Below are 55,072 nucleotides of genomic sequence, written 5' to 3' on the forward strand. Positions count from 1 at the left end.
CTTCCCCCCCCCCCCCCCCCCCCCCCCCCCCCCCCCCCCCCCCCCCCCCCCCCCCCCCCCCCCCGACCGCCGGATCGCCCCGCCTCGGGGGAGCGCCGCCGCCCCCGCGGCATTCCCTTTTGCCGCGCCCGCGCTAAGCTGGGAGGGCGGCACGGAACGGGGGGCGCGATGCAGAAGATTCAGGCCCAGGGGGTGCACCACATCACCCTGACCGGCGCCGGGCGCCAGGTCACCATCGACTTCTGGGAGGGGCTTCTCGGCATGCCCTTCGTCTTCGAACAGCCCAATCTCGACAATCCCGGCGAGGGGCATCTCTATTTCGATCCCGGCGACGGCCGGCTGATCACCGTCTTCACCGACGAATCCCGCGCCCCGGTGCATGACCGCACCCCCACCGATCCCGGCTGCGTGCACCACTTGGCCTTCAACCTGAGCCGGGCGAGCTGGCTGCAGGCGGCGGAGCGGCTCGACGCGCGCGGCATCCCGCATTCCGGCCCCAAGGACCGGGGCTTCATGGATTCGATCTACTTCAAGGACCCGCTGGGCCTGCTGATCGAGCTCGCCTGCTACAAGTTCGAGCCGCCGGAGGGCTGCCGCCCCGCCGAGGTGATGATCGCCGCGCACCGCGTCCGGGTGGCGCGGGGCGACCACCACATCGCCGAGGTGCATCTCGCCGAGGCCATCGAGGGCCTGGTGGCCGAGCGCCAGGACAGCCTGTCCGCGGACCGCGGCCCGCGCGATCCCTACGGAAGCGGCCGCTAGCCGCCCCCTCCGCGTTCCGGCCCCGCGGCATGGCTGCGGTCTTTTCCCCTCCCGGCTTTGCTGGCATGGACGGCCGGGCCGCTCCCGGCTCCGGAGACGCCGCGATGCCCATCACCTGGACCAGCCCCGACGGCAGCCCCGTCCCGCCCTACGCGTTCGGCACCATGCAATTCGGCGGCACCGCCGACGCGGCCGCCACGCGCGCGCTCTTCGACGCCGCGCGGGAGGCCGGCATCCGGCATTTCGACACCGCCTGGGACTATACCGACGGCCGCTCGGAGACCTGGCTCGGCCGGCTGGCGGGGCCAGAGCGCGCGGCGCTCTTCCTGGCCACCAAGATCGGCAACCGTCCCGGCACCGATGCCCGCGGCCTGCGCGCCGAGTTCGAGACCTGCCGCGCCCGGCTCGGCGTCGCGCAGGTCGACCTGCTCTACCTGCACCGCTGGGACCCGCAGGTGCCGCTGGCCGACCGCATCGCGGTCCTGGCGGAGATCCAGGCCGCCGGCGGCGCGCGGCACTTCGGCGTGTCGAACTTCGCCGCCTGGCAGGTGATGAAGGCGCAGGGCCTCGCCGCCGCCCACGGCACCCGGCTCGACGCGGTGCAGCCGATGCTGAACCTCGTCAAGCGCCAGGCCGAGGCGGAGATCCTGCCGATGTGCGCCGCCGAGGGCATCGTGCCGGTGACCTATTCGCCGCTCGGCGGCGGCTTGCTGTCGGGCAAGTACGGCGCCGGCGGCCGCGGCAGGCTGACCGAGGATCCGCGCTACTCGGCACGCTACCGCGAGGCCGCCGCGCATGTCGCCTCCGAGGCGCTGGCCGAGATCGCCGCCGAGGCCGGCTGCCACCCGGCGGCGCTCGCCGTGGCCTGGCTGATGCACCATCCCGCCCGCCCGGTGCCGATCCTGTCGGCCCGTTCGGCGGCCCAGCTCGCCCCCGCCCTGGCCGGGCTGACCCTGACGCTCGAGGCCGGGATGCAGCGGCGGCTCTCCGGGCTCTACCCGCCGCCGCCGCCCGCCACCGACCGGCTGGAGGAGGTCTGACCGGGCCGCGGGCCGCACCCCGTCGGCACGTTGCGGTCGCTGCGTGACCCCGTGGCGGGCGGCCTCAGGCCCGGCCGCCCTCGGCCGACAGCGCCATGGCGGAAACCCCGAGCGAGGCCAGCGCCGCCTCCCATTTGCGGGCATCGGCGGTGCCGAAGACCAGGTCCGGCGTGGCGTCGCAGGCCAGCCAGCCGTTCTGGGCGAATTCCTGCTCCAGCTGCCCCGGCCCCCAGCCGGCATAACCGAGGCACATCAGGCGGTCGGACGGCCCGCTGCCGCGGCCGATCTCCTCGAGGATGTCGAGCGTCGCGGTCATGTGGAAGCGCTCGTCGACCTCCAGCGTGGTCACCACCGAGGTGTAATCCGCCGAATGCAGCACGAAGCCGCGGCCGGTCTCCACCGGGCCGCCGAAATGCACCGGCGCACCGGTCAGGTCGGGCGCCGTCTCGATCGACAATTGCTCCATCAGCATGGCCATGTCGATGTCCGGCGCCGGCTTGTTGACGATCAGCCCCATCGCGCCTTCGTCGGAATGCGCGCAGACGAAGACCACGGCCTGGTCGAAGCGCGGATCGCCCATGCCGGGCATGGCGATCAGCAGCTTGGCGGTCAGGTCGGTCCGGGCGGGGTCTGGCGTCATCGGCATCTCCGTCGGGTCTGAGGCAAACATGGCCCGTCGCCCGGGCCGGGGCAAGCCGTGTCGGCGCCGCCACGCCACTCCGGCGCGCCGCCGCGGCTCGCCCGAACGTGACTTTCCAAGCCGTCCGGCGCACCGCATGTCATGGCACATGATACGCCGAATCCTCCTGACCGCCCTCACCGCGCTGGCGCTGCCGCTGGCCGCCCCGGCGCAGACCGCGTCCGACCCGGTCGCGGGCACCGTGCGGCCGGGCTGGCGGGAGGCCGACGGCACCCATGTCGCGGCGCTGCAGCTGACCCTGGCGCCGGGCTGGAAGACCTATTGGCGCGCCCCGGGCGAGGCCGGCATCCCGCCGAGCTTCGACTGGCGCGGCTCGCGCAACCTGCGCGCCGTCTCGGTGGTCTGGCCGGTGCCGGAGGTGTTCGAGCTCTCGGGCCTGCGCTCGGTCGGCTACAGCGACCAGGTGGTGCTGCCGCTGCGCATCGCGCCCGCCTCCGGCGGCCCGGTCGAGCTTGTCGGCCGCATCGATATCGGCGTCTGCAAGGATGTCTGCCTGCCGCGCAGCCTCGAGGTCCGCGCCACCCTGCCCGCCAGCCCCGGCCCGCGCGATCCGAGCATCGCCGCAGCCCTGGCGACGCGGCCGCTCTCGGCCGCCGAGGCCGGGGTCGGCGCGGTGCGTTGCCGCATCGCCCCGGCCGCCGACGGCATCGATCTGACCGCCGAGATCGAGATGCCGGCGCTGGGCCGCGACGAGGCCGCGGTGATCGAGACCGCCGATCCGGAAATCTGGGTCGACGAGCCCGAGCTGCGCCGCGACGGCCCCCGTCTGACTGCCCGCGCCCGGCTGTCCCATGTCGCGGGCCAGAGCTTCGCCCTCGACCGCTCCGGCGTGCGGATCACCGTGCTCGCCGGCGGACAGGCCGCCGACATCCAGGGCTGCAGCGGCTGAGGCCCCGGCATCCGCCGGCAGCGCTCCCGCGCACCTGACCGTGGGGCAGCGGTCAGGGGCCGGCGGGCCAGAGCTTCGCCCTCGACCGCTCCGGCGTGCGCATCACCGTGCTCGCCGGCGGCCAGGCCGCCGACATCCAGGGCTGCAGCGGCTGAGGCCCCGGCATCCGCCGGCAGCGCTCCCGCGCACCCGACCCCGGGGCCGCGTCCACCGGCAGCGGTCACGGGCGAGGCGCGCCGCTTCGGATGGCCGCCGCCGGGCGCGGCCCTGCCGCGGCACCCCGCCCCTGACAGCAGAGACACCCCCGGGGGTCTGCGCCGTCAGCGCGCCCGGCGGCGGCCGGCCCAGAGGGTGAGCGCCGCGAGGCCATAGGCCAGCACGGCCAGCGCCACGCTGCCGGCCAGAAACAGCGCCAGCGCCGCGGCCTGCCCGGTGCCGGGCGCCAGCCCGGCGATCGGCGCCGGCAGCTGCCCCGCCACCGCCACCCAGCCCAGCGTCGCGCCGAGCCAGGCCAGCACCATCGCCGCGGCAGCGAGGAAGACCATGCGCAGACCGGGCCGGCGGTGGCGCAGGGCGCGGCGGAAGGCCAGGCCGGCGCGGGCCAGATCCTCGCCCACCGCGATCAGCGCCGGCACCACCAGCAGCACCAGCACCATGCCGAAGCCCAGACCGTAGACCAGGGTGATCACCGTGGGCTTCAGGAACTCTGCCTGGCTCGAGCCCTCGTAGAGCAGCGGCGCCAGCCCCAGCACCGTTGTGGCGGTGGTCAGCAGCACCGGTCGCAGCCGGTCGGCGGCGCCGTCGATGATCGCCGGGACGATGCCGCGCTCGCGGCCGTATTCGTCGATCGTGGTCACCAGCACGATGGAATCGTTGATAACGATGCCGGTCATGCCGAGCAGGCCCACCACGGTGAACATCGACATCGGCACGTCCCAATGGGCGTGCCCCCAGATCGTCCCGACCAGACCGAAGGGGATGATCGCCATCACCACCAGCGGCCGTGTCCAGCTCGAGAACACCCAGGTCAGCACCATGTAGATGCCGATCAGCACCAGGATCAGACCGGTCATGGCGTCGCTGAGAAAGGCGTCCTCCTCCTCGGCGAGGCCGGAGACGGCGTAGCTGACCTGCCGCTCGGCGGCGATCCCGGGCAGGATCTCCTGCTCCAGCGCCTGGTAGATCTCGGCCGCCCGCGCCGCGTCGTCCTGGGCGATGTCGCCGGTCACCGAGACCACGCGCACGCCGTTCTCGCGCCGCACGGTGGAGAAGCCGGTCCGCCGCTCGACCCGCACGATGTCGGCCAGCGCCACATGCGCGCCGGCCGGGGTGCGCAGCTGCATGCGTTCGAGGAAATCGGCGGTGAGCTCGCCCTCGGGCACCTCGACGCGGATCTCGGCCGAGCGCGGGCCCAGCGGATAGGTCGCGGCCTCGATGCCGCCGAGCCGTGCCCGCAGGACCGCGCCGAGGCTGTCGATGTCGAAGCCCAGCGCCTGGCCCTGCGCGGTAAGGTCGAGGATCAGCTCCTCCTTGTCATAGGCCAGGTCGTCCTCGAGCGCCGAGACCTCGGGGAAGCGCCCCATCGCCGCCTTCAGGTCCTCGGCCGCGGCCTTCAGCACCTCCGCCGAGGCGCCGGAGAACTGCACGTCGAGCGCGTCGCCCCCGGGCCCCGAGCGCCAGCCGCGGAAGCTCACCGTCTCGGCCAGCGGGTGGGCGTTCACCGCCTCCTGCAGGTCGGCCACGAAGGCGAAGCTGGAATAGGGCCTGAGGTCGGCCTCGATCAGCTCGACCGAGATCGACCCCAGCTGGTCGGCATCCTTGCTTTCGGTGCCGGGCAGGCTGCGCCCGGCATTGCCGCCGATCTCGGCCAGCACGTAGGCCACCGGGCTGAGGCCGTGCTCGGCCTCGTACTCCGCCGCCACCGCGTCCACCGCGCGCTGCATCTCGCGCATCATGGCGAGGCTGTCCTCGCGCCCGGCGCCCGGCGCCATGGCGAAGTTGCCGGTCACCGAGCTCTGCTCGGGGGCGTTGAAGAAGCGCCATTGCACGTCGCCGCGGATGAACAGCGCGACCTGCGAGGCGAGGATCGCCACCACCCCGGCCAGCACCACGTAGCGCGCCGCCACCACGCCGGCCATCAGCGGGCGGAAGGCGCGTTCGCGGACCTGCCGGAAGCCGCGATTGACCACCCGCGACGGCCAGTCGTACCAATGCGCCTGGCTGGAATGGCGCAGCGCATGGGCCATGTGGTTGGGCAGGATCAGGAAGCATTCGACGAGACTCGCCAGCAGCACCGCGATCACCGTGAACGGGATGTCGGCGATCATGTCGCCGAAGCCGCCGCCGATCGCCGTCAGCCCGAAGAAGGCGATCACCGTGGTCAGGGTGGCGCAGAAGACCGGCAGCGCCATGCGCCGCGCGGCGCGGGTCGCGGCGATCTCGGGCGGCAGGCCGCGCCGCGCCAGGTGGTCGGCATGCTCGCCCACCACGATGGCGTCGTCGACGACGATGCCCAGCGTGATGATCAGCGCGAAGAGCGAGATCATGTTGAAGGTGATCCCGGCGGCGTACATCAGCGCCACCGCCGCCAGCATCGCGGTCGGAATGCCCGCCGCCACCCAGAAGGCCACCCGGGCATTGAGGAACAGGAACAGCAGCCCGACCACCAGCACGAGCCCGGTGAGCCCGTTCTTCACCAGGATGTCGAGCCGGCCGCTGATCGCCTCGGCGCGGGTGCGGATCAGGTCGATGCTGGTGCCCGCGGGCAGCTCCGCCTCCATCTCGGCGGCGATCTCCTCGACCCGGCGCTGCATGGCGATGGCATCGCCCGAGGCGGTGCGGTCGACGCGCACCGAGATGGCGGGATTGGCGCCGACGAAATAGCCGCGGTCGCGGTCGACGCCCTCGACGCGCACCTCGGCCACGTCGCCCACGGTGAGAGAGCTGCCGTCGGCGCCCGAGCGCAGCACGATGCCGGCGATCTGGTCGGCGGCGCGCTTCTCGACCCCGGTGCGGATGCGGGCATTGGCGCCGGTCACCTCGCCGGCGGGGTCGGCATCGACCTCGGCGGCGACGGCGTCGGCGATTTCGCGCAGGTCCAGCCCGTGCGCCAGGAGGCTGGTCGAGGACACCTCGACCGTGGTCAGCGGCGCGGCGAGCCCGCGGATCGTGGTATTGGTGATCCCGGCCTCGAAGAGCCGCTGCACCAGGTCGTCGGCAAAGCCCGCCAGCTGGGTGATCTCGACCGGGCCGGTGATCACCACGTCGGTGATCCGGTCGTACCAGTTCGAGCGGTCGGTTTCCGGATCCTCGGCATCCTCGGGCAGCGTGCTGACGCCGTCCACCGCCTCCTGCACGTCGGCGGCGGCGCGGCTCATGTCCCAGCCGGGTTCGAATTCCAGGTCGATGCTGGCCACGCCCTCGCGTGAGCGGGCGCGCGACTGCGTCACCCCCGGCACCGCAAGCAGCGCCGGCTCCAGCACCTGCACGATGCCGGTATCGACATCCTCGGCGCCGGCGCCGGGCCAGCGCACGCTGACATCGATCTCGTCCACCACGACGTCGGGGAAGAACTGCGCGCGCATGTTGGGCAGGGCCAGCGCGCCGGCCGCCAGCATCAGCACCAGCAGCAGGTTGGCGAGCGTGCGGTGGCGGGTGAAGTAGCCGAACAGGCCCTCGGTCCCGGGGGCCGCGGCGGCGCGGTCGGGGCGCGCCATCTCAGCCCCCGATCCGGGCTTCGAGGCGCTGCACCATCGCCGCCGGCACCTCGGGCTCGGCTAGCTGCGCGAGGATGCGCTCCTTGGCGGCCTCGGGGAGGCGGGCGCTGGCCTCGACCAGGGCGACCAGGCGGGCCCGGCGGTCGTCGCTGAGCGCCACCATTTCCTCGCTCTCCGCCGCCTCCGCGGTCGCCGCGCCGCCCGACCCGACGGCGCGCACCCGGATGCCGGCGCCCAGCAGCGGCGTGCGCTGCGCCACCACCTCGCGGCCCAGAAGCTCGGCCCGGGCCGCCACCAGCACCTCGTCGCCCTGGCGGCGCAGCAGGTCCACCGGCACCGCGTCGAGGCGGTCGTCGGCGCCGAGCGCCAGCACGCTGCCCGAGGCGTCGAGCGCGGTGGCGGGCAGGCGCACGACGTCGTCCAGCGGCGCCTCGGTCACCCGCACGGTGACGAAATCGCCGGGCCGGAAGCCCGGCGCCGGGCCGAGCCCGGCATAGACGAGCCGCCCGGTCTCGCCCTCGGCCACCGCCCCCGCCGCCCGGTCGATGCGGCCCTCGGCGGTGCGCGGCGCGCCGAACACGTCGAGCGTGGCGGTGACGTCGGCGGGGACGAGATCCCCCGCGTCGAGCAGCCGCGCATAGCCCTGGGTGGAGACCCGGAAGGCCACTTCGAGCGCCGCGGGGTCGATCAGCCGCGCCACCTGCTCGCTGGCCGAAACGCGCCGGCCCTCGACCAGCGAGACCTCGGCCAGGACGCCGTCGAACCCGGCGCGGATCACCGTATCCTCGAGCGCCCGCTCGGCCTCGGCGAGCGCGATCTCGGCGCGGCGGCGCGCCGTGGCGGCCGAGGAGATCCGCGCCTCGGCCTCGGCCACCGCCTGGCGGCGCTGGATCACCGCGGCGCGCGCGGCGGAGAGCTGCAGTTCCGCCTGCTCCACCGCCGAGGCGCTGCCGACGCCGCGATTGTCGAGGTCGCGCTGCCGCTGCAGCGCCCGCTCGTAGAGCGCCACCTGGTCTTCCGAGGCGGCGAGGTTGTCGCGGGCCAGATCCCGCGCGCGCTCGGCATCGGCCGCCTCGGCCGCGGCATCCTCGAGATCGGCCTCGGCACGGTCGCGCGCCGCCTCGGCCTCGGCCGGGTCGATGCGCAGCAGGACCTGCCCCTCCGCGACCCGGCCGCCCTCCACGAAGGCCGGGGCCAGTTCCACGACCCGCCCCGAGGCGCCGGCGCGCAATTCCAGCTCGCGGCGCGAGCGCACCTCGCCATAGGCGGTGAGCACCGGGCGGACGGTGACGGCCTCGGCCTGCACCACGTTGACGAAGAAAACGCGTTCCTCGGCCTGCGGCACCCGCGGTTCGCGCGAGAGCCGCGCCTCGACCGCGTCGCGCACCAGCAGGCCGGCATACAGCAGCAGGCCAAGCGCGGCCGCGGTCAGAACCAGCCCGGTCAGTGAACGTCTCAGAAAGCGCATCGATACATCGTCCCCGTCTGCCGGACCGCCCTGCCTCAGGGCAATTGCAGTCCCCGGCGCAAGATCATAGCCCGTTTCACGGGGGATTTACGCCGGCGGAGATCATTTCCGTCGCTGATGTTCGGCCAATCGGGGAAAAATTTCCACGAAATTGCAGGGTCGGTGGCGATAATCGAGCTGCCGGGCCAGGATCTCGTCCCAGGCATCGCGGCAGGCGCCGGGGCTTCCGGGCAGCGCGAAGAGGTAGGTGCCCTGCGCCACCCCGCCGGTGGCCCGCGACTGCACCGCGGAGGTGCCGATCTTGCCGTAGGACACCATGGTGAAGACCGTGCCGAAGGCGTCGATCTCCTTTTCGTAGACGTCGCGATGCGCCTCCACGGTCACGTCGCGCCCGGTGAGGCCGGTGCCGCCGGTGGAGATCACCACGTCGATCTCGGGATCGGCGCACCAGTCGCGCAGCTGCGCGGCTATGGCGGCGCGCTCGTCGGGCAGGAGGGCGCGCGCGGCCAGGATGTGGCCGGCTTCCTCGAGCCGGGCCACCAGCGTGTCGCCGGAGCGGTCCTCGGCCAGGCTCCGCGTGTCGCTCACCGTCAGCACCGCGATGCGGACCGGAATGAAGGGGCGTGTGTCGTCGATGCGGCTCATGTCAGTCCTCGGATCTGGCCTCAAGGCGGGCCTTCAAGGCCAGGAGATCGTTCCAGGTTTCCCGCTTGGCGCCGGGATTGCGCAGGAGGTAGGCGGGGTGCAGCATGGGCAGGACCGGGCGGCCCCAGGCCTCGCCCCAGCTGCCGCGGAGCCGGGTGATGCCGCGCCGCCCCAGCACCGCGCCGGCCGAGATGTTGCCCATCAGCACGACGATCTCCGGCGCCGCCAACGCCACGTGGCGCTCCAGGAAGGGCAGCATCATGGCAATCTCGTCGGCCTCCGGGTCGCGGTTGCGCGGCGGCCGCCAGGGCAGCACGTTGGTGATGTAGAGCGCGCCCGCGCCCTCCTCTTCGCGGCCCAGCCCGATCGCCGCGAACATGCGGTCGAGAAGCTGCCCGGCGCGGCCCACGAAGGGCCGGCCCTGCAGGTCCTCCTCGCGGCCCGGGGCCTCGCCGATCACCATCACCCGGGCCTCCGGGCGGCCGTCGGCGAAGACCGTGTTGCGGGCGCCGCGGCGCAGTTCGCAATGCTCGAAGGCGGCCATCGCGGCGCTCAGCGCCTCCAGCGTGCCGGCCGCCGCCGCGGCCTGCCGCGCCTCGGCCACCGGGTCGCGCTCCGCCGGCCGCGGCAGGGCGCTCGCCGCGGCCGCCTGGGTGGCGGTCTCGGCGAGCGCCTCGGTGGCGGCCGCGTAGCGGTCGATCGGCGCCTCGGCGATGGTCTCGGTCACCCCGAGTTCCACCTGCCATGCGAGCATCGCCCGCGCCGTGTGCCAGTCCAGTGCCGATTCCATGCCGCGGACCTTAGCGCCGCGCCGCGTGCCCCGAAAGCCGCCTTCCCGGGCGCTGCCGCAGCGCCGCCGCGGATGCAGGGACGGGCCGCACTTGCCGCCCCTTCCCCCCGCCGCTACAAGCGCCCGCACCGCCCTCCAGGGAGCCTGCCCCATGCGTTTCGACCAGCGCCACCTCCTCGGCATCGAAGCCCTCCGGCCCGACGAGATCACCACGCTGCTCGACCTCGCGGAGCGCTATGTCGAGCTCAACCGCCGGCGCGAGAAGACCTCCCGCGTGCTGGCCGGGCTGACCCAGATCAACATGTTCTTCGAGGCCTCGACCCGCACCCAGGCCTCGTTCGAGCTGGCCGGCCAGCGGCTCGGCGCCGACGTCATGTCGATGGCGATGCAGGCCTCGTCGATCAAGAAGGGCGAGACGCTGATCGACACGGCGATGACGCTGAACGCCATGCGCCCCGACCTGCTGGTGGTGCGCCACCCCAATTCCGGCGCCGTCGACCTGCTGGCCCAGAAGGTCAATTGCGCGGTGCTGAACGCCGGCGACGGCCGCCACGAGCACCCGACCCAGGCGCTGCTCGACGCGCTCACCATCCGCCGCGCCAAGGGCCGCCTGCACCGGCTGACCATCGCCATCTGCGGCGACATCGCGCACAGCCGCGTGGCGCGCTCCAACCTGTTGCTGCTGCATAAGATGGAGAACCGCATCCGCCTCGTCGGGCCGCCCACCCTGCTGCCCGCCGGCATCGACGCCTTCGGGGTCGAGGTCACCCACGACATGCGCGAGGGCCTGCAGGACGCCGACGTGGTGATGATGCTGCGGCTGCAGAAGGAGCGCATGGATGGCGGCTTCATCCCGTCCGAGCGCGAATATTATTTCCGCTACGGGCTCGACGCCGAGAAACTGGCCTTCGCCCGCCCCGACGCCATCGTCATGCATCCCGGCCCGATGAATCGCGGCGTCGAGATCGACGGCACCCTGGCCGACGACATCAACCGCTCGGTGATCCAGGAGCAGGTGGAGATGGGCGTCGCGGTGCGGATGGCCGCCATGGACCTGCTGGCGCGCAACCTGCGCGCCCGACCGACGGAGCTCGCCCAATGACCAGCATGGAGATTCGGGGCGCCGAGCGCGGCCTCGTCCGCATCTTCCACCTCGACCTGCCGGCGGAGGCGGTCGAGCGCTTCACCGCCGAGGCCGGGACCGGCGAATGGCCGCTGCAATACGCGCTCGGCGCCGATCGGCTGAAACCGGCGCTGATCGACATCGTGCGGATCCGCGATCTCGGCGCGATGGCGCTGTCGTCCTACCTCGCCGAGGCGCACAACCTGTCGGGGCCGGAGTTCGAGCAGGCGCGGCCGCAGCTCGACGCGTTGACCGGGCACGTGGTGATCCTGCCCTCGGCGGCCTTCGACGCCACCGCCCAGACCCTGCAGGTGCAGGCGCCGCTGCGCTGGATCGGCACCTTCTCCGAGCCCGCGGCGACGCCCACGGGGCGAATCCCGAAGCCCGAGGCGGCGCGCGGCAGCACCGGGGGCGCCGGCAAGGCGGCGCCGGCGCGCGGCGGATCGGGCTTGCTGAAGATCGTGCTGGCGGCGGTGGCGCTGGTGATCCTCGCGGTGCTCGTCTTCGCCGTCGGAGGCGCCCGGTGAGCGCGCCGCGGCTGATCCACGATGCCCGGCTGATCGACCCCGAGGCGGGCACGGTGCGGCCCGGCGCGGTGCTGATGGCCGGCGGCCGGATCGCCGAGATCATCGACCACCCGGCGCCGGAGATCGATGCCGGGCGGGTGCCGGCGGAGAACCGCATCGATGCCGGCGGCCGCTTCCTCGCCCCCGGCATCGTCGATCTCGGCGTCAAGGTCTGCGAACCCGGCGAGCGCCACAAGGAAAGCTTCGGCACGGCGGGCCAGGCGGCGGCGGCGGGCGGCGTCACCACCATCGTCACCCGGCCCGACACCGACCCGGCGATCGACACCCCCGAGACGCTGGAATTCATCCGCCGCCGCGCCAAGGAGGCGGCGCCGGTCAACGTGCTGCCGATGGCGGCGCTGACCAAGGGCCGGCAGGGCCGCGAGATGACCGAGATCGGCTTTCTCATGGATGCCGGCGCCGTGGCCTTCACCGATTGCGACCACGTCGTCACCGACAGCAAGGTGCTGCAGCGCGCGCTGAGCTATGCCGCGGGGCTTGGCGCGCTGGTGGTCGGCCATCCCCAGGAGCCCGGGCTGAGCCGCGGCGCGGTCGCCACCAGCGGCAAGTTCGCCACCCTGCGCGGCCTGCCCGGCGTGTCGCCGATGGCCGAGCGCATGGGGCTCGACCGCGACATCGGCTTCGTGGAGATGACCGGCGTGCGCTACCACGCCGACCAGGTCACCGCCGCCCGCGCCCTGCCGCCGCTGGAGCGCGCCAAGGCCAACGGCTTCGACGTCACCGCCGGCACCTCGATCCACCACCTGACGCTGAACGAGATGGACGTCGCGGATTACCGGACCTTCTTCAAGGTCAAGCCGCCGCTGCGCTCCGAGGAGGACCGGCAGGCGATCATCGAGGCGGTGCGCACCGGCCTGATCGACGTCATCTCCTCGATGCACACGCCGCAGGACGAGGAGAGCAAGCGCCTGCCCTTCGAGGAGGCGGCCTCGGGCGCGGTCGGGCTCGAGACCATGCTGCCGGTGCTGCTGCGGCTCTACCACGCCGAGGCGCTGGACCTGCCGACGCTGTTCCGGGCGCTGTCGCTGAACCCGGCGCGCCGGCTCGGGCTCGAGGCCGGGCGCATGGCGCCGGGGGCACCGGCCGACCTGGTGCTGTTCGACGCCGACAAGCCTTTCGTCCTCGACCGCTTCCGGTTGCGCTCCAAGTCCAAGAACACGCCGTTTGACGGGGCCCGCCTGCAGGGTAAGGTCCTCGCGACCTTCGTCGCCGGCCGCGACATCTACCGGAGCGCCTGATGGCCCTGATCGAGACCTCCTGGCCCTTCCTGCTGTTCTGGGGCGCCTTCGGCTACCTGATGGGGTCGATCCCGTTCGGGCTGATCGTCACCCGGGCGCTCGGCCTGGTCGATCCGCGCTCCATCGGGTCGGGCAATATCGGCGCCACCAACGTGCTGCGCACCGGCTCCAAGAAGGCGGGCGCGCTGACGCTGCTGCTCGACGCCGCCAAGGGCGCGGTGGCGGTGCTGCTGGCGCGGGCGCTGGCCGGCGAGGACGCGGCGCAGATCGCGGCACTGGCGGCCTTCATCGGCCATTGCTACCCGGTCTGGCTGCGCGGCCGCGGCGGCAAGGGCGTGGCGACCTTCCTGGGCGTGCTGCTGGCGCTGAGCTGGCCGGTCGGGCTCCTGACCTGCGCGACCTGGATCGCCGGGGTGGCGCTGACCCGCGTCTCCTCGGTGGGGGCGCTGGTGGCGGCGGCCTTCTCGACGATCTGGATGGTGCTGCTGGCGCGGCCCGAGACGCTCTACATCGGCATCCTGATGACGCTGCTGCTCTACTGGAAGCACCGCACCAACATCGCCCGCCTGCGCGCCGGCACCGAACCGCGGCTCGGCCGCAAGCCCTGAATCCGCGCGCAGCGTCGGCCGCCGCTCAGGTCGCAGCTCAGGCCGCCACGGCGGCGAGCTGTTCGGCGATCGCCGCGGCCACCGCCCCGGCATGGGTCAGCGGCACCATGTGCCCGGCCCCCGGCACCACCACCTCCCGCGCGGCGGGGAGCCGCGCCAACAGGGCGCGATGGATGGCCGCCACGACCGGCGGGCTGTCGGCGCCGCGGATCAGCAGCACCGGCAGGTCGAGCCGCTCCAGGCCGCCCGGCGCCAGCAGCCCCTTGGCGTCGGCATGGAGCACGTCGCGGGTCGCCGCGACCGTGGGCATGCCCGCCGCCAGCGCCTGCCGGCGCGCGGCGTCGAGCGCCTCCCAGGGCGCCCCGGGATCGCCCCAGAGCGCGGTGAAGTCGCGCGCCGCCCGCTCCAGATCGCCCGCCGCCGCCGCCTCCCAGACCGGGCGGAACGCGGCCTCTTGCGCGTCGAAGACCTCTGGCTCGGCGGCCCGCGCGGCGGCGAAGAGCACCGGCTCGACCAGCGTCAGGCTGGCCGGGCGCGGTCCCGCCCCCAGGGCCAGCCGCAGCGCCACCGTGCCGCCGAAGGAATGGCCGACGAGGTGATCGCCGGGGCGCAGCGCCGAGGCTGCCAGCGCGGTGACCTGGTCGTGCAGGTCGCCGCCGTCCCAGGGCGCGCTGCGGCCGTGGCCCGGCATGTCCGGGGCCGCCACCGCGAGACGGTCGCCCAGCCGCTCGGCCACGCCGCGCCAGAGCCCGCCATGGGCCAGCGCGCAATGCAGGAACAGCGCCGGGTCCGGCCCGTCGCCGTAGCGCCGCCAGTGGATGCCGGCGGGAACGGCTCCGGGCGCGGTCATCAGAGCTTGCCCGCCAGATGCAGGTCGAGATCGGCGAGCCGGTCCTGTCCCCAGAACCGCTCCTTGCCGGCGATGTAGAACGGCACCCCGAAGACGCCGTTGGCCACCGCCTCCTCGAGATTGGCGCTGTAGGTCTCGGCACCGCTCAGCAGGCCGCGATCGGCGAGTCCGGGATCGAAGCCCGCAGCCTCGAGGCAGGCGCGGATCGTGTCGTCCTGGGCGATGTCGCGCTCCTCGGCCCAGCAGGCCCGACCGATGCCGTGGCAGAGCGCGCCCAGATCGCCGCCGCCGGCGCTCTGCGCCGCGATGATGGCGTAGGAGGCCGGCGCCGGGTTGGTCGGCCAATGCGCCGGGCGCAGGTTGATCGGCAGCCCCGCCCGGGCGGCCTGGCGGCGCATCTCCTGGGTGCGGTATTCCTGCCGCGACGGGTGGCGTTCGGCCGGGGCGGTGCCGCCGGTGCGACCGAACAGCGCAATCACGTCCAGCGGCTTGTAGGAAATCGCGGCGCCGTGCCGGCCCGCGACCTCTTCCAGGCGGGTTCCGGCAAGATAGACGAAGGGCGACAGCACGCTCAGGTAATAATCTATATGCGGCATCCTGCATCCTCCTCACGGCACCGGGTTTGCCGATGGTTACGCGCATGCTAAGCGCACCGCAACCGACCGAGTCCCGCCATCGAGAGCCCATAGCGACCATGCCCAACGTCATCGAACCCAAGATCATCTCCGGCAACGCCAACCGCCCGCTGGCCAGCGCCATCGCCCGCCGCATGTCGCTCTATCGCGGCATGAGCGTGGGCCTGGTCGATGCCCGGGTGGAGCGCTTCAACGACCAGGAGATCTTCGTCGAGGTCTACGAGAACGTCCGCGGCGAGGACATGTTCGTGATCCAGCCGACCTCCAATCCGGCCAACGACAACCTGATGGAGCTGCTGATCATGGCCGACGCGCTGCGGCGCTCCTCGGCGGCGCGGATCACCGCGGTGATCCCGTATTTCGGCTATGCGCGGCAGGACCGCCGCACCAAGGCCCGCACCCCGATCTCGGCCAAACTGGTGGCCAACATGATGGTCACTGCCGGCATCGAGCGCATCCTGACGCTCGACCTGCACGCGGCGCAGATCCAGGGCTTCTTCGACATCCCGGTCGACAACCTTTATGCCAGCCCGGTCTTCGCCATCGACATCAAGAGCCAGTTCAAGGACGCGCTCGACGATGTCATGGTGGTGTCGCCCGATGTCGGCGGCGTGGCCCGCGCGCGCGAACTGGCCAAGCGCATCGGCGCGCCGCTCTCGATCGTCGACAAGCGCCGCGAGAAGGCCGGCGAGGTCGCCGAGATGACGGTGATCGGCGACGTCTCGGGCAAGAAATGCATCATCGTCGACGACATCTGCGACACCGCGGGCACGCTGTGCAAGGCGGCCGAGGTGCTGAAGGAGCATGGCGCCACCGAGGTCCATGCCTACATCACCCACGGCGTGCTCTCCGGCCCGGCGGTGGAGCGGATCACCAATTCGGTGATGAAATCGCTGGTCGTCACCGATTCCATCGAATGCAGCACCGCGGCGAAATCCGCGCCGAACATCCGGGTCGTGCCGACCGCGCCGATCTTCGCCCAGGCCATCCTGAACATCTGGAACGGCACCAGCGTGTCCTCGCTCTTCGACGACGAGACGCTGGGCCCGATCTACGAAGGCATCCTCTGACGCCTCCGGGGGCGCCGCGGCGCCCCCTGCCCGGCCCGCCGGGTCTGCCCGGTGCGGGTCAGTCGAGCTGCCAGTCGTCGTCGCTGGGCAATTCGCCGATCGCGAGCCAGGCCAGGCGCGCCCGCGCCACGCGGCTGTCGCTCCAGGTCCGGAACACCAGGTCGCAGCCGTCTGTGGCGATGGCCTCGGCCACCACTTCGGCGCGGATATTGGCTTCGCGGTCCATGTCCCAAAGCGACAGCGAGACGTGAACCGCCGGCGGCGCGCGGAAGGCGCGCGCGAAGCGCACCGCGCGGCGCCGCTCGCGCGGGCCCGCCCCGGTCCACATGGCGCCGCCCTCGGCAAATTCGGAAAACACCTCGACATCGCCCTGGTCGATGCCGATCAGATGGCTGCGCAGCGTCTTCATTCATCCCCCGCCCGTTTTGGCCGCGTCATGCCGGCGCGCGCCCCGGGAAAGCGGAACGATACAGGGCAGTTGCGGGTGACGCAAAGGAAACGCCCCGCCACGGGGGCGGGGCGTTGTCCAAAGACTTGTCCACAGGCGCGGCGCCGCCGGATCAGAGGTTCGGCTGTTTCTCCGACAGACCGATCCGGGAGCCCACGGCGACCATGTCGGCCAGGAGCTTGGCGGCATCGTCGACCGGGCCGGGCTCGTTGACGAAGGTCTCGCGGGCCTTGCGGTATTCGTCCTCGGCCTCGGTGACCAGGGATTCGTAGGTCGCCTGGTCCATGTCGGTGCGGTGGAAGGCGCGCTCGGCCAGAACCGTGACGCCTTCGCCCAGCTCCGCGAAGCCGCCGGTCACGACGTATTCCTCGGTGCCCTTCGCGGTCTCCACCACCATCACGCCGGGGCGCAGGGTGGTGATCAGCGGCGCGTGGTTGGGCATCGCCGTGAGATCGCCGTCCGCCCCCGGGATCATGACCGACAGCACCTCTTCCTTGAGAAGACGGCGCTCGGGGCTCACGAGGTCAAACTGCATGGTGTCAGCCATTGGGGCCTCCTTGAAGGCGGAGGGCCGAAGCCCCCGCAGGGTCACGGTCGATCAGGCGGCCTCGGAAGCGAGCTTCTCGGCCTTGGCCTTCACGTCCTCGATGCCGCCGACCATGTAGAAGGCCGCCTCGGGCAGGTGGTCGTATTCGCCGGCCACCACCGCCTTGAAGGAGGAGATGGTGTCCTCGAGCGGCACCTGGACGCCGTCCGAGCCGGTGAAGACCTTGGCCACGTCGAAGGGCTGCGACAGGAAGCGCTGAATCTTCCGGGCGCGGGCCACGGTCAGCTTGTCCTCTTCCGACAGTTCATCCATGCCGAGAATGGCGATGATGTCCTGCAGCGACTTGTAGCGCTGCAGGATGCCCTGCACGTCGCGCGCCACCTGGTAATGCTCCTCGCCGAGGATCGCCGGGTCCATCAGACGCGACGTCGAGTCGAGCGGGTCCACCGCCGGGTAGATGCCGAGCTCGGAGATCGCGCGCGACAGAACCGTGGTGGCGTCGAGGTGGGCGAAGGTGGTCGCCGGCGCCGGGTCGGTGAGGTCGTCCGCGGGCACGTAGACGGCCTGGATCGAGGTGATCGAGCCGGCCTTGGTCGAGGTAATGCGCTCCTGCATCGCGCCCATGTCGGTCGCGAGCGTCGGCTGGTAGCCCACCGCCGAGGGGATGCGGCCCAGAAGCGCCGACACCTCGGAGCCCGCCTGGGTGAAGCGGAAGATGTTGTCGACGAAGAACAGAACGTCGGTGCCGGACTGGTCGCGGAACTGCTCGGCCAGGGTCAGGCCGGTCAGCGCGACGCGGGCGCGGGCCCCCGGAGGCTCGTTCATCTGGCCGTAGACCAGCGCAACCTGGCTCTCGGACAGGTTGTCCGGCTTGATGACGTTCGACTCGACCATCTCGTGGTACAGGTCGTTGCCCTCGCGGGTCCGCTCGCCGACGCCGGCGAAGACCGAGAAGCCCGAGTGCACCTTGGCGATGTTGTTGATCAGTTCCATGATCAGAACCGTCTTGCCGACGCCGGCGCCGCCGAACAGGCCGATCTTGCCGCCCTTGGCGTAGGGCGCCAGCAGGTCGATCACCTTGATGCCGGTGACGAGGATTTCCGACTCGGTCGCCTGCTCGGCGAAGTTCGGCGCCTCGGCGTGGATCGGGCGGTATTCGTCGGCGGTGATCGCCTCGCCCTCGTCGACCGGCTCGCCGACGACGTTGAGGATGCGGCCGAGCGTGGCGTTGCCCACCGGCACCATGATCGGGCCGTCGGTGTCGACGACTTCCTGGCCGCGGACGAGACCTTCGGTCGCGTCCATGGCGATGGTGCGCACGGTGTTCTCGCCGAGGTGCTGGGCGACCTCGAGAACCAGCCGGCGGCCGTTGTTGTCGGTGGTGAGCGCGTTGAGGATCTCGGGAAGGTGATCGTCGAACTGCACGTCGACGACGGCGCCGATGACCTGCGTCACTCTGCCTTTCGCGTTTGCCATGTCTCTACTCCGGTACTTAGAGCGCCTCGGCGCCCGAGATAATTTCGATCAGCTCGTTGGTGATCACGGCCTGACGGGTGCGGTTGAACTCGATGGTCAGGTCGTCGATCATCTCGCCCGCGTTGCGGGTCGCGTTGTCCATCGCGGTCATCCGCGCGCCCTGTTCGGAGGCCGCGTTCTCGAGCAGCGCCGCGAAGATCTGCGTGGCGACGCCGCGCGGCAGCAGATCGGCGAGGATCTCCTCCTCGGAGGGCTCGTATTCGTAGAGCGTCGATCCGCCCTGCCCGTCGCTCTCCTCGGCGGTCTCGTAATGCGCCGGGATGATCTGCTGCGCGGTCGGGATCTGGCTGACCACGTTCTCGAAGCGCGAATAGAAGATCGTCGCGACGTCGAACTCGCCGCCGTCGAAGCGCTTCAGCACGTCCTTGGCGATCGCCTGCGCGTCGCCGTAGGACAGCCGCTTCACGTTCGACAGGTCGACGTGATCGACGAAATGCTCGCCGAGATCGCGCTTCAGGCTCTCGCGCCCCTTCTTGCCGACGGTGAGGATTTTCACCTCCTTGCCCTCGGCCTTGAGCTTGTTCGCGCGCTGCCGCGCGAGCTTGGCGATGTTGGTGTTGAAGCCGCCGCAGAGGCCACGCTCCGCGGTCAGCACCACCAGCAGATGGGTCTTGTCGGAACCGGTCCCGGCCAGCAGCCGGGGCCCGTTGGCGTTGTCGCCGGAGGAGGCGGCGAGCGCCCCCATCACGGCGTTGAACCGTTCGGTGTAAGGCCGCGCCTGTTCGGCGGCATCCTGGGCGCGACGGAGCTTGGCCGCCGCGACCATCTGCATGGCCTTGGTGATCTTCCGGGTCGATTTGACCGAGGAGATCCGGTTCTTCAGATCCTTGAGAGACGGCATGTCAGCTTATCCCTCCGGGCTCACGCGAAGTCCTTGGAGAACTCGTCCAGAACCGCCTTGATCTTGTCGGCGGCGTCGCCCTTCACCTTCGGGTCCTCGTTGGTGATCCAGTCGAGCAGGTCGCGGTGCTTGGTGCGCAGGTGCTGCAGCAGGCCCTTCTCGTAGCGGCCGACATCCTTGACCGCGATCTTGTCGAGATAGCCCTGGGTGCCGGCGAAGATGACGCAGACGATCTCGGCGTTGGTCAGCGGCGAGTATTGCGGCTGCTTCATCAGCTCGGTCAGGCGGGCACCGCGGTTCAGCTGGCGCTGGGTCGCGGCGTCGAGGTCGGAGCCGAACTGCGCGAAGGCGGCCATCTCGCGGTACTGCGCGAGCTCCAGCTTCACCGGGCCGGCGACCGACTTCATGGCGTTGGTCTGGGCCGAGGAGCCCACGCGGCTCACCGACAGACCGGTGTTCACGGCCGGACGGATGCCCTGGTAGAACAGGTCGGTCTCGAGGAAGATCTGGCCGTCGGTGATCGAGATCACGTTGGTCGGGATGAAGGCCGACACGTCGCCGCCCTGGGTCTCGATGATCGGCAGCGCGGTCAGCGAGCCGGCACCGTTGGCCTCGTTCAGCTTGGCCGAACGCTCGAGCAGCCGCGAATGGAGGTAGAAGACGTCGCCCGGATAGGCTTCACGCCCCGGCGGACGGCGCAGCAGCAGCGACATCTGGCGGTAGGCCACGGCCTGCTTGGACAGATCGTCGTAGATCATCAGGCCGTGCCGGCCGTTGTCGCGGAAGTATTCGCCCATCGCGGTCGCGGTGTAGGGGGCGAGGTACTGCATCGGCGCCGGGTCGGACGCGGTCGCGGCGACCACGATCGAGTATTCGATGGCGCCGGATTCCTCGAGCTTCTTCACCAGCTGCGCCACGGTGGAGCGCTTCTGGCCCACGGCGACGTAGACGCAGTAGAGCTTCTGGCTCTCGTTGTCGCCGGCGGCCTCGTTGTAGGACTTCTGGTTCAGCACGGTGTCGAGCGCCACGGCGGTCTTGCCGGTCTGGCGGTCGCCGATGATCAGCTCGCGCTGGCCGCGGCCGATCGGGATCATCGCGTCGATCGCCTTCAGGCCGGTGGCCATCGGCTCGTGCACCGACTTGCGCGGCATGATGCCCGGCGCCTTGACGTCGGCGACGCGGCGCTCGGCGGCGGCGATCGGACCCTTGCCGTCGATCGGGTTGCCGAGCGCGTCGACCACGCGGCCGAGCAGCGCGTCACCCACCGGCACGTCCACGATCGAGTTGGTGCGCTTGACGGTGTCGCCTTCGCGGATCTCGCGGTCGGAGCCGAAGATCACGACGCCGACGTTGTCGCTCTCGAGGTTGAGCGCCATGCCGCGGATGCCGCCGGGGAATTCGACCATCTCGCCGGCCTGCACGTTGTCGAGGCCGTAGACGCGGGCGATCCCGTCGCCGACCGACAGCACGCGACCCACTTCGGCCACCTCGGCTTCCTGGCCGAAGTTCTTGATCTGGTCCTTCAAGATCGCAGAAATCTCGGCTGCTTGGATACCCATTTATCCGACCTCTTTCATTGCATTCTGGAGGGAGAGGAGCTTCGAACGGATCGAGGTGTCGATCATCTTCGAGCCCACCTTCACGATGAGTCCGCCGATGAGCTTCTCGTCGACGGTGGTGTTCAGCTTGACGTCGCGGCCGACCTGGCCCTTCAGCGTCTCGGCGAGGCGGCGGCGCTGGTCGTCGGAGAGCTCGCTGGCCGACACCACGTCGGCGGCGATCTCGCCCTTCTCCTCGGCGATCATCTCGCGCAGCTGCGCGATCAGCGCCGGCACCACGAAGAGCCGCCGCTTGGAGCCCATCAGGCCCAGCGTGTTCTTCAGGGTCTCGAGCAGGCCCATCTTGTCGGCCACCGCCATGATCGCGCGCGACTGCGCCTCGCGCCCGTAGATCGGCGAATGGATCAGGTCGCGCAGATCGTCGCTGTCCTTGAGCGCCCGGTCCAGATCGTCGATGTCGGTTTCGAGCTTGTCGAGGCTGCCATCCTCCTTCGCGATCGCGAAGACGGCGGCAGCGTAACGCTCTGCGATGCCGGAGGAAATCGAAGCTGGTTCAGACACGTCCACCCTTCCGCTACTAGAGCCCCCGCGGCGCGGCCTGCTGGCCCGCCGGGAGGCGTCCCTCGTCGGCCCCGGTTTTGCCCATCCTGGCGGCCGGGGCGCCAAAATCAGCGCGGATGTAGCAGAGCCTCCCCCACCCCGCAACATGGCAAAGGGTTTTTAGATCCCGGCCCGAACCCCTTGTTTTGCGGTGCCGCGGTCGCCCCTGCGACCATCCGCGCAGGCCACGGGGCGGCCGCGCCTGGGTTTTTCCGCCGCTGCGCTGCGGCATGAGCCGTCGGGGCGGCGAATCCGCCGGCCGGGCCGCGGCGGCGGAGCGGCGCGGCCGGCTTCAGGCCGGCTTCAGGCCGGTTTCACCGCCGGTTTCGGGGCCAGCGCGCCGAGCGGCCGGCGCACCGCCTCGCCGACCCCGCGCCGGGTCGGCGGGTAGCGCTTGGAGGCATGCACCAGCACCACGCCGCCGGCCATCAGCGCCGGCACCGAACGTCCGATGCGTTCCCAGAACGGGCCGGTGCGCATCCAGAAGCGCCGCGTCGACGGCGGCTGGTAGAGCAGCGAGAGGTGGTGCTCGGGGATGAAGTCGTGGCGCTTGAGCTGTGCCTCGAGCTGGCCCAGCGAATAGGGCCGGCCATAGCCGAAGGGCGTGCGGTCGCTGCGCGCCCAGAGACCGGAGCGGTTCGGCACCACGAACAGGATCTCGCCGCCCGGCCCCAGCACGCGGTAGCATTCGTCGAGCAGCGCGCCGGCATTCTCCGAGGTCTCGAGCCCGTGCAACAGCACCAGGCGGTCGACCCGCCCGGTCTCCAGCGGCCAGGCGGTCTCGTCACACAGCACCGAGACGCTGGGCATCCCGGCCGGCCAGTGCATCACCCCCTGCGGGCCGGGCATCAGTCCGATCACCCGGCGCGCCTCGGACAGGAAGGGGCGCAGCAGCGGCACCGCGAAGCCGTAGCCCGCCACGGTCTGCCCGTGGGTATCGGACCAGAGCTGGCGAACCTCCGTGCGGATGATGCGTTGAGCCACGCGCCCGAGCGCGTTGCGATAATAGAAGTCCCGCAGGCTTGCCACGTCCAGATGCATTGCAGCGCCCCCGCCGAAGAGCCTAGCGTCGTTCCGACCCGACCTTAACCATGCAGGAGAAAATGGAAATGCCCCTGGAGCTCGTCACCCTGCCGGCGCTGTCCGACAACTACACCTTCCTGCTGCACGACCCGGAGAGCCGGGCCACCGCGGTCATCGACGTGCCCGAGGCGGCGCCGGTGATCGCCGAGCTGAAGCGCCGCGACTGGACGCTCTCGGAGATCTGGCTCACCCACCATCACGACGACCACGTCCAGGGCGTGGGCGAGCTGCTCGACTTCGCCCCGGCGCGGGTCACCGGGGCCGCCGCCGATGCCCACCGCCTGCCCGACCTCGACCGCGAGGTCCGCGACGGCGAGAGCTTCCCCTTCGGCGCCGAGGAGGTCTTCGTGATGGACGTCTCGGGCCACACCAAGGGTCACATCGCCTACCACCTGCCGAAGTCGCGCATCGCCTTCACCGGCGACAGCCTGATGGCGCTGGGATGCGGGCGCGTCTTCGAGGGCACGATGGAGCAGATGTGGGACAGCCTGCAGAAGTTCCTGCCGCTGCCGGGGGAGACGACGATCTGCTCGGGCCACGAATACACCGCCAAGAATGCCGAGTTCGCCCGCACCATTGAACCCGACAATTCCGCGCTTAAATCTCGTGCAGACGCAATCGCTGCGGCCCGTGACCGGGGCGAGCCGACGGTGCCCTCCCGCCTTTCCGACGAGTTGGCCACCAATCCTTTCCTACGGGCCGGGGACGAACCGGTGCGCCGCGCCCTTGGCATGATGGACGCCCCCGCGGCCGAGGTCTTCGCCGAGATCCGGCGCCGCAAGGACGCCTTCTGAGGCGGCGCCCATTTGAGCAACAGCGCCGCGCGGTCATGGTGACGTGAGCGCGCGCGGCGCAGAAAAAACTTGAAGCACCTTGCCAATCGACCGAACTTTAATTTCGAGAGGCAAAGCTGGAGCATCCGGCGCAGACAAGAGGAGCACCGCAACGTGCCTTCATTCTCGAACACCCTTGAGCAGGCCATCCACGCAGCGCTGGCGCTCGCGAATTCGCGCAGCCACGAATTCGCGACGCTGGAGCACCTGCTGCTGGCCCTCGTCGACGAACCGGACGCGGCACGGGTGATGAAGGCCTGTGACGTGGACACCGAGGAGCTGCGCACCACGCTGGTCGAGTTCATCGACGGCGACCTGTCGAATCTGGTCACCGACATCGAGGGGTCGGAGGCGGTTCCGACCGCCGCCTTCCAGCGGGTGATCCAGCGCGCCGCGATCCACGTCCAGTCCTCGGGCCGGACCGAGGTGACGGGCGCCAACGTGCTGGTCGCGATCTTCGCGGAACGCGAATCCAATGCCGCATATTTCCTGCAGGAACAGGAAATGACGCGCTATGATGCGGTCAACTTCATCGCGCATGGTGTCGCCAAGAACCCCGCCTTCGGGGAAAGCCGTCCCGTCCAGGGGGCGTCCGAGCCGGAGGAGGAAGCTCAGGCGACCGAAACCGCCTCTTCGGGCGACCAAAAGGAATCGGCCTTGGCGAAGTACTGTGTCGATCTCAACGCGAAGTCGCGCAAGGGCGACGTCGATCCGCTGATCGGGCGCGAGTCCGAGGTCGAGCGGTGCATCCAGGTCCTGTGCCGCCGGCGCAAGAACAACCCGCTGCTCGTCGGCGATCCCGGCGTCGGCAAGACCGCCATCGCCGAGGGCCTGGCGCGCAAGATCGTCAACGGCCAGACCCCGGACGTGCTGTCGGAGACCACGATCTTTTCGCTCGACATGGGCGCGCTTCTGGCCGGCACCCGCTACCGCGGCGATTTCGAGGAGCGGCTGAAGGCCGTCGTCAACGAGCTCGAGGAGCATCCCGACGCGGTGCTCTTCATCGACGAGATCCACACCGTGATCGGCGCCGGCGCCACCTCGGGCGGCGCGATGGACGCCTCCAACCTGCTCAAGCCGGCGCTGCAGGGCGGCCGCCTGCGCACCATGGGCTCCACCACCTACAAGGAGTTCCGCCAGCATTTCGAGAAGGACCGCGCGCTCTCCCGCCGGTTCCAGAAGATCGATGTCAACGAGCCCTCGGTCGAGGACACGGTGAAGATCCTCAAGGGCCTGAAGCCCTATTTCGAGGAGCATCACGACATCAAGTACACCGCCGACGCGATCAAGACCGCGGTGGAGCTCTCGGCGCGCTACATCAACGACCGCAAGCTGCCCGACAAGGCGATCGACGTGATCGACGAGGCCGGCGCGGCGCAGCACCTCTTGCCCGACAGCAAGAAGCGCAAGACCATCGGCGCGCGCGAGATCGAGGCCGTGGTGGCCAAGATCGCCCGCATCCCGCCCAAGAACGTCTCCAAGGACGATGCCGAGGTGCTGCGCGATCTCGAGGCCAGCCTGAAGCGCGTGGTCTTCGGCCAGGACCCGGCGATCGAGGCGCTGAGCTCGGCCATCAAGCTCGCCCGCGCGGGCCTGCGCGAGCCCGAGAAGCCGATCGGCAACTACCTCTTCGCCGGCCCCACCGGCGTCGGCAAGACCGAGGTGGCCAAGCAGCTCGCCGACGTGCTGGGCGTCGAGATGCTGCGCTTCGACATGTCGGAATACATGGAGAAACACGCCGTCTCGCGCCTGATCGGCGCGCCTCCGGGCTATGTCGGCTTCGACCAGGGCGGCCAGCTCACCGACGGCGTCGACCAGCACCCGCATTGCGTGCTGCTGCTCGACGAGATCGAGAAGGCGCATCCGGATGTCTACAACATCCTGCTGCAGGTGATGGATCACGGCACGCTCACCGACCATAACGGCCGGACGGTGGATTTCCGCAACGTGATCTTGATCATGACCTCGAACGCCGGCGCCCAGGAGCAGGCCAAGGCGGCGATCGGCTTCGGCCGCGACCGCCGCGAGGGCGAGGACACGGCGGCGATCGAGCGCACCTTCACGCCGGAATTCCGCAACCGGCTCGACGCGGTGATCTCGTTCAAGCCGCTGCCCAAGGAGGTCATCCTACAGGTGGTCGAGAAGTTCGTCCTGCAGCTCGAGGCGCAGCTTCTGGACCGCGGCGTGTCGATCGAATTGTCGAAGCCGGCCGCCGAATGGCTGGCCAACGAGGGCTACGACGACAAGATGGGCGCCCGCCCGCTGGGCCGGGTGATCCAGGAGAACATCAAGAAGCCGCTGGCCGAGGAACTGCTCTTCGGCAAGCTGCAGAAGGGCGGCGTGGTCCGGGTCGGCCTCAAGGACGGCAAGCTCGACCTCGAGCTGTCCGGCCCGGAGAAGCGCCAGCTCTCCTCCCGGCGTCCGCCCCTGCTGACCGCCGAGTGAGGCGCCGGGCCGCCTTCGGCCTTGCCCTGATCGCCCCCACCGCGCCCGTAGCGGCGGCGGCCGATCTGTTCACGCTGCCGCTCGACTGCACCATCGGCGAGACCTGCGTGATCGAGGAGTACATGGATGCCCGCCCGGGCCCCGGGGTCGCCGATTACGCCTGCGGGCTGAAGGCGCGCGACGATCACGGCGGTATCGATTTCGCCCTTCCCTCCTTCGAGGCGATGGAGCGCGGCGTGGCGGTGCTCGCCGCCGCCCCGGGCCGCGTGCGCGCGGTGCGCGACGGGGTGGACGACCGCCCGCTTGCCGCCGGCGGCGAGGGCGCGCTGGACGGCAAGGATTGCGGCAACGCGGTCCGCATCGCGCACGAGGACGGCTTCGAGACGCTCTATTGCCACATGCGCTTGGGCTCGGTCGCGGTCTTGCCGGGCCAGGAGGTCAAGCGCGGGGCACGGCTGGGCCTCGTCGGGCTGTCCGGGCGCACCAACTACCCCCACCTGCACTTCACCGTGCTGAATGGCGGCGCCGAGGTCGACCCCTTCGCCCCGGCCGCCGAGGAGGGCTGCGACGGCGCCGGTGCGGCCGCCGACTCGCTCTGGCAGGCGCCGCCGATCTACAGCCGCACCGGTCTCTACACTGCGGGGTTCTCCGACGCAGTGCCCGACCTCGCCGAGGTGCGCTCGGGCGCGGCCCGCATCGCCGCCGCCGGCCGCGAGGCGCCGCTGGTGCTCTACGGCTATGCCTTCCACCCCGAGGCCGGCGACGTGCTGCATTTCGAGGCGGCCGGCCCCGGCGGCCCGATCTTCGACACCGAGATGGTGCTCGACGACGTGCAGGCCGAGATCTTCCGCGCCTTCGGCCGCCGCGCCCCGCCCGGCGGCTGGGCGCCCGGCGCCTATCGCGGCTACGTGCGCTACCACCGCGACGGCCGCCTGCTGGCGGTGCGTCACGCCGACGTCACCGTCGAGTGAGCCTCACTTCTCGGTCAGCTTGAGCTCGATACGGCGGTTCTGCGCCCGCGCCTCGGCGCTGTCCGCGGGATCGACCGGATGGTACTGGCCGAAGCCGTTGGCGGCGAGCCGTCCCGGCGGGATGCCCAGCGCCTCGATCATGTAGCGCACCACCGACAAGGCCCGGGCCTGGCTGAGCTCCCAGTTGTCGGCAAAGCGCGCGCCGGGCCGCACCGGGATGTCGTCGGTATGGCCGTCGACACGGATCACCCAGTCGATGCTGGGCGGGATGTCGTCGGCGACGCTCTTGAGGATGGTGGCGACCTTGGCGATCTCTTCGCGGCCCTGCACCGAGAGCCGGGAATCGCCGGTGGCGAACAGCACCTCCGAGGAGAACACGAAGCGATCGCCCTCGATGCGCACGCCCTCCGTGTTGCCCAGGATCTCGCGCAGGCGGCCGAAGAATTCCGAGCGGTAGCGCTTGAGATCGCGCGCCTCGGCCTCGAGCCGGCGGCGCTCAGCCTCCTCGAGCTGGCGCCGGCGGCGTTCCTCGGCGGCGGCGCGGGCCAGCGCCTGGTTGAGATCGCGGCCCAGCGCCTCGAGCTGGACCTGGGCCTCGGCATCGCTGTCGCGCGCCGCGTCGAGCAGGCCCTGCAGCTGCGACAGCTGCGTGCGCAGCGCCGCGACCTGCTGGTTCAGCAGCTCGCTCTGCTTCTGCGCGGCGCTGGCGCGCGCGCTTTCGCTCTGCAACTCGTCGCGCGCCGCGGCCAGCAGCGCGGCGCGGGTCTCGGCCCGGCTCATCGCCTCCTCGGCCTCGGCCTCGGCGGCGCTGCGGGCGGCCAGGGCCGCCACCAGCCGCTCGCGCACCTCTTCGGCGTCGAGCGCGGTGTCCTCTTGCGCCGCCACCGCGGCGGCGAGACGGCGCGCCAGCTCCTCTGCCCGGCGCCGCCGCTCGGCGGCCTCCGCGCGGGCCTCGGCGAGCGCCGCGCGCAGCGTCTCGACGGTCTCGGACTGCGCCTCGGCCCCCTCTTCGGCCGCCGACAGCGCCGAACGCAGGCCCGCCGTCTCCGCGCGCAGCGCGGCGAGGTCGGATTCCAGCTGCGCGGCCGCCGCGGCGCGGTCCTCGGCCGCGGCAAGATCGTCGCGCAGCTCGGCCAGCGCGGTCTCCAGGCTGCCCGCGCTCTGCATCTGGGCGGCCAGCGCCTCCTCGGCCTCGCGCTCGGCCAGCAGCGCCTCGGCCAGCCGGGCGTTCAGGTCGGCCTCGGCCGAGCGCGCCGCGGCCAGCAGCGTCAGGGTGTCCTCCGCCTCGGCGCGCTGTTCCTCGAGCGTCAGCGTCATCGCGGTGAGCTCGGCATCGGCCGCCTCGAGCCGGGCGCGCAGCGCCGCCGCAGCCTCCGCCTCCACCAGCCGCGCCGCCTCCTCGGCCGAGAGCGCCTCGCTCAACTCCGCCACCCGGCCCTCCAGCGCCGTGGCGGTTTCCGCCGCCGCCGCGTTGCGGCTCTGCAGATCGGCCACCAGCGCCTCCAGCGCCTCGCGCCGGGCCGCCGCCAGCCGGGCCGCCTCGGCCCCGGCATCGATCTCGGCGCGGGCCGAGGCCAGCGCGGTCTCCAGCGCGTCGCGCTCGGCGCCCAGCGCGTCCCGGTCGGCGCTCAGCGCGTCGCGCTCGGCGCTCAGATCGGCGATTCGGCCCTCGGCGTCGCGGCGCGCCGCCAGCAGCCCGGCCACCTGCTCCTCGAAGGAGGCGATGCGCCGCTCGGCCTCGGCCAGTTCCTCGGTGCGCGCGTCGCGGGCCGCGGTCAGGCTCTCGATGATGCCCTGCTGTTCGGCGATGCGCGTGGCGCTGTCGTCGAGCGTCGCGGTGAGCTCGCCCAGCCGGGTGGTCAGGTCGCGGTTGCGCCGCTCCTCCAGCCCCAGCGCCCCGGCCAGCTCGGCAATCTCGGCCGAGAGCCGGTCGAGCCGGCTCTCCTGCCCGGTGATGGTCTCGCGCAGCACGAACTGGATGACCATGAAGATGGTCAGCACGAACATCAGCACCAGCAGGAGCCCGGTCATGGCGTCGACGAAGCCGGGCCAGATCGAGCTTTGCAGGCGGTTGCGGCTGCGGCGCGCCAGCGCCATGACCTAGCCCTCCCGCGTCTGCTTGGCCTGGAAGCGCTGCGGCCGCCCGCCCGGCGCCGCGGCGACGCTCTGCCGCCCGACCTGCCCCAGCGTGCGGTTCAGCGCCGACAGCTCGGTGCGCAGCTCGGCCATGCTCTCCTGCCGGCCGGCGGCGATCTCCTCGAGCAGGCGCAGCATCTGCACGTCGATGGAGCGCAGCCGCATCCGGCTCTCGGCGTCGAGCCCGGTCTCGGTCTCGCGATGCGCCAGCGTGTCGACCAGCCGCTCCTGGCCCTCGGCGATCCGGGTCAGCGCCGAGGTCGGCAGCGCGGTGGCCTCCATGCGCTCGGTCATCCGCTCGATGGAATCGGCGAGCTGGCCGAGCCGCGCCTCGATCTCGGTGCGGGCCTCCTCGGAACGGACATAGAGATCCTGCAGCCCCTCGAGCTGGTCGGCCACCTGTTCCAGCGCCACCGCGGCGCCGGCCAGTTCGCCGCCCCCCTCGCCCTCGCCCGAGGACAGGCCGATGCGGGTGATCGAGGACAGCCATTCCTCGAGCTCGCGGTAGAAGCGGTTCTGGCCATGCGCGGCGAAGAGCTCCAGCAGCCCGACGATCAGCGACCCGGCAAGCCCCAGGAGCGACGAGGCGAAGGCCACGCCCATGCCGCCGAGCTGGCTTTCCAGCCCGTTCATCAGGCGCGCGAAGACCTCGGTGCCGCTCTCGCCCTCCTCGGGCACCAGGCTGCGGATCGTGTCGACCAGCGCCGGCACCGTGGTGGCGAGGCCGTAGAAGGTGCCGAGCAGGCCGAGGAAGATCAGCAGCGAGACGATGTAGCGGGTGATCTCGCGCGCCTCGTCGATGCGCTGGGCCACCGAATCGAGGATCGACCGGGTCGAGGTGGTGGTGATCTGCATGCGCTGCCCGCGCGAACGCAGCAGCGTCGCCAGCGGCGCCAGCAATTGCGGCGCCCGGCCCGCCGGCGCCGCCCGGCCGCGGCTGGCGAAGCTCTCGATCCAGCGCACCGAGTTGATCAGCTGCGCCACCTGCCAGAAGCAGGCCAGCACGCCGATGAAGAAGACGAAGAGGATGAAGCCGTTCAGGTAGGGGTTGGCCTCGAAGACCGGCAGCACCCGCGGCAGCGCCATGAAGGCGCCGCTGCCCGACAGCGCGAGCACCGCCACCATCATGAAGGTCTGGCGGATCGGCTGGGAGAAATGCGGCTCGGCCTCGAGGTCCGACTGATCCATCCGGACCGCTCCTGAACGCTGTGTCGCTGTTACGTTTCGCCGCCGACCCTATTGCGTCTGCCCGGTGGCGCCAAGCGGTTCGGCGCCGATCGCGCGCACCCGGTCGGCGAGCCATTGCAGTTCCGCATCGGGAATGCCCAGCTCAGCCAGATGTTGCACCGTATTGTGCAGATACTCGGTATTGGGGCCGCGGCCGCCGACCGCGCGGGCGATGATGCGGGCCTGTTCCTCGAGCGGCAGGTGGCAATATTGCACGTGATGCGGGTCGATGACGTAGGTCACCGCCTCGATCTCGCGGCCGTCATGCAGCCGGAGGGCCAGCCGCTTCTCAAGATAGGCCGAAGAGACCAGTTCGCGCTCGCGCAGATAGGCCAGCACGGCGTCCTCCGTGCCGGGCCGCGCCGCCAGCGCCAGGCCGTCGCACCAGGCGCCGTGCTCCTCGTCGAGCGCCAGCACCAGCCCCGGCACCGCATCGGTGCCGCGGTGATGGATCGAGCGCATGCAGAAGCTGCGCCGGTAATCGTGCAGCCGCGCGAATTGCCGCTCGGCCACCTCGAAGCCCGGGTTCCACAGCAGCGAGCCGTATCCGAATACCCACAGGGTCATGCTTCTGGTCCTTCCCTCGCGCCCGGGATAAACACCATCGCGCGCCGGGATTGAAGGGGCTGCCCATGAAGCGACTGCTGTTGGTCATCGTTGCCGCCGCCCTGCTCTATTCGGGCTACTGGCTATGGCAGGCCCGGGCCACCCGCGCGGCGCTGGAGGACTGGCTGGCCGCCACGCCCGGCGTCACCGCCTCCGAGATCGCGGTGCGGGGCTTTCCCAGCCGGGTCGACGTGACGTTCGAGGATCTGCGCATCACCGATGCCGCCTCCGGCACCAATTGGCACCTGCCCTTCCTGCAGGTCTTCCGCTTGGTCTACGATCCGTCGCATTACATCCTGGCCCTGCCCGAGCGGCTGACCGCCGAAAGCCCCGGCGACCGGGTCGCGGTCGAGAGCCGCGCCGTGCGCGCCAGCCTGGTGCTGGGCGAGGCCGGCCGCCTCGCCCGCCTGCACTTTGAGGCCACGACGCTCACGGTGAGCTCGGAGCGGCAGGGCCGGCTCGACCTGCGCGACCTGCGTGGCGCGCTCGACGCGCTGGCGGCGGAGCCGCCGCGCTACGGCCTCGCCGTGGCGGCGGAGATCGCCGAAGCGAGCGGCGGCGACGCGGAAGCGCCCGCGACCGCCGGCGAGGGGCTGACCCTGCGCGCCACGCTGGAGACCGCGGCGCCGCTCGCCCCCGGCGCCGCGCTGCCGCCCCTGACCCGCATCGAGCTGGCGCTGGCCGAGGCGGCGCTCGACGGCGCCCGGCTGCGGCTCGAGGGCGATGCCGAGGTCGATGGCGGCGGCGGCCTCGACGGCGATCTCGATCTCGAGGCGCGGAACTGGCCGGCGCTGCTCGATGCCGCGCAGGCGCGCGGCACGGTGACCGAGGGCGCGGCCGAGGGGCTGCGCGCGCTGCTCGGCCTGATCGCCGCCTTCCGCGGCGATGCCGACACGCTCGAGGTCGGGCTGCGGCTCGACGACAGCCGGGTCTATCTCGGCCCCTTCCCGCTGGGCGAGCTGCCGCGCCTGCCGGAGCGCGACTGAAGCCCTGCAAGGCCGGGCTCCGCCGCCCCCGCCGCCGGCCCGGGTTGCGCCCGGCGCCCGCCCGCGGAACAGTGCCGCGCGTGTTCCAGCGGAGACTGCCGATGACCGACGCCCTGCGCCACCGCCTGCTGGCGAAACGCGACGACCTCGTGGCGCTGACCCAGGCGCTGATCCGCATCCCGACGCGCAACCCCCCGGGCGAGAACTACGCCGAGATCTGCGGCCTTCTCGACACCCGGCTGGCGGCGCGCGGCTTTGCCTGCGACCGCCTCCGGGCCGAGGGCGCGCCGGGCGATTCGGAACGCTTTCCGCGCTGGAACCTGGTGGCCCGGATCGAGGGCGCGCGCCCGGGGCCCTGCGTGCATTTCAACGGCCATACCGACGTCGTCACGGTGGGCGAGGGCTGGACCCGCGACCCGTTCGGCGCGGCGCTCGAGGGCGACCGCATCTACGGCCGCGGCGCCTGCGACATGAAGGGCGGGCTGGCCGCCGCCATCGTCGCCGCCGAGGCCTTTCTCGAGGAGCATCCCGATTTCGCCGGCGCGATCGAGATCAGCGCCACCGCGGACGAGGAATCGGGCGGCTATGGCGGCGTCGCGCATCTCGCCCGGCAGGGTCTCTTCGCGCCGGGCCGGGTCGATCACGTGATCATCCCCGAACCGCTCGGCAAGGACCGCATCTGCCTCGGCCACCGCGGCGGCTGGTGGGCCGAGATCGAGACCCGCGGCCGCATCGCGCATGGCTCGATGCCGTTCCTCGGCGATTGCGCGGTGCGCCACATGGGCGCCGTGCTCGACGCCTTCGAGACCGAGCTCTTCCCGGCGCTCGCGGCCCGGCGCACCGAGATGCCGGTGATCCCCGACGGCGCGCGCTCCTCGACCATGAACATCAACGCCATCCATGGCGGCGAGCCCGAGCGCGCCCCCGGCGACAGCGCGCTGCCGGCGCACAACGTGCCCGACCGCTGCCGCATCCAGATCGACCGCCGCTTCCTGATGGAGGAGAAGGTGGAGGCCGTCGAGGGCGAGATCGCGGCGCTGCTCGAACGCGTCAAGGCGGCGCGGCCGGGCTTCGACTACCGGATCCGCGAACTCAACCGGGTGCTGCCCTCGATGACCGCCGAGGACGCGCCGGTGGTCACCGCCCTGCGCGCCGCCATGGCCGACGTGACCGGAAGCGCGCCGGGCTTCGTGGCCTCGCCCGGGAGCTACGACCAGAAGCATATCGACCGCATCGGCCAGCTGAAGAACTGCGTGGCCTACGGGCCGGGCATCCTGGAACTGGCGCACCAGCCCGACGAATGGATCTCGGTCACCGACATGCTCGACAGCGCCCAGGTCATGGCGCGCCTGCTGGAACGCCTGCTGCTCCCCTGACGCCCCAACCCGCGCCCGGGCGTATCCGGCCGCCCCGCCGCGCCGCCCCCTTCTTCTGAGCAAAAATATCCCGGGGAGCGGGAGGTCCCCTCCCCTCCCTCCGCGCTCTCCGCCCGCCCCCGCCGGGACCCCGCCCGACCCCAGGCCGGCCCGCGCCGCCCCGGTCAGCCCGCCGCGATATTGTCGATCAGCCGCACCCCGCCGATCCAGGCCGCGGCGAAGAGCCGGGCGCCGGGCGCCGGGCGCTCCAGCAGCCGCAGATCGTCGCCGGCGCGCAGTTCGAGATACTCGATCTCTGCGAAGCCCGCGGCGCGGAGCCGCTCCGCCGCCGCCCGGCAGAGCGCGCCGGCCGCGCCGCCCGCCGCCAGGTCGCGGACGATCCCCTCCATCTCGCGGTGCAGCGCCGGCGCGGCGCGCCGCGCGGCGGCGTCGAGCCGGCGGTTGCGCGAGGACAGGGCCAGCCCGTCGGGTTCGCGCACGGTGGGGCAGCCCACCACCGCGACGCCGAGATCGAGATCGGCCGCCATGCGGCGCACCACCTGCAATTGCTGGTAATCCTTCTCGCCGAAATAGGCGCGATCCGCCCCGGTCTGGCGGAAGAGCTTGGCGACGATGGTGGCCACGCCCTCGAAATGGCCGGGGCGGTGGGCGCCGCAGAGCACCTCGGTGAGGCCCGCCACCGCCACCGTGGTGGCGAAGCCCTCGGGGTAGATCTCGCCCGGATCCGGGGCGTAGAGCGCGTCGATGCCGAAGGGCGTCAGGAGCCGCGCATCGTCCTCCTCGGTGCGGGGATAATTGGCCAGGTCCTCGGGCGAGTTGAACTGCCGCGGGTTGACGAAGAGCGTGACGATCACCCGGTCGCAATCGGCGCGGGCGCGCTCGACGAGGCTCAGATGGCCCTCGTGCAGCGCCCCCATGGTGGGCACCACGCCGATCCGCGCGCCGGCGCGGCGCCACTCCGCGATCCGCGCCGCGAGATCGGCCCTGCGCCGGACGATCGGCGGCCGCGGCGCGGTCATGCCCCCTCCCCCGGCCGGCCGGCCGGCGGCGCCCCGGCGCCCGACCCCGTCTGGGGTGCGGCATCGGCAAAGACGTGCTCCGGCCCGGGGAAGCGCCGCGCCCGGACCTCCTCGGCATAGGCCGCGATGGCGGCCTCGGCGCGCTGCCCCAGATCGGCGTAGCGCTTGACGAATTTCGGCTTGAAGGCGGTGAAGAGCCCGAGCATGTCGTCGACCACCAGCACCTGCCCGTCGCAGCCCGCCGAGGCGCCGATGCCGATGGTCGGGATGGCGATCTCGGCGGTGATGCGGTCCGACAGGCCCTCGGGCGTCTTCTCCAGCACCACCGCGAAGGCGCCGGCCTCGGCCACCGCGCGGGCATCGGCGAGCAGCCTGTCGCCGGCTGCGCCGCGGCCCTGCACCTTGTAGCCGCCCAGCGTGTTGATCGATTGCGGGGTGAGTCCGATATGGGCCATCACCGGCACGCCGCGGGCGACGAGAAAGCGGATGGTCTCGGCCATGGCCACGCCGCCCTCGAGCTTGATCGCCGCGGCGCCGGTCTCGGCCATCAGCCGGGCGGCGTTGCGGAAGGCCTGGGCCGGGCTCTCCTCGTAGCTGCCGAAGGGCATGTCGACCACCATCATGGCGCGGGAGAGCCCGCGGCGCACCGCCTGGCCGTGCAGGATCATCATCTCCATGGTCACGCCCAGCGTCGAGGGCAGCCCGTGCAGCACCATGCCGACGCTGTCGCCGACCAGCACGAAATCGCACTGCGCGTCCATCGCCTGCGCCATCGGCGTCGTGTAGGCGGTCAGGCTGACGATCGGCCGGCCGCCCTTCATCGCCCGGATGTCGTCCGGCATCGGTGCGGTCTTCTGTGCGGTCGCGCTCATCCTGGCCCCCTCGCTCCGTCGCGGCCGGGTCATAGCAGACCGGCGCGGCGCCGCACAGGGGCCGATCGCCGCAACGCGGCGTGACCACGGCCGAACCTTCACGGGCCACAGGGCGGGCCGCGCGCCACCGGCCCCGGGCGGCGCCCTGCGGCCTTGAACGCGGCGAGGCTTTCGGCTCAGTCTCGGCCCTGCGGCCCGTCCCGGTCGCAGCCCCGACAGGAGACGCCCATGACCCGTCCGTGCCGCCCCGCCGCCCTCGCCGCGCTGCTGGCCGCCCTCGCCGTTCCGGCCGCGGCCCAGCAGACCGACCTGACGCTCGCCATCCAGCTCGAGCCGCCGCATCTCGACCCGACCTCGGCGGCCGCCGGCGCCATCGATTCGGTGCTCTATTCCAACGTCTTCGAGGGCCTGACCCGGTTCACCGCCGATGGCAGCGTGGAGCCGGCCCTGGCGGAAAGCTGGGAGATCTCCGAGGACGGCCTGCGCTACACCTTCCGGCTGCGCGAGGGCGTGACCTTCCATGACGGCACCGCTTTCGACGCCGAGGACGTGGTCTTCACCCTCGACCGGGCGCGCGGGCACGACAGCGTGAACGCCCAGAAGGCGCTGTTTGAGGGCATCGCCTCGGTCGAGGCGGTGGACGCCAAGACGGTCGCGGTCACGCTCACCGAACCCGATGGCGGCTTTCTCGCCAATCTGGCCTGGGGCGACGCGGTGATCGTGGCGCCCGAGAGCGTCGAGCAGATCAAGACCGCGCCGGTCGGCACCGGGCCCTTCGCCTTTGCCGAATGGCGCCAGGGCGACCGCATCGATCTCACCCGCTACGCCGAGTACTGGGGCGAGGCGCCGGCGCTCGAGCGCGCCAGCTTCCGCTTCATCTCCGACCCGACGGCGGCCTTCGCGGCGATGATGGCGCAGGACATCGACGCCTTCGCGGGTTTCCCGGCGCCGGAGAACCTGCCGCAATTCGAGGCCGATCCGCGCTTCCAGGTGATCGTCGGCTCGACCGAGGGCGAGACCATCCTGGCGATGAACAACGGCGTGGAGCCGTTCTCCAACCCGATGGTGCGGCGCGCCGTGGCGCATGCCATCGACCGCGGCGCCATCATCGAGGGCGCGATGTTCGGCCAGGGCACGCCGATCGGGTCGCATTTCGCGCCGCATCACCCCGATTACGTCGATCTCACCGACCTGTCCCCGCACGACCCCGAGAAGGCCCGCCAGCTGCTCACCGAGGCGGGGTTCGAAGAGGGCTTCACCGCCACGCTGAAGCTGCCGCCCCCCTCCTATGCCCGACGCGGCGGCGAGATCGTTGCGGCACAGCTCCGCGAGGTCGGCATCGAGACCGAGATCCTCAACCTCGAATGGGCGCAATGGCTGGAGGAGGTGTTCCGCGGCAAGGATTTCGACCTGACCATCGTCAGCCATACCGAGCCCATGGACATCAACATCTATGCCCGGCCCGACTATTACTTCCAGTATGACGATGCCGGCTTCCGCAAGCTGATGGAGGATCTGCGCGCCACCGCCGATCCCGCCGCGCGCTCCGAGATCCTCAAGGCGGCGCAGCGCCACATCGCCGAGGACCACGTCAACGGCTTCCTGTTCGAGCTGGCCTTCCCGACCGTCGCGGATGCCAAGCTCGACGGGCTCTGGGCCAACCAGCCGACCCAGGCCAACCCCTTGGCCCAGGTGCGCTGGCGCGACTAGGCGGCGGGCCTCCCGGCGGCGCGATCCCGGTCTCGCGCCCCCGGGGCCTGCAAAGATCTTGCCCGGATACCCGTTCCGCGCGAGCCTGCGCCCCGAGGCGGCCCGCCAAGAGGCCGCCGCAACGGGAGAGTGACATGCGCAAGCCCCTGGCCCTTTTGGCCATCCTGATGACGAGCGCCGCGGCCGGCGCGGCCGCCCAGCAAAGCGACGGCGGCGCGGATTGCGCCGCGCTGACCGGCACGGTGATCGACGCCGCCCGGGTCAACACCGCCCGCGAAGTGCCGGCCGAGGGCGATCTGCCGGCCTATTGCGAGATCCGCGCCACCGCCCTGCCGGCGATCAACATCGAGGTGCGGCTGCCGCTCGCGGGCTGGAACGGCAAGTATTACCAGGCCGGCTGCGGCGGCTTCTGCGGCATTCTCGGCCGCGCCGACGCCTCGCCCGGCTGGGTCAACGCCATGCGCCCGGGGCTGGCGCGCGGCTATGCCACCGCGACCTCGGACAGCGGCCACCACGCGCTGTCGGTGGTCGATGCCGGCTGGGCCGACCATGCCCCCCATGCCGAGCGCGACTGGGGCTGGCGCTCCATCGGGGAGACCCACCGCGTGGCGCAGGCGCTGATCGCGGCGTTCTACGAGGACGAGTCGGAGCAGGCGATCTTCCAGGGCTGCTCGACCGGCGGGCGCATGGCCCATATGGCGGCCCTGCGCTACCCGGAGATGTTCCAGGGCATCATCTCGGGCGCCCCGGCGATGAACTACACCGACCTCGTCGGCACCAAGATGTCCTACCTGATGCAGGCCAATACCGATGCCGACGGCGCGCAGATCCTGACCCCCGACAAGGTGCCGCTGCTGGCCGAGGCGGTGCTGGCGCAATGCGACGGCACCGACGGCGCCGAGGACGGTGTGATCGCCGATCCGCGGGCCTGCGAGATCGACCTTTCCGGGCTGGCCTGCGGCGACGGCGCGGCGGGCGCGGCAGAGGGCGGCGCCTGTCTGGATGCGGCCGAGATCGAGGTGGTCGGCAAGTGGCGCCAGGGCGCGGTCAACGCCGCCGGCGCGCAGCTCTATCCCGGCGGCGTGCCCGAGGGGTCGGAGCCGTTCTGGCCGCTCTGGCTGACCGGCATGGAGGGCGGCGGCGGCAAGCTGGTCAACGCCTTCGCCACCGGCTTCGGGCAATACATGGCCTTCCCGGACGATCCCGGCGCCACCTGGACGCCGCTCGACTTCGACGTCGAGGCCGATCCGGCGCGCATGGCGCCGCAGGCCGCGCTCTACAACGCCGACGATCCCGACATCTCGGCCTTCCGCGAAGCCGGCGGCAAGATGATCGTCTGGCACGGCTGGGCCGACGCCATCGTGACGCCCTACAAGACCCTCGACTGGTTCGAGAAGGCCGCAGCAGTGGCGGGCGGCGAAGAGGCGCTGCGCGAGAACGTGGCGCTCTTCATGGTGCCGGGGCTCGACCATTGCGGCATCCAGCCGGGCCCGGACGGGATCACCGCCGAGGCGCTCGACCCGATGACGCCGCTGGAGACCTGGCTGGCGGAGGGCACGCCGCCGCAGAGCATCATGGCGGCGGACAGCGCCCCGGAATGAGGAAAGAGCGATCCCGGCCGCCGGGAGCCGGCCGGGATCGCGCCGCGAAGCGAGGTGGCTAGAGGGCGCTGGATGCGGTGCCCGGCTGGCTCACTCCGCGGCAACCCGGTGTTCGGGGGCGACGACCATGTCGCGGTAGCTGTCGATGATCGCCATGAACTCGTCATGCTCGCGCTCGGGCACGCCGACGTAATGCAGCGTCGCCGAGATCTCGAGCCGCACGATGTCGAAGTCGCGCTCGGTCACGTTCAGATGGGCGTGGCTCTCGCGCATGTCGCGCCCGGGATAGCATCTCGGCCCGCCGGTCGCCTCCACCGACCAGGCGGTGACCAGGAACTTGAACCCGGCATGGCCGCCCTGCCTGTGGAACTCGTCCACCGCCCTGTTGAGATTGGCCGAGGCGTTGTCGTAGAGGCGATCCACCAGGATCTCCACCGCGCCGGCGATGCGGTAGACGCCGCCCAGCCGCTCGAACAGCGTGGGGGTCGTCGACTCCTGGGCCATCGGTCTCTCCTCCTGAACCGGGCTTGCTGGGCCGCCGCCGGGCCTCCCCTCCCGGCGGCGCCGGGGCGCGCCTATTCGGCGGCCGCGGACCCGCCGCCCTCCATCCGGGCGGCGAGCGATCTCAGTTCGGCGCGCAGCAGCGCCAGCGCCGCCGGGTCGAGCCCGGTCTCGCATTCGACCTGCATCTGCGCCCGCGACGCCTCCGCCTCGAGCGCGGCGCCGGCGGGTGTGAGGGCGATCTCCACGGCGCGGCGGTCGCCCGCCACCGCGCGGCGCGCCACCCAGCCCGCCGCCTCGAGCCGGTCCACCAGCGGCGTGATGGCGTTCGCGGGAAGCGCCAGGCGGGCGCCGATCTCGCGCATCCGACGCGGCCCGTCCTGCCACAGGACCAGCATCACCAGGTATTGCGGATAGGTCAGGCCGAGCGCCTCGAGCCGCGGCCGGTAGGCCCGGGTCACCGCGTTGGTGGCGGCGTAGAGGGCAAAGCAGAGCTGGTCGTCCAGCCGCAGCCGCCGTGGCTCCATCCCGCGCGCCTCCCGTGATTCGCAGTCTCTTCATCCATGATTAGATCATGCATGCACTATTTCACCTAGCGGCATTTCCGGTCGCCGCCGCGGCGCCCCCGGCATCGCGCGGCTCGGGCCGACGCGGCGCAGCCGCGGGCGGCGCAAAGGCATCTGGACCCGGCCCCGGCGCGCCCCTACCGTGGCGCCATGCTGGCCTATGCCCTCCGCCGCTCCCTGTCGCTGCTGCTGAGCCTCCTGGTGGCCTCGGCGGTGATCTTCATGGTGGTGGAGGTCGCGCCGGGCGATCCGGCCCGCTACATGCTGGGCATCAATGCGCGGCCCGACACGGTGGCGGCCCTGCGCACCGAGCTCGGGCTCGACCAGCCGCGGCTGGAGCGCTACCTCGGCTGGGTCGCGGGCATGGCGCGGGGCGATTTCGGCATCTCCTACACCTACCGCACCGCGGTCTCCGGCATGGTCGCCGACCGGCTCGCCGTGTCGCTGCCGCTGGCGCTCTACGCGCTGGCCCTGTCGACCGCGCTGGCGCTGCCCGCGGGGCTCTACGCCGCCGCGCGGCGCGGCCGGACCGGCGATCTGACGGTGATGGGGATCAGCCAGATCGGCGTCGCGGTGCCGAATTTCTGGTTCGCCATGCTGCTGGTGCTGGTCTTCGCGCTCAAGCTCGGCTGGGTCGGCGCCGGCGGCTTCCCGGGCTGGTCCGACCCGGGCGCGGCGCTGGCGGCGCTGACCCTGCCGGCGATCGCCCTCGCCCTGCCGCAGGCGGCGATCCTCGCCCGGGTGCTGCGCTCGGCGCTGATCGACGTGCTGGGCGAGGACTTCATCCGCACCGCCCGCGCCAAGGGCCTGAGCCGCGGCCAGACGCTGCGCCGTCACGCCCTGCGCAACGCGCTGATCCCGGTCCTGACCATCCTCGGGCTGCAATTCTCCTTCCTGCTGGCCGGCGCCATCATCATCGAGCAGGTCTTCTACCTGCCCGGGCTCGGGCGGCTGATCTTCCAGGCGATCTCGCAGCGCGACCTGATCGTAGTGGAATCGGTGGTCATGCTGCTGGTCTTCGCAGTGATCCTGGTGACCTTCCTGACCGACCTCGCCTATGCCTGGGTCGATCCGCGGCTGAGGCGGCCGGCATGAGCCTGCGCCTGGTGCTCGGCGCCCTCCTAGCGGCGCTCTTCGCCGGCGCGGCGCTGCTGTCGCTGGTCTGGACGCCCGGCGACGTCACCGCGGTGGAGATCGCCGCCCGGCTGCGCCCGCCCTCGGCGGCGCACCTCTTGGGCACCGACCAGTTCGGCCGCGACATCCTCGCCATGCTGATGGTGGGGGCGCGGACCTCGCTGGCGGTGGCGCTGATCGCGGTCGGCATCGGGCTCGCCGCCGGGGTGCCGCTGGGCCTCGCCGCGGCGGCCCGCAGCGGCGGCTGGCTCGACGAGCTCATCATGCGCGGCAACGACCTGGTCTTCGCCTTCCCGAGCCTCGTCATCGCCATCCTGATCACCGCGGTGGCCGGACCCGGCGCGGTCAACGCCATCCTCGCCATCGGCATCTTCAACATCCCGGTCTTCGCCCGGCTGACCCGCGGCGGCGCGCTGGCGCTCTGGCAGCGCGACTTCGTCGCCGCCGCGCGCCTCGCCGGCAAGGGCCGGGTCCGGATCAGCGCCGAGCACATCCTGCCCAACCTCGCCAACCTGCTGATCGTGCAGGCGACGATCCAGTTCTCGCTCGGCATCCTCGCCGAGGCCGGGCTCAGCTATGTCGGGCTCGGCGCGCAGCCGCCGGTGCCGTCCTGGGGCCGGATGCTGGCCGAGGCGCAGACCCTGGTGGCGCTGGCGCCGCACGTGGCGCTGATGCCCGGCCTCGCCATCGTCGCCGCGGTGCTCGGGCTGAACCTTCTCGGCGACGGGCTGCGCGACGCGCTCGACCCGCGGCTGCGGGCGGTGCGGCTGTGAGCCTGCTGGCGATCCGCGATCTCGACGTGTCGATCGGCGGGCTGCCGGTGCTCGAACGCGTGGCGCTCGAGGTCGCGCCGGGCGAGATCGTGGCGCTGACCGGCGAAAGCGGGTCGGGCAAGTCGATGACCGCGCTGGCGGTGATGGGCCTGCTGCCGCAGGGCGCCCGCGCGGCGGGCAGCGTGGCGCTCGACGGGACCGACCTGCTGGCGCTCTCGGAGCGCGATCTCTGCACCTTCCGGGGCGAGGCCATGGGCATGGTCTTCCAGGAGCCGATGACCGCGCTGAACCCGTTGATGCGGATCGGCGACCAGGTGGCCGAGACCATCCGCCTGCACCGCCGCCTGCCGCGCCGCGCCGCCGCCGAGCTGGCGCACGAGACCCTGGCCCGGGTCGGGCTCGACCCCGACGTGGTGCCGCCGGGGCGCTACCCGCACGAATTGTCCGGCGGCCAGCGCCAGCGCGTGGTGATCGCCATGGCGGTGGCGCTGCGGCCGCGCCTGCTGATCGCCGACGAGCCGACCACCGCGCTCGACGTCACCACGCAGGCGCAGATCCTCGCCTTGCTGCGCGACCTGGTGCGGCAGGACGGCATGGGGCTCCTGCTGATCACCCACGACCTGGCCGTGGTGCACGACCTGGCCGACCGGCTGGCGGTGATGGAGGCCGGCCGGGTGGTCGAGGCCGGGCCCGCATCCAGCATCTTCGCGGCGCCGCGCCACCCCTATACCCGGGCCCTGCTCGCCGCCTCGGCGCACCGCCCGGCGCTCGCCCCGCCGGCCACCTACGGGCCGCTGATGGAATGCCGCGGGCTGGAGCGGCGCCACGCCCTGCCGCGGCCGCATCCCTTCGCCAAGCGCCAGGAGGTCACCGTGCTGCCCGGCGTCACGCTGACCCTGCGGCGCGGCGAACGGGTCGGGCTGGTGGGCGAATCGGGCTCCGGCAAGTCGACGCTGGCGCGCCTGCTGCTGGGGCTCGACCGGCCGACCGGCGGGCAGGTCGTGCTCGACGGCGTGCCGCTCGGGGCCGAGGGCCGGATGCCCGCCGATCTGCGCCGCCGGGTGCAGGCGGTGTTCCAGGACCCCTATGGCAGCTTCAACCCGCGCCACCGCGTCGGCCGGCTGGTGGCCGAGCCGCTGCACCTCCTGGACGCGCCGCCCGAGGGCGCCGAGCGGCAGGCCCGGGTCGACCGCGCGCTGGCCGATGTCGGCCTGCCGGCCGGCGCGGCGCGCCGCTTCATCCACGAGTTCTCCGGCGGCCAGCGCCAGCGCATCGCGCTGGCCCGGGCGCTGATCACCGATCCCGACCTGGTGATCCTCGACGAGGCGGTCTCGGCCCTCGACGTGCGGGTGCGCGCCCGCATCCTCGACCTGATCGCGCGGCTCTCGGCCGAGCGCGACCTGGGCTACCTGTTCATCAGCCACGACCTCGACGTGGTGCGCGGCGTGGTCGACCGGGTGCTGGTGATGCAGGCCGGCGAGATCGTCGAGGACGCCCCGACCGAACGGCTCTTCGCCGCCCCCGACCATCCCTATACGCGGGCCCTGCTGGCGGCGGCGCCGCGGCTGCCCGAGACCCTTGCGACCGTCCCGGAGGAGGAGACTGCATGAGACTAGACGGCAAACGCGCCCTGGTGACCGGGGGCGCCTCGGGCTTCGGCGCCGGCATCGCGCGGCGCTTCGCCGCCGAGGGCGCCGCGGTGATCGTCGCCGACATCGCCGAGGACGGGGCCCGCGCCCTGGCCGCGGAGATCGGCGCCACCGCGCTGCGCGTCGACGTGGCCGACGGCGACAGCGTGGCGGCGATGGCCGAGGCCGCGGGCGAGATCGACATCCTCGTCAACAATGCCGGCATCACCCACCTGCCGACGCCGATGGAGGAGGTCGCCGAGGACGAGTTCGACCGCGTCTTCGCGGTGAACTGCAAGTCGGTCTACCTGACCGCGCGGGCCTTCCTGCCGGGGATGAAGGCGCGCGGCAGCGCGGCGATCCTCAACATCGCCTCCACCGCGGGCCTGTCGCCGCGGCCGCGGCTCAACTGGTACAACGCCTCCAAGGGCTGGATGGTGACCGCGACCAAGGCGATGGCGGTGGAACTGGCCCCCGCCGGAATCCGCGTCAACGCGCTGGCCCCGGTGGCCGGGGAGACCCCGCTTTTGGCGAGTTTCCTGGGCGAGGACACGCCCGAGCGCCGCGCCGCGTTCCTCGCCACCATCCCGATCGGCCGCTTCTCGACGCCGGAGGACCTGGCCAACGCGGCGCTCTATCTCTGCTCCGACGAGGCCTCGATGGTCACCGGCGCGGTGCTCGAGGTGGATGGCGGGCGATGCATCTGAGCCCCGCCGCGCCATGAGACCCGGGCCGCGCAACCTGATCACCGACGTCGCCGGGCTGCGGGTCGGCAACGCCGCCGAGGCGGGGCTGAAATCCGGCGTCACCGTGCTCACCGCGGAGGCGCCCTTCACCGCCGCGGTCTCGGTGATGGGCGGCGCGCCCGGCACCCGCGAGACCGATCTGCTGGCCCCCGACAAGACCGCGCCGGGGGTCGATGCGCTCGTGCTCTCGGGCGGCAGCGCCTTCGGGCTCGCCGCGGCGCAGGGGGTGATGGACGCGCTGGCCGAGGCCGGGCGCGGCTTTCCGGTCCTCTCGGCCCGGGTGCCGCTGGTGCCGGCGGCGATTCTCTTCGACCTGCTGAACGGCGGCGCCAAGGACTGGCCGGCCAATCCCTACCCGGCGCTCGGCCGGGCGGCGCTGGCGGCGGCGGACGCGGACTTCGCCCTCGGCAGCCACGGCGCCGGCACCGGGGCGCAGACCGCGCGGGTCAAGGGCGGGCTCGGCTCGGCCTCGCTGGTGCTGGAGAGCGGCGCGGCGGTGGGCGCGCTGGTGGCGGTCAACCCGATGGGCTGCGCGGTGACGCCCTCGGGGCGGCACCTCTGGGCCGCACCCTTCGAGATCGGCGACGAGGCCGGCGGGCTCGGCCCCGACCCGGCCCGCGGCCTGCAGGCCCTGCCGGAGAGCGCCAAGGCGGCGGCGATGGCGGCGCAGGGCAACACCACGATCGGCATCGTCGCCACCGACGCTGCGCTCGACAAGGCGCAGGCCCACCGGCTGGCGGTGGCGGCGCAGGACGGCATCGGCCGCGCCATCGTGCCGGCGCATTCGCCCTTCGACGGCGACCTGCTTTTCGCCGCCGCCACCGGGGCGCGCCGGCTGGCCGATCCGCCGGCCGAGCTGGCGGCGCTCGGCCATGCCGCGGCGATCTGCACCGCCCGCGCCATCGCCCGCGCGGTCTGGCTGGCCGAGCCGGCGCCGGGCGACACCCTGCCGACCTTCCGGCAGCGTCTGGGCCGGGCCTGAGGCCCGGGCTACTCGTCCTCGCTGCCCGGCTCGCCCCGCCCGACGCCCTTGAAGAGCGCCTTGAGGGGCAGCGCCCAGAGGATGCCGAGCAGCACGTAGATGCCCAGCTCGACGAGGATCGGCGGCCGCTCGAACAGCGTCACCAGCGACGAGGCCGCGACGATGTAGATCGGCAGGCCGACCACCAGCACCAGCAGGGCCAGCCGGCGGCGGGTCTTGTGCGCCAGCGCCATCAGTCGGCGAACGGGTCGGTGACGAGGATGGTGTCCTCGCGCTCGGGGCTGGTGGAGAGCAGCGCCACCGGGCAGTCGATCAGCTCCTCGACCCGGCGGACATACTTGATCGCCTCGGCCGGCAGCTCGGCCCAGGAGCGCGCGCCCTCGGTCGATTGCGACCAGCCCGGCATCTCCTCGTAGATCGGCGTACAGCGCGCCTGCTGGTCGGCGGCGGTCGGCAGGTGGTCGAGCCGCGCGCCGTCGAGCTCGTAGCCGGTGCAGATCTTCAGCGTCTCGAAGCCGTCGAGCACGTCGAGCTTGGTCAGCGCGATGCCGTTGACCCCCGAGGTGGCGCAGGTCTGGCGCACCAGCGTGGCGTCGAACCAGCCGCAGCGCCGCTTGCGCCCCGTGGTGGTGCCAAACTCGTGGCCGCGCTCGCCCAGACGCTGGCCGTCCTCGTCGTGCAGCTCTGTCGGGAACGGGCCCTCGCCGACGCGGGTGGTGTAGGCCTTGACGATGCCCAGCACGAAATCGATGGCGCCGGGGCCGATGCCGGTGCCGGTTGCGGCCTGCCCGGCGATCACGTTCGACGAGGTGACGAAGGGATAGGTGCCGAAATCGATGTCGAGCAGCGCCCCCTGCGCGCCCTCGAAGAGGATGCGCTCGCCGGCGCGGCGGCGCTCGGTCAGCACCTTCCAGACCGGCGCGGCGTAACGCAGCAGCTCCGGCGCGATCTCCCGGAGCTGGGCGATCAGCGCGTCGCGGTCGACCGGCGGCTCGCCGAGCCCGGCGCGCAGCGCGTTGTGGTGCACCAGCGCGCGGTCGACGCGGATCTCCAGCGTGCGGTCATCGGCGAGGTCGGCGACCCGGATGGCGCGGCGGCCGACCTTGTCCTCGTAGGCCGGGCCGATGCCGCGCCCGGTCGTGCCGATCTTGGCCACCGCGGTCTGCGCCTCGCGGGCGCGGTCGAGCTCGCCGTGGAACGGCAGGATGAGCGGCGTGTTCTCGGCGATCATCAGCGTCTCGGGCGAGATCTCCACGCCCTGGCCGCGCACCGTCTCGATCTCCTTCAGCAGGTGCCAGGGATCGAGCACCACGCCGTTGCCGATGACGCTGAGCTTGCCGCCGCGCACCACGCCCGAGGGCAGCGCGTGCAGCTTGTAGACCTTGCCGTCGATGACCAGCGTGTGGCCGGCATTGTGTCCGCCCTGGAAGCGCGCCACCACATCGGCGCGCTCGCTGAGCCAGTCGACGATCTTGCCCTTGCCTTCGTCGCCCCACTGGGCGCCCACGACGACCACGTTTGCCATCTCCGGCCCTTTCCGTGCTTTTGCGCTGCGGGCTTGCGCCCAAACGCGCCCCTCTTATCGGGGCCGGCCGGGCAGGAAAACCGTTTTCGCGCCCCTCGCCCTGCGGACCGCGTTCCGGCCCGCCCGACCGGGTTCCGCCCGCCCTGCCCGCGCCGGGTTGCGGCGGGACCGCAACTTCCCTAAGTAGCCTCTGTCACGCAAGCCAGGTCCCGCCCCCATGGAAAACGTCATCCTGATCGTTCATCTTCTGCTCGCGCTCGCGCTGATCGGCCTGGTGCTGATGCAGCGTTCCGAAGGCGGCGGGCTCGGCATGGGCGGCGGCGGCGGCGGCGCGATGAGCGCCCGGGCCGCGGGCACCGCCCTGGGGCGCCTGACCTGGATCCTCGCCGCGGCCTTCATCGTGACCTCGCTGGTGCTGACCATCCTGGCCGCCTCCGACAGCGCCTCGAGCTCGATCATGGACCGCCTGTCGCCCTCCGCCGCGTCCGAGGACGGCACGCCGGCCGCCGGGGGCGAGCTCGACATGGACGGACTGCTGCCGCCGCCCTCGGCCGGCGAGGCCGATCCCGGCGATGCGCCTCTGGTGCCGCGGGCGGAGTGATCCGCACCCTGGCAGGAGGCGCGCGACCCGCGCCTCAACTCACCAAAGATTGAGGGCACGCGGGTCCGCCGCAACAGCATCTTGCGGTCCGCTTGCCCCCCGTTTCGATTTCCGCTAAGGCTCCACTCCCGTGATGCTGCGGCGCTCTGCGCCGCGGGAGAGCCGAATCATGTCCGCCGTCCGCGCCCCCCGCGGCGGCGACGATCACGGGAGCGACCGGCCCATGGCACGTTTCATCTTCATCACCGGCGGCGTCGTCTCGAGCCTCGGCAAGGGCCTGGCCTCGGCGGCGCTCGGCGCGCTCCTGCAGGCGCGCGGCTACTCGGTGCGGCTGCGGAAGCTCGACCCCTATCTCAACGTCGACCCCGGCACCATGTCGCCCTTCGAGCATGGCGAGGTCTTCGTCACCGATGACGGCGCCGAGACCGATCTCGACCTCGGCCATTACGAGCGCTTCACCGGGGTGCCGGCGCGCAAGACCGATTCCATCTCCTCGGGCCGCATCTACATGAACGTGCTCGAGAAGGAGCGCCGCGGCGACTACCTCGGCAAGACCATTCAGGTGATTCCGCACGTCACCAACGAGATCAAGGACTTCATCTCGATCGGCGAGGACGAGGTCGATTTCATGCTGTGCGAGATCGGCGGCACGGTGGGCGACATCGAGGGCCTGCCCTTCTTCGAGGCGATCCGCCAGTTCTCCCAAGAAAAGCCGCGCGGCCAGTGCATCTTCATGCATCTGACGCTGCTGCCCTGGATCAAGGCCTCGGGCGAGCTGAAGACCAAGCCGACCCAGCACTCGGTGAAGGAGCTGCGCTCCATCGGCCTCGCCCCCGACATCCTGGTCTGCCGCTCCGAGGGGCCGATCCCGCAGAAGGAGCGCGAGAAGCTGGCGCTGTTCTGCAACGTGCGCCCCGACAGCGTGATCGCCGCGCAGGACCTGAAATCGATCTACGAGGCGCCGATCGCCTATCACCGCGAGGGCCTCGACCAGGCGGTGCTCGACGCCTTCCAGATCCACCCGGCGCCGCGGCCCAACCTGAAGCGCTGGGAGGACGTGGCCGAGCGCATCGCCAACCCCGAGGGCGAGGTCAACGTCGCGATCGTCGGCAAGTACACGCAGCTCGAGGACGCCTACAAATCCATCGCCGAGGCGCTGACCCATGGCGGCATCGCCAACCGGGTGAAGGTCAATGCGCGCTGGCTCGACGCCGAGATCTTCGAGCGCGGCGACCCGGCGGCGCAGCTCGACGGCTACCACGCCATCCTGGTGCCCGGCGGCTTCGGCGAACGCGGCACGGAAGGAAAGATCAAGGCGGCGCAGTTCGCGCGCGAGCACAAGGTGCCCTATCTCGGCATCTGCCTCGGCATGCAGATGGCGGTGATCGAGGCGGCGCGCAACGTCGCCGGCGTGGCCCGCGCGGGCTCCGAGGAATTCGACCACGAGGCCGGCAAGAAGCGCTTCGAGCCGGTGGTCTACCATCTCAAGGAATGGGTCCAGGGCAACGAGAAGGTCAACCGCCGCCCCGAAGACGACAAGGGCGGCACGATGCGGCTCGGCGCCTATGACGCGGTGCTGAGCGAGGGCAGCCGGGTGGCCGACATCTACGGCCGCCGCGAGATCGACGAACGCCACCGCCACCGCTACGAGGTCGACGTGACCTACAAGGACGGGCTGGAAAAGGCCGGGCTGTGCTTCTCGGGCATGTCGCCCGACGGCCGCCTGCCGGAGATCGTCGAATGGTCCGACCATCCGTGGTTCATCGGCGTGCAGTTCCACCCGGAGCTGAAGTCGAAGCCCTTCGAGCCGCACCCGCTCTTCCGCGACTTCGTGCGCGCCGCCAAGGACGTCTCGCGGCTGGTCTGACGGCACTTGCGGCGGGGTCCGGCTTGCCCGCCGCGCCGTGGCGGGCGAGGCTGGCGCCATGACCCGGCTCGCCTCCTACGCGCCGCTCGCGGCGCTGCTGCTCGCCCTGCCCTTCGGGCTGCACGCGGCGGGCTTCGGGCTGCGCGGGCTGGTGGCCGACCTCTCGGGCGAAACCCGGTTCTTCACCACGCCGCTGCCGAACCTGCTGATCTTCGGCCACATGGCCGCCGGGGCGCTGGCGACGCTGCTCGCGCCCCTGCAGCTCGTGGCGCCGCTGCGCCGGCGCTGGCCGGCCCTGCACCGGCGCTGCGGCTACGCGGTGCTGGCCGCGGCGCTCGTCACCGGCGCCGGCGGGCTGGGCTACATCGCGCTGCGCGGCACCATCGGCGGGGCGCCGATGTCGGCGGGCTTCGCGCTCTACGGTGCGCTGCTGATCCTCGCCGCGATCCAGACCGCGCGCCACGCCCGCGCCCGCGACCTGGCGCGCCATCGCGCCTGGGCCCTCAGGCTCACGGTGCTGGCGCTGGGATCGTTCCTCTACCGGCTGCATTACTGGGTCTGGTACGCGGCCACCGGCGGGCATGCCTCGAACGCCGCCTTCACCGGCGCCTTCGATCTGGCGAACCTGGTGGCCTTCTACCTGCCCTACCTGGCGGTGCTGGAGATCGTCCTGCGCCGACGCCGCACAGCCGGCGCCCGGACGCACCGCGGCTGATCTCCACCGACCGGTTCCGCGATTTTCGGGAAGGATGGTGGGCGACCCTGGAATCGAACCAGGCGTGGGTCTCCCCGGCGGAGTTACAGTCCGCTGCCGCACCTTGCAGCTCGTCGCCCCCGTGCGGCACCGGCCCCGGGGGCCCGCCGCAGCGTGTGGGCGTGGATTACTGGTCCGGGAATGCCGGGTCAACCGGAAAAATCCGCCCCCTCTTGCGACACGGCCCGGGCCCTGTCAGAGCAGGCGGGACCGGGGATGCAGCGCGGGAGCGGCGCCATGAAGAAGCCGAAATGGGTGATCGAGAAGGAGCAGGCGCGGCGCGCCGCGGCGGCCGAGACGGTCTGGCTCTTCGGCCTCCACGCGGTGCGCGACGCGCTGATGAACCCCGCCCGCGAGCGTCTGCGCCTGGTCGTCACGCGCAATGCCGAGGCCAAGCTTGCCGAGGCCATCGCCGCTTCCGGCATCGAGCCCGAGATCAGCGATCCCCGCCGCTTCGCGGCGCCGCTCGATCCCGGCTCGGTGCACCAGGGCGCGGCGCTCGAGGTCAAGCCGCTGGACTGGGGGCGGCTCGACGAGCGGGCGCTCGGCGACGGCGCGAACCGGCCCGTCATGGTGCTGCTCGACCGGGTGACCGACCCGCACAATGTCGGCGCCATCCTGCGCTCGGCCGAGGTCTTCGGGGCCCGCGCGGTGGTCGGCACGCGGCACCATTCGGCCCCCGAGACCGGGGCCCTGGCCAAGACCGCCTCGGGCGCGCTGGAGCGCCAGCCCTACCTGCGCGAGAGGAACCTGGCCGAGACCATGCTGGCCTTGCGCGACATGGGCTACGTGCTGCTCGGCCTCGACGGCACGGCGGAGAGCACGCTGGAGGCCGAGATCGCGGCCGCCGGCGACCGCCCGGTGGCGCTGGTGCTGGGCGCCGAGGGGCCGGGCCTGCGGCCGAAGACGCGCGAGACCTGCGACGCGCTGGTGCGGATCGACTTCGCCGGCGCCTTCGGCTCGCTGAACGTCTCCAACGCCGCCGCCGTGGCGCTCTACGCCGCGACCCGCCGCCCGGCCTGACCCGGCGGGGCGGGCGCCCGGCCGGCCCGCGACGCGCGGAGCGACGGCGCGGGCGTCCACCGGGCCTCGGACCCGAACGGCGTCCCTGCGTCGGGACGCCGGGCCCCCTCCCCGGCCCAGTTTCCACTGATCGGTAAGGGATCGGACGGCAGGCCGCCGCGCCGGCCGGACGCGAAAACGGGCGCGCCCGGAAGGCGCGCCCGCATCGTCGGGTCTCCGGCGTCGCGCCTACTGCGCCGTCTCGCCGTCTTCCTCGGTGCCCGGGCTCTCCGGGGTCTCTTCGGTGCCGTCCTGCTCCGGCGCGGCATCACCGTCCTCGGCCTCCGGCGCCTCGGTCTCGGGCATCTCGTCGCCGAGCCCCACGGCCACGAAGCGCGGGTTGCCTTCGCGGCGGATCAGCAGCAGCAGCGACTTGCGCCCGGCCTCGCGGGCCTCGTCGATCTTGGCCTGCAGCTCGGTCACGCTCTGGATCTCGGCCTGCCCGGCCTCGGCGATCACGTCGCCCGGCCGCAAGCCCTTCTCCCAGGCTTCCGAGGTCTCGTCGATGCCGGTCACCACGAGCCCGCGGACGTTCTCGCCGATGCTGAACTGCTGGCGCAGCTCCGAGGTCAGCGGCGACAGGGTCATGCCCAGCACGTCGGCCGAGGACGGCTCCTCCGCCTCCGGCTCCATCTCCGGGAAGGCCGCGGCCTCGGCCTCCTCGCGGCGCCCCAGCGTCACGCGGAAGGTCTCGGTCTTGCCCTCGCGGTTGACCACGACGCGCACCGTCTTGCCGACCTCGGTATTGCCGACCTGGCGCACCAGCGAGCGCGTGTCAATGACCTCGCGGCCGTCGAAATTGACGATCACGTCGCCCGATTCGATCCCCGCCTCGGAGGCCGGCCCGACGGGCACATCGGTGACCAGCGCGCCGCGCGCCTCCTTCAGGCCGAGCGCCTCGGCCATGTCCGGGGTCACGTCCTGGATCGACACGCCGAGCCAGCCGCGGCGGGTCTCGCCGAATTCCTGCAGCTGGTCGATCACCCGGGTCACCACGTTGGCCGACATCGCGAAGCCGATGCCGATGGAGCCGCCGGTGGGTGACAGGATGGCGGTGTTCACGCCGATCACGTCGCCATCCATGTTGAACAGCGGCCCGCCCGAATTGCCGCGGTTGATCGCGGCATCGGTCTGGATGTAGTCGTCGTAGCTTCCCGACAGGGCGCGCCCGCGGGCCGAGACGATGCCGGCGGAGACCGAAAAGCCCTGGCCCAGCGGGTTGCCCATCGCCATCACCCAGTCGCCGACGCGGATCGCGTCGCTGTCGCCGAAGCTGACGAAGGGCAGCGGGCTGTCGGCCTCGACCTTGAGAAGCGCGATGTCGGTCTTCTCGTCGGTTCCCACCACCTCGGCGTCGAGCTCGACGCCGGAGAAGAACTCGATGACGATCTCGTCGGCATTGGCGATGACGTGGTTGTTGGTGACCACATAGCCGTCCTCGGAGATCACGAAGCCCGATCCCAGCGCCGAGGAGCGGCGCATCTGCTCGTCCGGACCGTTGTTGCGGTCGCGGAACTCGCGGAAGAATTCCTCGAAGGGCGAGCCTTCGGGCACGATGCCCTGCGGGCCGGTCTGGCCGGCGACATTGGTCGACGTGGTGATGTTGACCACGGCGGGGCTGATCCGGTCGACCAGCGGCGCGAAGCTCGACGGCGCGTTCTGGGCCCGTACCAGCGCCGCCTGAGCCAGGATCAGGACGGCGACCAGCATGGAGAACCAGACGAGCCGCAGCGGCGTCGTTGCATCACGGGACACGGCGATGGCTTTTGCAGTCAATGCTCACTCCTCGGGATTGTCGGACCGCCGCGCATGGCGGCGGGACCCGGCGCCCAGCCGGGCCTTCAGCATTGCAAGATAGAAGCATCCCGGCAACACGCAAACGGCGATCACCCTGCTCACCGCGCCGTGATGCGGCGGGCCGCCCGCGCCCGGTCCCGGGGCGGCGCTAGAGCGCCGCGTATAGCAGGATCACCCCGGTCACCGCGGTCAGCAGCCCGAGGAGGCGGCGCGCCTCGGGGGGCATCGCCGCCAGCGCGACCAGCAGCCGCTCCACAAGCGAAGGGGCCAGCGCATAGGCCAGCCCCTCCACGATGAATGCGCCGGCAAGCAGCGTCAGCACCAGATCCGGCGTCATCGGCTCAGTTCGAGACCGGCGCGTCCTGCGGGGCCGGGTCGCCGGCCGTGTCCGCGTTCTGGTCGGGCTCCGGCGTCTCCGCCGGCGCGACCTCGAGCTCGACCTCGGGCTGGTCCTCGGCGTTGCCGGGCGCGGCCTCGCCCTGGGTCGCCCGCGGCTGGTTGGCGCGCTCCTCGATTTCGCGCTCGGCCTCCTCGGCGCTGCGCTCGATCTCCTGGCGCGCGCTGTCGGGCAGGTCGGGCGAGATCTCGCTTTCCGGGGCCAGCTCGCGGAGCCGCTGCACGTCGGTGTCGGAGATGTTGACCGCCGACAGGCCCTCGGCGCGGATCGCCTCGAAAAGCGGTCCGACGAATTCGCTGTCGGGCGAGATCACCAGCGTCGAGTTGTCCCGCTGCAGCGACCGCTCAAGTGCCGAGAGCGAGCGGTAGAACGAGAAAAACTCCGGGTTGTCGCCGAAGGCCTCGGCATAGACCCGGTTGCGCTCCGCGTCGGCCTCACCGCGGATGATCTCGGCCTCGCGCTCGGCGTTCGAGGTGGTCTCGACCACGGTCCGGTCGGCGGCCGCGCGCACGCGCTGCGCCGCCTCGTTGCCGCGGGCGATCTCGTCGGCGGCCTCGCGCTCGCGCTCGGCCCGCATCCGGGCAAAGGTCGCCTCGAGGTTCTGCTGCGGCAGATTGGTCTGCTTCAGCCGGACGTCGATGATCTGCAAGCCGAGGCTCTCGGCCGAGCGCCGCGCCTGGTCGCGGATGCGCACCGCGAGGTCGCGCCTTTCGGTCGACAGGATGGTGTCCGAGGTCACCTGGTCGGCGCCCAGCACTTCGCGGATCTGCGCGTTCAGGATCGAGCTCAGCCGGTCCTCGGCGGCGCGGATGCCGCCCACGCCCACCGCCTGGCGGAACTGCACCACGTCGGCGATGCGGTAGCGCGCGAAGGCGTCCACCACCAGCCGGCGGTCGTCCGAGGGCGTGACCTCGATGGTGTCGGTGTCGAGCGACAGGATGCGGTCGTCGTAGCGCACCACCTCCTGGATGAAGGGGATCTTGAGCCCCAGCCCGGGCTCCTCGCGCACCTGCTTGATCTGGCCGAATTGCAGCACCAGCGCCTTCTCACGCTCGTCGACGATGAAGATCGCCGAGAAGCCGAGCACCGCCAGCACCACGACCACCGGCAGAAGGAAGGTCGTCACTCGCATCAGTTCGACCCTCCTTCGGTCGTCTGTCCGCCCTGCTGGGCGCGGCCGCCGCGCAGCTCGTTCAGCGGCAGGTAGGGCAGCACGCCCTGGCCGCCCTGGGCCGCCTCGTCGAGCACGATCTTGTCGATGTCGCCGAGCGTGCGCTCGATGGTCTCGAGATAGAGCCGGCGCTGGGTGACCTCGGGGGCCTCGTTGAATTCCTGCGCCACTGAGATGAAGCGCGACGCCTCACCGATGGCCTCGTTGACCACCCGGGCGCGGTAGGCCTCGGACTGTTCCAGCGTCTGCGCGGCCTCGCCGCGGGCCTCGGCAAGCACCCGGTTGGCATAGGCATCGGCCTGGCGCTGCAGGCGGTCGCGCTCCTGCTCGGCCGCCTGGACCTCGCGGAAGGCGTCGATCACCTCGGAGGGCGGGTCGGCGCGGTCGAGGTTGACCCGGACGACGTTGATGCCGCTGTCGTACTCGTCGAGCGTCGCCTGGATGTTCTGCAGCGCCGTGTCGGCGATGATGCCGCGGTCGCGGTTGAGGATCGGCGCCAGGTTGGAGGCGGCGATGATCTCGCGCATGACGCTTTCCGACACCGCCTGAACGGTGAGCTGCGGATCGCGGATGTTGAACAGCAGCTTGGCCGGGTCCTTGATGTTCCAGACCACCTGGAACTCGATGTCGACGATGTTGGCATCGGTGGTGAGCATCAGCCCCTCGCCGTCGCCGCCGCGCCGCATGCCGATATTCTCGGTGCGCTCCGAGGTCACGTTGACCACGTCGTAGCTGACCAGCGGCCACGGCGCGAAGTTCAGGCCGGGCCCGCCGGTCGAGGAATACTCGCCGAGAAACAGCTCCACCGACTGCTCTTCGGGCCGCACCGTGTAGAAGCTCGAGAAGGCCCAGAGCGCCACCACGGCAAGACCGCCCAGCACCAGCGTGCCGCGCGAGAAGGCGGGCCCGCCGCCTCCGCCGCCGCGGCCCGGGCCGCCGCGGCCGCCCATCAGCACCCGCAGCCGCTCCTGGCCGCGCTTCATCAGTTCATCGATTTCGGGGATCTGCGAATTGTCGTCCGGGCGCCGTCCGCCCCCGCCGCCGCCCTGCG

General features: G+C 71.9%; 51 protein-coding genes and 1 tRNA gene (1 of these 52 cut by a window edge). 24 read left to right on the plus strand and 28 right to left on the minus strand.

What is annotated here, in order from left to right:
* The first annotated feature begins 168 nt into the window (after positions 1 to 168).
* Complete coding sequence (locus ACXYMW_RS04250; RefSeq protein WP_459034051.1) at positions 169 to 762, plus strand: VOC family protein; 594 nt, start codon at positions 169 to 171, stop codon at positions 760 to 762.
* 104 nt (positions 763 to 866) lie between these two features.
* Positions 867 to 1,802, plus strand: coding sequence for an aldo/keto reductase (locus ACXYMW_RS04255; RefSeq protein WP_459034052.1), 936 nt, complete (start codon positions 867 to 869; stop codon positions 1,800 to 1,802).
* Positions 1,803 to 1,866: 64 nt separating this feature from the next.
* Here ACXYMW_RS04255 and ACXYMW_RS04260 read toward each other — a convergent pair whose 3' ends face one another.
* Positions 1,867 to 2,442: a YqgE/AlgH family protein gene (locus ACXYMW_RS04260; protein ID WP_459034053.1), complete on the minus strand. Its 576-nt coding sequence runs from the start codon at positions 2,440 to 2,442 to the stop codon at positions 1,867 to 1,869.
* A 148-nt stretch (positions 2,443 to 2,590) separates the two neighbouring features.
* Between ACXYMW_RS04260 and ACXYMW_RS04265 the strand changes: the two genes are divergently transcribed.
* Complete coding sequence (locus ACXYMW_RS04265; protein WP_459034054.1) at positions 2,591 to 3,391, plus strand: protein-disulfide reductase DsbD domain-containing protein; 801 nt, start codon at positions 2,591 to 2,593, stop codon at positions 3,389 to 3,391.
* Positions 3,392 to 3,711: 320 nt separating this feature from the next.
* Here ACXYMW_RS04265 and ACXYMW_RS04270 read toward each other — a convergent pair whose 3' ends face one another.
* The 4 genes from ACXYMW_RS04270 to ACXYMW_RS04285 form a co-directional block, all read right to left on the minus strand.
* The gene (locus tag ACXYMW_RS04270; protein WP_459034055.1) at positions 3,712 to 7,107 is read right to left on the minus strand and encodes an efflux RND transporter permease subunit; all 3,396 of its coding nucleotides are present in this window, start codon (positions 7,105 to 7,107) and stop codon (positions 3,712 to 3,714) included.
* Between the two features lies 1 nt (position 7,108).
* Positions 7,109 to 8,575: an efflux RND transporter periplasmic adaptor subunit gene (locus ACXYMW_RS04275; RefSeq protein WP_459034056.1), complete on the minus strand. Its 1,467-nt coding sequence runs from the start codon at positions 8,573 to 8,575 to the stop codon at positions 7,109 to 7,111.
* A 102-nt stretch (positions 8,576 to 8,677) separates the two neighbouring features.
* Complete coding sequence (gene moaB / locus ACXYMW_RS04280; protein WP_459034057.1) at positions 8,678 to 9,220, minus strand: molybdenum cofactor biosynthesis protein B; 543 nt, start codon at positions 9,218 to 9,220, stop codon at positions 8,678 to 8,680.
* Between the two features lies 1 nt (position 9,221).
* Complete coding sequence (locus ACXYMW_RS04285; RefSeq protein WP_459034058.1) at positions 9,222 to 10,010, minus strand: uracil-DNA glycosylase; 789 nt, start codon at positions 10,008 to 10,010, stop codon at positions 9,222 to 9,224.
* 151 nt (positions 10,011 to 10,161) lie between these two features.
* On the opposite strand from ACXYMW_RS04285, the gene ACXYMW_RS04290 reads away from it, so the two are divergent.
* Genes ACXYMW_RS04290 through plsY form a run of 4 tightly spaced genes read left to right on the plus strand, consistent with a single transcriptional unit; the run spans position 10,162 to position 13,566 of the window.
* Entirely contained in the window at positions 10,162 to 11,112 is a 951-nt protein-coding gene (locus tag ACXYMW_RS04290; RefSeq protein WP_459034059.1) for an aspartate carbamoyltransferase catalytic subunit, read from the plus strand.
* Positions 11,109 to 11,660: an aspartate carbamoyltransferase catalytic subunit gene (locus ACXYMW_RS04295; RefSeq protein WP_459034060.1), complete on the plus strand. Its 552-nt coding sequence runs from the start codon at positions 11,109 to 11,111 to the stop codon at positions 11,658 to 11,660. Before ACXYMW_RS04290 ends, ACXYMW_RS04295 begins: the two co-directional genes overlap by 4 nt.
* Positions 11,657 to 12,958, plus strand: coding sequence for a dihydroorotase (gene pyrC / locus ACXYMW_RS04300; protein WP_459034061.1), 1,302 nt, complete (start codon positions 11,657 to 11,659; stop codon positions 12,956 to 12,958). Before ACXYMW_RS04295 ends, pyrC begins: the two co-directional genes overlap by 4 nt.
* Positions 12,958 to 13,566, plus strand: coding sequence for a glycerol-3-phosphate 1-O-acyltransferase PlsY (gene plsY, locus ACXYMW_RS04305; RefSeq protein WP_459034062.1), 609 nt, complete (start codon positions 12,958 to 12,960; stop codon positions 13,564 to 13,566). Before pyrC ends, plsY begins: the two co-directional genes overlap by 1 nt.
* Before the next feature lie 37 nt (positions 13,567 to 13,603).
* On the opposite strand, the gene ACXYMW_RS04310 is transcribed toward plsY, so the two are convergent.
* Positions 13,604 to 14,416 carry an alpha/beta fold hydrolase gene (locus ACXYMW_RS04310; RefSeq protein ID WP_459034063.1) on the minus strand — a complete coding sequence of 271 codons (813 nt, stop codon included), beginning with the start codon at positions 14,414 to 14,416 and terminating at the stop codon, positions 13,604 to 13,606.
* Positions 14,416 to 15,012 (minus strand): DsbA family protein, encoded by a 597-nt coding sequence (locus ACXYMW_RS04315; protein ID WP_459034064.1) that lies wholly within the window; start codon positions 15,010 to 15,012, stop codon positions 14,416 to 14,418. Before ACXYMW_RS04315 ends, ACXYMW_RS04310 begins: the two co-directional genes overlap by 1 nt.
* Positions 15,013 to 15,110: 98 nt before the next feature.
* On the opposite strand from ACXYMW_RS04315, the gene ACXYMW_RS04320 reads away from it, so the two are divergent.
* Positions 15,111 to 16,121 (plus strand): ribose-phosphate pyrophosphokinase, encoded by a 1,011-nt coding sequence (locus ACXYMW_RS04320; protein WP_459034065.1) that lies wholly within the window; start codon positions 15,111 to 15,113, stop codon positions 16,119 to 16,121.
* Positions 16,122 to 16,179: 58 nt separating this feature from the next.
* Here ACXYMW_RS04320 and ACXYMW_RS04325 read toward each other — a convergent pair whose 3' ends face one another.
* The 7 genes from ACXYMW_RS04325 to ACXYMW_RS04355 form a co-directional block, all read right to left on the minus strand.
* Positions 16,180 to 16,530: an H-type lectin domain-containing protein gene (locus ACXYMW_RS04325; protein WP_459034066.1), complete on the minus strand. Its 351-nt coding sequence runs from the start codon at positions 16,528 to 16,530 to the stop codon at positions 16,180 to 16,182.
* Positions 16,531 to 16,681: 151 nt separating this feature from the next.
* Positions 16,682 to 17,116 (minus strand): F0F1 ATP synthase subunit epsilon, encoded by a 435-nt coding sequence (locus ACXYMW_RS04330; protein ID WP_459034067.1) that lies wholly within the window; start codon positions 17,114 to 17,116, stop codon positions 16,682 to 16,684.
* A gap of 51 nt (positions 17,117 to 17,167) precedes the next feature.
* Entirely contained in the window at positions 17,168 to 18,592 is a 1,425-nt protein-coding gene (gene atpD, locus ACXYMW_RS04335) for a F0F1 ATP synthase subunit beta (RefSeq protein ID WP_459034068.1), read from the minus strand.
* 16 nt (positions 18,593 to 18,608) lie between these two features.
* A complete protein-coding gene (locus tag ACXYMW_RS04340) occupies positions 18,609 to 19,493 on the minus strand; it encodes a F0F1 ATP synthase subunit gamma (protein WP_459034069.1) in 885 nt (294 codons plus the stop codon).
* Positions 19,494 to 19,513: 20 nt separating this feature from the next.
* A complete protein-coding gene (atpA, locus tag ACXYMW_RS04345; protein WP_459034070.1) occupies positions 19,514 to 21,052 on the minus strand; it encodes a F0F1 ATP synthase subunit alpha in 1,539 nt (512 codons plus the stop codon).
* The gene (locus ACXYMW_RS04350) at positions 21,053 to 21,619 is read right to left on the minus strand and encodes a F0F1 ATP synthase subunit delta (RefSeq protein WP_459034071.1); all 567 of its coding nucleotides are present in this window, start codon (positions 21,617 to 21,619) and stop codon (positions 21,053 to 21,055) included.
* Between the two features lie 336 nt (positions 21,620 to 21,955).
* A complete protein-coding gene (locus tag ACXYMW_RS04355) occupies positions 21,956 to 22,693 on the minus strand; it encodes a methyltransferase domain-containing protein (RefSeq protein ID WP_459034072.1) in 738 nt (245 codons plus the stop codon).
* A 68-nt stretch (positions 22,694 to 22,761) separates the two neighbouring features.
* Here ACXYMW_RS04355 and gloB point away from each other — a divergent pair, with 68 nt between their 5' ends.
* From gloB to ACXYMW_RS04370, 3 genes are all read left to right on the plus strand, one after another.
* Positions 22,762 to 23,529, plus strand: a complete 768-nt coding sequence (gloB, locus tag ACXYMW_RS04360) for a hydroxyacylglutathione hydrolase (protein WP_459034151.1) — start codon at positions 22,762 to 22,764, stop codon at positions 23,527 to 23,529.
* 153 nt (positions 23,530 to 23,682) lie between these two features.
* Positions 23,683 to 26,013, plus strand: a complete 2,331-nt coding sequence (clpA, locus tag ACXYMW_RS04365; RefSeq protein WP_459034073.1) for an ATP-dependent Clp protease ATP-binding subunit ClpA — start codon at positions 23,683 to 23,685, stop codon at positions 26,011 to 26,013.
* Positions 26,010 to 26,984: a M23 family metallopeptidase gene (locus tag ACXYMW_RS04370; RefSeq protein ID WP_459034074.1), complete on the plus strand. Its 975-nt coding sequence runs from the start codon at positions 26,010 to 26,012 to the stop codon at positions 26,982 to 26,984. The genes clpA and ACXYMW_RS04370 overlap by 4 nt, the downstream gene beginning before the upstream one ends.
* 3 nt (positions 26,985 to 26,987) lie before the next feature.
* Here ACXYMW_RS04370 and ACXYMW_RS04375 read toward each other — a convergent pair whose 3' ends face one another.
* The 3 genes from ACXYMW_RS04375 to ACXYMW_RS04385 are packed head-to-tail and all read right to left on the minus strand — an operon-like array spanning position 26,988 to position 30,914.
* The gene (locus ACXYMW_RS04375; RefSeq protein WP_459034075.1) at positions 26,988 to 29,081 is read right to left on the minus strand and encodes a peptidoglycan -binding protein; all 2,094 of its coding nucleotides are present in this window, start codon (positions 29,079 to 29,081) and stop codon (positions 26,988 to 26,990) included.
* Between the two features lie 3 nt (positions 29,082 to 29,084).
* Complete coding sequence (locus tag ACXYMW_RS04380; RefSeq protein WP_459034076.1) at positions 29,085 to 30,308, minus strand: biopolymer transporter ExbB; 1,224 nt, start codon at positions 30,306 to 30,308, stop codon at positions 29,085 to 29,087.
* A 48-nt stretch (positions 30,309 to 30,356) separates the two neighbouring features.
* Entirely contained in the window at positions 30,357 to 30,914 is a 558-nt protein-coding gene (locus ACXYMW_RS04385; protein WP_459034077.1) for a gamma-glutamylcyclotransferase, read from the minus strand.
* Between the two features lie 65 nt (positions 30,915 to 30,979).
* On the opposite strand from ACXYMW_RS04385, the gene ACXYMW_RS04390 reads away from it, so the two are divergent.
* Both ACXYMW_RS04390 and ACXYMW_RS04395 read left to right on the plus strand, forming a co-directional pair.
* Positions 30,980 to 31,939, plus strand: coding sequence for a DUF2125 domain-containing protein (locus tag ACXYMW_RS04390; RefSeq protein WP_459034078.1), 960 nt, complete (start codon positions 30,980 to 30,982; stop codon positions 31,937 to 31,939).
* A 101-nt stretch (positions 31,940 to 32,040) separates the two neighbouring features.
* A complete protein-coding gene (locus ACXYMW_RS04395; protein WP_459034079.1) occupies positions 32,041 to 33,315 on the plus strand; it encodes an acetylornithine deacetylase/succinyl-diaminopimelate desuccinylase family protein in 1,275 nt (424 codons plus the stop codon).
* A 164-nt stretch (positions 33,316 to 33,479) separates the two neighbouring features.
* Here the strand turns inward: ACXYMW_RS04395 and panC are convergent, their stop codons facing one another.
* Both panC and panB read right to left on the minus strand, forming a co-directional pair.
* Positions 33,480 to 34,334: a pantoate--beta-alanine ligase gene (panC, locus tag ACXYMW_RS04400; RefSeq protein WP_459034080.1), complete on the minus strand. Its 855-nt coding sequence runs from the start codon at positions 34,332 to 34,334 to the stop codon at positions 33,480 to 33,482.
* Positions 34,331 to 35,206 carry a 3-methyl-2-oxobutanoate hydroxymethyltransferase gene (panB, locus tag ACXYMW_RS04405; RefSeq protein WP_459034081.1) on the minus strand — a complete coding sequence of 292 codons (876 nt, stop codon included), beginning with the start codon at positions 35,204 to 35,206 and terminating at the stop codon, positions 34,331 to 34,333. The genes panC and panB overlap by 4 nt, the downstream gene beginning before the upstream one ends.
* A 228-nt stretch (positions 35,207 to 35,434) precedes the next feature.
* Between panB and ACXYMW_RS04410 the strand changes: the two genes are divergently transcribed.
* The gene (locus ACXYMW_RS04410) at positions 35,435 to 36,916 is read left to right on the plus strand and encodes an ABC transporter substrate-binding protein (RefSeq protein WP_459034082.1); all 1,482 of its coding nucleotides are present in this window, start codon (positions 35,435 to 35,437) and stop codon (positions 36,914 to 36,916) included.
* Between the two features lie 134 nt (positions 36,917 to 37,050).
* On the plus strand, positions 37,051 to 38,517 hold the full coding sequence (locus tag ACXYMW_RS04415) for a tannase/feruloyl esterase family alpha/beta hydrolase (RefSeq protein WP_459034083.1): 1,467 nt from the start codon (positions 37,051 to 37,053) through the stop codon (positions 38,515 to 38,517).
* 90 nt (positions 38,518 to 38,607) lie between these two features.
* On the opposite strand, the gene ACXYMW_RS04420 is transcribed toward ACXYMW_RS04415, so the two are convergent.
* Positions 38,608 to 39,021 carry a group I truncated hemoglobin gene (locus tag ACXYMW_RS04420; RefSeq protein WP_459034084.1) on the minus strand — a complete coding sequence of 138 codons (414 nt, stop codon included), beginning with the start codon at positions 39,019 to 39,021 and terminating at the stop codon, positions 38,608 to 38,610.
* Between the two features lie 71 nt (positions 39,022 to 39,092).
* Positions 39,093 to 39,545, minus strand: coding sequence for a MarR family winged helix-turn-helix transcriptional regulator (locus ACXYMW_RS04425; RefSeq protein ID WP_459034085.1), 453 nt, complete (start codon positions 39,543 to 39,545; stop codon positions 39,093 to 39,095).
* 189 nt (positions 39,546 to 39,734) lie between these two features.
* Here ACXYMW_RS04425 and ACXYMW_RS04430 point away from each other — a divergent pair, with 189 nt between their 5' ends.
* The 5 genes from ACXYMW_RS04430 to ACXYMW_RS04450 are packed head-to-tail and all read left to right on the plus strand — an operon-like array spanning position 39,735 to position 44,847.
* The gene (locus ACXYMW_RS04430) at positions 39,735 to 40,679 is read left to right on the plus strand and encodes an ABC transporter permease (RefSeq protein WP_459034086.1); all 945 of its coding nucleotides are present in this window, start codon (positions 39,735 to 39,737) and stop codon (positions 40,677 to 40,679) included.
* Entirely contained in the window at positions 40,676 to 41,491 is an 816-nt protein-coding gene (locus ACXYMW_RS04435; RefSeq protein WP_459034087.1) for an ABC transporter permease, read from the plus strand. The genes ACXYMW_RS04430 and ACXYMW_RS04435 overlap by 4 nt, the downstream gene beginning before the upstream one ends.
* Entirely contained in the window at positions 41,488 to 43,101 is a 1,614-nt protein-coding gene (locus tag ACXYMW_RS04440; RefSeq protein ID WP_459034088.1) for a dipeptide ABC transporter ATP-binding protein, read from the plus strand. Before ACXYMW_RS04435 ends, ACXYMW_RS04440 begins: the two co-directional genes overlap by 4 nt.
* Positions 43,098 to 43,826 (plus strand): glucose 1-dehydrogenase, encoded by a 729-nt coding sequence (locus ACXYMW_RS04445; RefSeq protein ID WP_459034089.1) that lies wholly within the window; start codon positions 43,098 to 43,100, stop codon positions 43,824 to 43,826. The genes ACXYMW_RS04440 and ACXYMW_RS04445 overlap by 4 nt, the downstream gene beginning before the upstream one ends.
* Positions 43,827 to 43,839: 13 nt before the next feature.
* Positions 43,840 to 44,847 (plus strand): P1 family peptidase, encoded by a 1,008-nt coding sequence (locus ACXYMW_RS04450; RefSeq protein WP_459034090.1) that lies wholly within the window; start codon positions 43,840 to 43,842, stop codon positions 44,845 to 44,847.
* An 8-nt stretch (positions 44,848 to 44,855) separates the two neighbouring features.
* Here the strand turns inward: ACXYMW_RS04450 and ACXYMW_RS04455 are convergent, their stop codons facing one another.
* Together ACXYMW_RS04455 and ACXYMW_RS04460 are read right to left on the minus strand one after the other, a co-directional pair.
* Positions 44,856 to 45,080 carry a DUF2842 domain-containing protein gene (locus tag ACXYMW_RS04455; RefSeq protein ID WP_459034091.1) on the minus strand — a complete coding sequence of 75 codons (225 nt, stop codon included), beginning with the start codon at positions 45,078 to 45,080 and terminating at the stop codon, positions 44,856 to 44,858.
* Positions 45,080 to 46,372: an adenylosuccinate synthase gene (locus ACXYMW_RS04460; protein WP_459034092.1), complete on the minus strand. Its 1,293-nt coding sequence runs from the start codon at positions 46,370 to 46,372 to the stop codon at positions 45,080 to 45,082. Before ACXYMW_RS04460 ends, ACXYMW_RS04455 begins: the two co-directional genes overlap by 1 nt.
* A gap of 217 nt (positions 46,373 to 46,589) precedes the next feature.
* Between ACXYMW_RS04460 and secG the strand changes: the two genes are divergently transcribed.
* From secG to ACXYMW_RS04475, 3 genes are all read left to right on the plus strand, one after another.
* Positions 46,590 to 46,973 (plus strand): preprotein translocase subunit SecG, encoded by a 384-nt coding sequence (gene secG / locus ACXYMW_RS04465; RefSeq protein ID WP_459034093.1) that lies wholly within the window; start codon positions 46,590 to 46,592, stop codon positions 46,971 to 46,973.
* Between the two features lie 223 nt (positions 46,974 to 47,196).
* The gene (locus ACXYMW_RS04470) at positions 47,197 to 48,840 is read left to right on the plus strand and encodes a CTP synthase (RefSeq protein ID WP_459034094.1); all 1,644 of its coding nucleotides are present in this window, start codon (positions 47,197 to 47,199) and stop codon (positions 48,838 to 48,840) included.
* 58 nt (positions 48,841 to 48,898) lie between these two features.
* Positions 48,899 to 49,555, plus strand: coding sequence for a DUF2306 domain-containing protein (locus ACXYMW_RS04475; RefSeq protein ID WP_459034095.1), 657 nt, complete (start codon positions 48,899 to 48,901; stop codon positions 49,553 to 49,555).
* 35 nt (positions 49,556 to 49,590) lie between these two features.
* On the opposite strand, the gene ACXYMW_RS04480 is transcribed toward ACXYMW_RS04475, so the two are convergent.
* Positions 49,591 to 49,674: transfer RNA gene (locus ACXYMW_RS04480), tRNA-Tyr, on the minus strand.
* Between the two features lie 157 nt (positions 49,675 to 49,831).
* On the opposite strand from ACXYMW_RS04480, the gene rlmB reads away from it, so the two are divergent.
* Positions 49,832 to 50,617 (plus strand): 23S rRNA (guanosine(2251)-2'-O)-methyltransferase RlmB, encoded by a 786-nt coding sequence (gene rlmB / locus ACXYMW_RS04485; protein WP_459034096.1) that lies wholly within the window; start codon positions 49,832 to 49,834, stop codon positions 50,615 to 50,617.
* Positions 50,618 to 50,845: 228 nt separating this feature from the next.
* Here the strand turns inward: rlmB and ACXYMW_RS04490 are convergent, their stop codons facing one another.
* From ACXYMW_RS04490 to hflK, 4 genes are all read right to left on the minus strand, one after another.
* On the minus strand, positions 50,846 to 52,432 hold the full coding sequence (locus tag ACXYMW_RS04490; protein WP_459034097.1) for a DegQ family serine endoprotease: 1,587 nt from the start codon (positions 52,430 to 52,432) through the stop codon (positions 50,846 to 50,848).
* Positions 52,433 to 52,601: 169 nt separating this feature from the next.
* Complete coding sequence (locus tag ACXYMW_RS04495; protein ID WP_459034098.1) at positions 52,602 to 52,790, minus strand: DUF2065 domain-containing protein; 189 nt, start codon at positions 52,788 to 52,790, stop codon at positions 52,602 to 52,604.
* A 4-nt stretch (positions 52,791 to 52,794) separates the two neighbouring features.
* Positions 52,795 to 53,982, minus strand: a complete 1,188-nt coding sequence (hflC, locus tag ACXYMW_RS04500; RefSeq protein WP_459034099.1) for a protease modulator HflC — start codon at positions 53,980 to 53,982, stop codon at positions 52,795 to 52,797.
* On the minus strand, positions 53,982 to 55,072 hold the 3' portion of the coding sequence (gene hflK / locus ACXYMW_RS04505) for an FtsH protease activity modulator HflK (RefSeq protein ID WP_459034100.1). It continues 67 nt past the right edge of the window; only the last 1,091 of its 1,158 coding nucleotides appear in the window; its start codon lies off the right edge, out of view; it ends in the stop codon at positions 53,982 to 53,984. The genes hflC and hflK overlap by 1 nt, the downstream gene beginning before the upstream one ends.

The organism is Roseivivax sp. CAU 1761 (assembly GCF_054482755.1).

What these genes read in the sequence shown, in the direction of transcription:
- ACXYMW_RS04310 (WP_459034063.1), bottom strand. Translation starts at nt 14,416, where the DNA reads ATGACCGCGCCCGGAGCCGTTCCCGCCGGCATCCACTGGCGGCGCTAC.
- hflC (WP_459034099.1), bottom strand. Translation starts at nt 53,982, where the DNA reads ATGCGAGTGACGACCTTCCTTCTGCCGGTGGTCGTGGTGCTGGCGGTG.
- ACXYMW_RS04320 (WP_459034065.1), top strand. Translation starts at nt 15,111, where the DNA reads ATGCCCAACGTCATCGAACCCAAGATCATCTCCGGCAACGCCAACCGC.
- plsY (WP_459034062.1), top strand. Translation starts at nt 12,958, where the DNA reads ATGGCCCTGATCGAGACCTCCTGGCCCTTCCTGCTGTTCTGGGGCGCC.
- panB (WP_459034081.1), bottom strand. Translation starts at nt 35,206, where the DNA reads ATGAGCGCGACCGCACAGAAGACCGCACCGATGCCGGACGACATCCGG.
- ACXYMW_RS04275 (WP_459034056.1), bottom strand. Translation starts at nt 8,575, where the DNA reads ATGCGCTTTCTGAGACGTTCACTGACCGGGCTGGTTCTGACCGCGGCC.
- ACXYMW_RS04315 (WP_459034064.1), bottom strand. Translation starts at nt 15,012, where the DNA reads ATGCCGCATATAGATTATTACCTGAGCGTGCTGTCGCCCTTCGTCTAT.
- ACXYMW_RS04425 (WP_459034085.1), bottom strand. Translation starts at nt 39,545, where the DNA reads ATGGAGCCACGGCGGCTGCGGCTGGACGACCAGCTCTGCTTTGCCCTC.
- secG (WP_459034093.1), top strand. Translation starts at nt 46,590, where the DNA reads ATGGAAAACGTCATCCTGATCGTTCATCTTCTGCTCGCGCTCGCGCTG.
- ACXYMW_RS04325 (WP_459034066.1), bottom strand. Translation starts at nt 16,530, where the DNA reads ATGAAGACGCTGCGCAGCCATCTGATCGGCATCGACCAGGGCGATGTC.
- moaB (WP_459034057.1), bottom strand. Translation starts at nt 9,220, where the DNA reads ATGAGCCGCATCGACGACACACGCCCCTTCATTCCGGTCCGCATCGCG.
- ACXYMW_RS04340 (WP_459034069.1), bottom strand. Translation starts at nt 19,493, where the DNA reads ATGCCGTCTCTCAAGGATCTGAAGAACCGGATCTCCTCGGTCAAATCG.
- ACXYMW_RS04255 (WP_459034052.1), top strand. Translation starts at nt 867, where the DNA reads ATGCCCATCACCTGGACCAGCCCCGACGGCAGCCCCGTCCCGCCCTAC.
- panC (WP_459034080.1), bottom strand. Translation starts at nt 34,334, where the DNA reads ATGACCGCGCCGCGGCCGCCGATCGTCCGGCGCAGGGCCGATCTCGCG.
- ACXYMW_RS04330 (WP_459034067.1), bottom strand. Translation starts at nt 17,116, where the DNA reads ATGGCTGACACCATGCAGTTTGACCTCGTGAGCCCCGAGCGCCGTCTT.
- ACXYMW_RS04430 (WP_459034086.1), top strand. Translation starts at nt 39,735, where the DNA reads ATGCTGGCCTATGCCCTCCGCCGCTCCCTGTCGCTGCTGCTGAGCCTC.
- atpA (WP_459034070.1), bottom strand. Translation starts at nt 21,052, where the DNA reads ATGGGTATCCAAGCAGCCGAGATTTCTGCGATCTTGAAGGACCAGATC.
- ACXYMW_RS04450 (WP_459034090.1), top strand. Translation starts at nt 43,840, where the DNA reads ATGAGACCCGGGCCGCGCAACCTGATCACCGACGTCGCCGGGCTGCGG.
- rlmB (WP_459034096.1), top strand. Translation starts at nt 49,832, where the DNA reads ATGAAGAAGCCGAAATGGGTGATCGAGAAGGAGCAGGCGCGGCGCGCC.
- ACXYMW_RS04260 (WP_459034053.1), bottom strand. Translation starts at nt 2,442, where the DNA reads ATGACGCCAGACCCCGCCCGGACCGACCTGACCGCCAAGCTGCTGATC.
- atpD (WP_459034068.1), bottom strand. Translation starts at nt 18,592, where the DNA reads ATGGCAAACGCGAAAGGCAGAGTGACGCAGGTCATCGGCGCCGTCGTC.
- ACXYMW_RS04460 (WP_459034092.1), bottom strand. Translation starts at nt 46,372, where the DNA reads ATGGCAAACGTGGTCGTCGTGGGCGCCCAGTGGGGCGACGAAGGCAAG.
- ACXYMW_RS04395 (WP_459034079.1), top strand. Translation starts at nt 32,041, where the DNA reads ATGACCGACGCCCTGCGCCACCGCCTGCTGGCGAAACGCGACGACCTC.
- ACXYMW_RS04385 (WP_459034077.1), bottom strand. Translation starts at nt 30,914, where the DNA reads ATGACCCTGTGGGTATTCGGATACGGCTCGCTGCTGTGGAACCCGGGC.
- ACXYMW_RS04445 (WP_459034089.1), top strand. Translation starts at nt 43,098, where the DNA reads ATGAGACTAGACGGCAAACGCGCCCTGGTGACCGGGGGCGCCTCGGGC.
- ACXYMW_RS04250 (WP_459034051.1), top strand. Translation starts at nt 169, where the DNA reads ATGCAGAAGATTCAGGCCCAGGGGGTGCACCACATCACCCTGACCGGC.
- ACXYMW_RS04355 (WP_459034072.1), bottom strand. Translation starts at nt 22,693, where the DNA reads ATGCATCTGGACGTGGCAAGCCTGCGGGACTTCTATTATCGCAACGCG.
- ACXYMW_RS04495 (WP_459034098.1), bottom strand. Translation starts at nt 52,790, where the DNA reads ATGACGCCGGATCTGGTGCTGACGCTGCTTGCCGGCGCATTCATCGTG.
- ACXYMW_RS04290 (WP_459034059.1), top strand. Translation starts at nt 10,162, where the DNA reads ATGCGTTTCGACCAGCGCCACCTCCTCGGCATCGAAGCCCTCCGGCCC.
- ACXYMW_RS04375 (WP_459034075.1), bottom strand. Translation starts at nt 29,081, where the DNA reads ATGGCGCTGGCGCGCCGCAGCCGCAACCGCCTGCAAAGCTCGATCTGG.
- ACXYMW_RS04265 (WP_459034054.1), top strand. Translation starts at nt 2,591, where the DNA reads ATGATACGCCGAATCCTCCTGACCGCCCTCACCGCGCTGGCGCTGCCG.
- ACXYMW_RS04435 (WP_459034087.1), top strand. Translation starts at nt 40,676, where the DNA reads ATGAGCCTGCGCCTGGTGCTCGGCGCCCTCCTAGCGGCGCTCTTCGCC.
- ACXYMW_RS04390 (WP_459034078.1), top strand. Translation starts at nt 30,980, where the DNA reads ATGAAGCGACTGCTGTTGGTCATCGTTGCCGCCGCCCTGCTCTATTCG.
- ACXYMW_RS04410 (WP_459034082.1), top strand. Translation starts at nt 35,435, where the DNA reads ATGACCCGTCCGTGCCGCCCCGCCGCCCTCGCCGCGCTGCTGGCCGCC.
- ACXYMW_RS04270 (WP_459034055.1), bottom strand. Translation starts at nt 7,107, where the DNA reads ATGGCGCGCCCCGACCGCGCCGCCGCGGCCCCCGGGACCGAGGGCCTG.
- ACXYMW_RS04295 (WP_459034060.1), top strand. Translation starts at nt 11,109, where the DNA reads ATGACCAGCATGGAGATTCGGGGCGCCGAGCGCGGCCTCGTCCGCATC.
- ACXYMW_RS04415 (WP_459034083.1), top strand. Translation starts at nt 37,051, where the DNA reads ATGCGCAAGCCCCTGGCCCTTTTGGCCATCCTGATGACGAGCGCCGCG.
- ACXYMW_RS04420 (WP_459034084.1), bottom strand. Translation starts at nt 39,021, where the DNA reads ATGGCCCAGGAGTCGACGACCCCCACGCTGTTCGAGCGGCTGGGCGGC.
- ACXYMW_RS04470 (WP_459034094.1), top strand. Translation starts at nt 47,197, where the DNA reads ATGGCACGTTTCATCTTCATCACCGGCGGCGTCGTCTCGAGCCTCGGC.
- gloB (WP_459034151.1), top strand. Translation starts at nt 22,762, where the DNA reads ATGCCCCTGGAGCTCGTCACCCTGCCGGCGCTGTCCGACAACTACACC.
- ACXYMW_RS04455 (WP_459034091.1), bottom strand. Translation starts at nt 45,080, where the DNA reads ATGGCGCTGGCGCACAAGACCCGCCGCCGGCTGGCCCTGCTGGTGCTG.
- ACXYMW_RS04475 (WP_459034095.1), top strand. Translation starts at nt 48,899, where the DNA reads ATGACCCGGCTCGCCTCCTACGCGCCGCTCGCGGCGCTGCTGCTCGCC.
- ACXYMW_RS04380 (WP_459034076.1), bottom strand. Translation starts at nt 30,308, where the DNA reads ATGGATCAGTCGGACCTCGAGGCCGAGCCGCATTTCTCCCAGCCGATC.
- ACXYMW_RS04285 (WP_459034058.1), bottom strand. Translation starts at nt 10,010, where the DNA reads ATGGAATCGGCACTGGACTGGCACACGGCGCGGGCGATGCTCGCATGG.